Origin of the sequence: Prevotella sp. HMSC077E09 (genome assembly GCF_001814685.1) — a bacterium.
Classification (GTDB): domain Bacteria; phylum Bacteroidota; class Bacteroidia; order Bacteroidales; family Bacteroidaceae; genus Prevotella; species Prevotella oris.
Map to the genome: position 1 here is coordinate 1 of NZ_KV817484.1, position 57671 is coordinate 57671.

Annotated in this window: 46 protein-coding genes and 2 pseudogenes (1 of these 48 running past the window's edge); 32 read left to right on the forward strand and 16 right to left on the reverse strand. The window is 41.4% G+C overall.

All coding sequences use genetic code 11. The features are described from left to right. Positions 1-663: 663 nt before the first annotated feature. From pfkA to HMPREF2983_RS00310, 25 genes are all read left to right on the forward strand, one after another. A complete protein-coding gene (gene pfkA, locus HMPREF2983_RS00190; RefSeq protein ID WP_004371066.1) occupies positions 664-1641 on the forward strand; it encodes a 6-phosphofructokinase in 978 nt (325 codons plus the stop codon). A 130-nt stretch (positions 1642-1771) separates the two neighbouring features. Beyond that, on the forward strand, positions 1772-3298 hold the full coding sequence (atpD, locus tag HMPREF2983_RS00195; RefSeq protein ID WP_018920791.1) for a F0F1 ATP synthase subunit beta: 1527 nt from the start codon (positions 1772-1774) through the stop codon (positions 3296-3298). Positions 3299-3352: 54 nt separating this feature from the next. After that, entirely contained in the window at positions 3353-3595 is a 243-nt protein-coding gene (gene atpC, locus HMPREF2983_RS00200; RefSeq protein ID WP_004371062.1) for an ATP synthase F1 subunit epsilon, read from the forward strand. 8 nt (positions 3596-3603) lie between these two features. Continuing rightward, positions 3604-4023, forward strand: coding sequence for a hypothetical protein (locus HMPREF2983_RS00205; RefSeq protein ID WP_018920793.1), 420 nt, complete (start codon positions 3604-3606; stop codon positions 4021-4023). 17 nt (positions 4024-4040) lie between these two features. Beyond that, positions 4041-5087, forward strand: coding sequence for a F0F1 ATP synthase subunit A (atpB, locus tag HMPREF2983_RS00210; protein ID WP_070665526.1), 1047 nt, complete (start codon positions 4041-4043; stop codon positions 5085-5087). 67 nt (positions 5088-5154) lie between these two features. Then, positions 5155-5397 (forward strand): ATP synthase F0 subunit C, encoded by a 243-nt coding sequence (gene atpE, locus HMPREF2983_RS00215; RefSeq protein ID WP_004371056.1) that lies wholly within the window; start codon positions 5155-5157, stop codon positions 5395-5397. Positions 5398-5416: 19 nt separating this feature from the next. Then, positions 5417-5935 carry a F0F1 ATP synthase subunit B gene (gene atpF / locus HMPREF2983_RS00220; RefSeq protein WP_004371055.1) on the forward strand — a complete coding sequence of 173 codons (519 nt, stop codon included), beginning with the start codon at positions 5417-5419 and terminating at the stop codon, positions 5933-5935. A gap of 12 nt (positions 5936-5947) precedes the next feature. Continuing rightward, complete coding sequence (locus tag HMPREF2983_RS00225) at positions 5948-6484, forward strand: F0F1 ATP synthase subunit delta (protein ID WP_004375982.1); 537 nt, start codon at positions 5948-5950, stop codon at positions 6482-6484. 25 nt (positions 6485-6509) lie between these two features. After that, the gene (atpA, locus tag HMPREF2983_RS00230) at positions 6510-8096 is read left to right on the forward strand and encodes a F0F1 ATP synthase subunit alpha (RefSeq protein ID WP_070665528.1); all 1587 of its coding nucleotides are present in this window, start codon (positions 6510-6512) and stop codon (positions 8094-8096) included. A gap of 20 nt (positions 8097-8116) precedes the next feature. Further along, complete coding sequence (locus HMPREF2983_RS00235) at positions 8117-9088, forward strand: F0F1 ATP synthase subunit gamma (RefSeq protein WP_025879775.1); 972 nt, start codon at positions 8117-8119, stop codon at positions 9086-9088. 678 nt (positions 9089-9766) lie between these two features. After that, a complete protein-coding gene (galE, locus tag HMPREF2983_RS00240) occupies positions 9767-10804 on the forward strand; it encodes a UDP-glucose 4-epimerase GalE (protein WP_004371051.1) in 1038 nt (345 codons plus the stop codon). Positions 10805-11033: 229 nt separating this feature from the next. Beyond that, positions 11034-11582 (forward strand): 30S ribosomal protein S16, encoded by a 549-nt coding sequence (locus HMPREF2983_RS00245; RefSeq protein WP_004371050.1) that lies wholly within the window; start codon positions 11034-11036, stop codon positions 11580-11582. Positions 11583-12001: 419 nt separating this feature from the next. After that, the gene (locus HMPREF2983_RS00250) at positions 12002-12997 is read left to right on the forward strand and encodes an AAA family ATPase (protein ID WP_004371049.1); all 996 of its coding nucleotides are present in this window, start codon (positions 12002-12004) and stop codon (positions 12995-12997) included. Continuing rightward, positions 12997-13866 carry a DUF58 domain-containing protein gene (locus HMPREF2983_RS00255; protein WP_004371048.1) on the forward strand — a complete coding sequence of 290 codons (870 nt, stop codon included), beginning with the start codon at positions 12997-12999 and terminating at the stop codon, positions 13864-13866. The genes HMPREF2983_RS00250 and HMPREF2983_RS00255 overlap by 1 nt, the downstream gene beginning before the upstream one ends. Further along, a complete protein-coding gene (locus HMPREF2983_RS00260; protein ID WP_070665530.1) occupies positions 13867-14943 on the forward strand; it encodes a hypothetical protein in 1077 nt (358 codons plus the stop codon). It begins immediately after the preceding gene. Between the two features lie 5 nt (positions 14944-14948). Then, positions 14949-15947, forward strand: coding sequence for a vWA domain-containing protein (locus HMPREF2983_RS00265; RefSeq protein WP_004375996.1), 999 nt, complete (start codon positions 14949-14951; stop codon positions 15945-15947). A 12-nt stretch (positions 15948-15959) separates the two neighbouring features. Continuing rightward, on the forward strand, positions 15960-16988 hold the full coding sequence (locus HMPREF2983_RS00270; protein WP_070665532.1) for a vWA domain-containing protein: 1029 nt from the start codon (positions 15960-15962) through the stop codon (positions 16986-16988). Continuing rightward, positions 16985-17668 (forward strand): tetratricopeptide repeat protein, encoded by a 684-nt coding sequence (locus HMPREF2983_RS00275; RefSeq protein ID WP_070665534.1) that lies wholly within the window; start codon positions 16985-16987, stop codon positions 17666-17668. Before HMPREF2983_RS00270 ends, HMPREF2983_RS00275 begins: the two co-directional genes overlap by 4 nt. A 25-nt stretch (positions 17669-17693) precedes the next feature. Further along, positions 17694-19511 carry a BatD family protein gene (locus HMPREF2983_RS00280; protein ID WP_070665536.1) on the forward strand — a complete coding sequence of 606 codons (1818 nt, stop codon included), beginning with the start codon at positions 17694-17696 and terminating at the stop codon, positions 19509-19511. A 12-nt stretch (positions 19512-19523) separates the two neighbouring features. Next, positions 19524-20279 carry a tetratricopeptide repeat protein gene (locus tag HMPREF2983_RS00285; RefSeq protein WP_246829302.1) on the forward strand — a complete coding sequence of 252 codons (756 nt, stop codon included), beginning with the start codon at positions 19524-19526 and terminating at the stop codon, positions 20277-20279. A 17-nt stretch (positions 20280-20296) separates the two neighbouring features. Then, positions 20297-20995, forward strand: a complete 699-nt coding sequence (locus HMPREF2983_RS00290; RefSeq protein ID WP_070665542.1) for a phosphatase PAP2 family protein — start codon at positions 20297-20299, stop codon at positions 20993-20995. 18 nt (positions 20996-21013) lie between these two features. Next, positions 21014-22264, forward strand: a complete 1251-nt coding sequence (locus HMPREF2983_RS00295) for an S-adenosylmethionine:tRNA ribosyltransferase-isomerase (RefSeq protein WP_070665544.1) — start codon at positions 21014-21016, stop codon at positions 22262-22264. A gap of 38 nt (positions 22265-22302) precedes the next feature. Continuing rightward, the gene (locus HMPREF2983_RS00300) at positions 22303-23520 is read left to right on the forward strand and encodes a DUF2027 domain-containing protein (protein ID WP_070665546.1); all 1218 of its coding nucleotides are present in this window, start codon (positions 22303-22305) and stop codon (positions 23518-23520) included. A gap of 3 nt (positions 23521-23523) precedes the next feature. Next, positions 23524-25452, forward strand: a complete 1929-nt coding sequence (locus HMPREF2983_RS00305; protein WP_070665547.1) for an NAD(+) synthase — start codon at positions 23524-23526, stop codon at positions 25450-25452. 88 nt (positions 25453-25540) lie between these two features. Beyond that, positions 25541-26212 carry a hypothetical protein gene (locus tag HMPREF2983_RS00310; protein ID WP_070665549.1) on the forward strand — a complete coding sequence of 224 codons (672 nt, stop codon included), beginning with the start codon at positions 25541-25543 and terminating at the stop codon, positions 26210-26212. 484 nt (positions 26213-26696) lie between these two features. On the opposite strand, the pseudogene HMPREF2983_RS00315 reads toward HMPREF2983_RS00310, so the two are convergent. The 9 genes and pseudogenes from HMPREF2983_RS00315 to HMPREF2983_RS00355 all read right to left on the reverse strand — a co-directional run bounded on the left by HMPREF2983_RS00315 (position 26697) and on the right by HMPREF2983_RS00355 (position 36244). Then, positions 26697-26934 (reverse strand): annotated as a pseudogene (locus HMPREF2983_RS00315) (hypothetical protein). Between the two features lie 436 nt (positions 26935-27370). Continuing rightward, a complete protein-coding gene (gene gmd, locus HMPREF2983_RS00320; RefSeq protein ID WP_070665551.1) occupies positions 27371-28465 on the reverse strand; it encodes a GDP-mannose 4,6-dehydratase in 1095 nt (364 codons plus the stop codon). A 7-nt stretch (positions 28466-28472) separates the two neighbouring features. Then, positions 28473-29540, reverse strand: coding sequence for a mannose-1-phosphate guanylyltransferase (locus HMPREF2983_RS00325; RefSeq protein ID WP_070665556.1), 1068 nt, complete (start codon positions 29538-29540; stop codon positions 28473-28475). 273 nt (positions 29541-29813) lie between these two features. Beyond that, complete coding sequence (locus HMPREF2983_RS00330; RefSeq protein WP_070665559.1) at positions 29814-30860, reverse strand: zinc ribbon domain-containing protein; 1047 nt, start codon at positions 30858-30860, stop codon at positions 29814-29816. Between the two features lie 26 nt (positions 30861-30886). After that, positions 30887-31585 carry a glycoside hydrolase family 25 protein gene (locus HMPREF2983_RS00335; protein ID WP_026285982.1) on the reverse strand — a complete coding sequence of 233 codons (699 nt, stop codon included), beginning with the start codon at positions 31583-31585 and terminating at the stop codon, positions 30887-30889. 56 nt (positions 31586-31641) lie between these two features. Continuing rightward, positions 31642-32337: a hypothetical protein gene (locus tag HMPREF2983_RS00340; protein WP_070665560.1), complete on the reverse strand. Its 696-nt coding sequence runs from the start codon at positions 32335-32337 to the stop codon at positions 31642-31644. Positions 32338-32355: 18 nt separating this feature from the next. Next, a complete protein-coding gene (locus tag HMPREF2983_RS00345) occupies positions 32356-33585 on the reverse strand; it encodes a Na+/H+ antiporter NhaC family protein (RefSeq protein WP_083316614.1) in 1230 nt (409 codons plus the stop codon). A gap of 72 nt (positions 33586-33657) precedes the next feature. Beyond that, positions 33658-35154 carry a UxaA family hydrolase gene (locus HMPREF2983_RS00350; protein ID WP_070665562.1) on the reverse strand — a complete coding sequence of 499 codons (1497 nt, stop codon included), beginning with the start codon at positions 35152-35154 and terminating at the stop codon, positions 33658-33660. 25 nt (positions 35155-35179) lie between these two features. Beyond that, complete coding sequence (locus HMPREF2983_RS00355; RefSeq protein ID WP_070665563.1) at positions 35180-36244, reverse strand: substrate-binding domain-containing protein; 1065 nt, start codon at positions 36242-36244, stop codon at positions 35180-35182. Positions 36245-36884: 640 nt separating this feature from the next. Between HMPREF2983_RS00355 and HMPREF2983_RS00360 the strand changes: the two genes are divergently transcribed. Continuing rightward, on the forward strand, positions 36885-38453 hold the full coding sequence (locus tag HMPREF2983_RS00360) for an McrB family protein (RefSeq protein WP_070665565.1): 1569 nt from the start codon (positions 36885-36887) through the stop codon (positions 38451-38453). Beyond that, positions 38446-39840, forward strand: coding sequence for a 5-methylcytosine restriction system specificity protein McrC (locus HMPREF2983_RS00365; RefSeq protein WP_083316615.1), 1395 nt, complete (start codon positions 38446-38448; stop codon positions 39838-39840). Before HMPREF2983_RS00360 ends, HMPREF2983_RS00365 begins: the two co-directional genes overlap by 8 nt. A 259-nt stretch (positions 39841-40099) precedes the next feature. On the opposite strand, the gene HMPREF2983_RS14460 is transcribed toward HMPREF2983_RS00365, so the two are convergent. Next, complete coding sequence (locus tag HMPREF2983_RS14460; protein WP_168166193.1) at positions 40100-40402, reverse strand: hypothetical protein; 303 nt, start codon at positions 40400-40402, stop codon at positions 40100-40102. Positions 40403-41205: 803 nt separating this feature from the next. On the opposite strand from HMPREF2983_RS14460, the gene HMPREF2983_RS00380 reads away from it, so the two are divergent. The 4 genes from HMPREF2983_RS00380 to HMPREF2983_RS00395 all read left to right on the forward strand — a co-directional run bounded on the left by HMPREF2983_RS00380 (position 41206) and on the right by HMPREF2983_RS00395 (position 44888). After that, positions 41206-42327 carry a DUF262 domain-containing protein gene (locus HMPREF2983_RS00380; protein ID WP_070665569.1) on the forward strand — a complete coding sequence of 374 codons (1122 nt, stop codon included), beginning with the start codon at positions 41206-41208 and terminating at the stop codon, positions 42325-42327. Further along, positions 42320-42811 (forward strand): hypothetical protein, encoded by a 492-nt coding sequence (locus HMPREF2983_RS14105; RefSeq protein ID WP_070665572.1) that lies wholly within the window; start codon positions 42320-42322, stop codon positions 42809-42811. The genes HMPREF2983_RS00380 and HMPREF2983_RS14105 overlap by 8 nt, the downstream gene beginning before the upstream one ends. Positions 42812-43275: 464 nt before the next feature. Beyond that, positions 43276-44511 carry a site-specific integrase gene (locus HMPREF2983_RS00390; RefSeq protein ID WP_070665575.1) on the forward strand — a complete coding sequence of 412 codons (1236 nt, stop codon included), beginning with the start codon at positions 43276-43278 and terminating at the stop codon, positions 44509-44511. A gap of 14 nt (positions 44512-44525) precedes the next feature. Continuing rightward, positions 44526-44888 (forward strand): virulence RhuM family protein, encoded by a 363-nt coding sequence (locus HMPREF2983_RS00395; protein WP_070665578.1) that lies wholly within the window; start codon positions 44526-44528, stop codon positions 44886-44888. Between the two features lie 49 nt (positions 44889-44937). Here HMPREF2983_RS00395 and HMPREF2983_RS00400 read toward each other — a convergent pair whose 3' ends face one another. From HMPREF2983_RS00400 to drt3b, 3 genes are all read right to left on the reverse strand, one after another. Next, positions 44938-45240, reverse strand: a complete 303-nt coding sequence (locus HMPREF2983_RS00400) for a helix-turn-helix domain-containing protein (RefSeq protein WP_068906249.1) — start codon at positions 45238-45240, stop codon at positions 44938-44940. A gap of 37 nt (positions 45241-45277) precedes the next feature. After that, the gene (locus tag HMPREF2983_RS00405; protein ID WP_070665581.1) at positions 45278-45556 is read right to left on the reverse strand and encodes a helix-turn-helix domain-containing protein; all 279 of its coding nucleotides are present in this window, start codon (positions 45554-45556) and stop codon (positions 45278-45280) included. Positions 45557-46077: 521 nt separating this feature from the next. Continuing rightward, positions 46078-48261, reverse strand: a complete 2184-nt coding sequence (gene drt3b, locus HMPREF2983_RS00410) for an antiviral reverse transcriptase Drt3b (RefSeq protein WP_246829303.1) — start codon at positions 48259-48261, stop codon at positions 46078-46080. 42 nt (positions 48262-48303) lie between these two features. Here drt3b and HMPREF2983_RS00415 point away from each other — a divergent pair, with 42 nt between their 5' ends. After that, positions 48304-49560: a DUF2326 domain-containing protein gene (locus HMPREF2983_RS00415; protein WP_070736582.1), complete on the forward strand. Its 1257-nt coding sequence runs from the start codon at positions 48304-48306 to the stop codon at positions 49558-49560. Between the two features lie 67 nt (positions 49561-49627). On the opposite strand, the gene HMPREF2983_RS00420 is transcribed toward HMPREF2983_RS00415, so the two are convergent. From HMPREF2983_RS00420 to HMPREF2983_RS00430, 3 genes and pseudogenes are all read right to left on the reverse strand, one after another. Beyond that, positions 49628-55105, reverse strand: coding sequence for a helicase-related protein (locus tag HMPREF2983_RS00420; protein ID WP_070665590.1), 5478 nt, complete (start codon positions 55103-55105; stop codon positions 49628-49630). Continuing rightward, entirely contained in the window at positions 55092-55523 is a 432-nt protein-coding gene (locus HMPREF2983_RS00425; RefSeq protein ID WP_070665593.1) for a DUF1896 family protein, read from the reverse strand. Before HMPREF2983_RS00425 ends, HMPREF2983_RS00420 begins: the two co-directional genes overlap by 14 nt. A gap of 138 nt (positions 55524-55661) precedes the next feature. Further along, positions 55662-57671, reverse strand: a pseudogene (locus tag HMPREF2983_RS00430) (DNA topoisomerase) (it continues 121 nt past the right edge of the window).

A 57671-nucleotide genomic window follows, 5' to 3' on the forward strand; every position in this document is an offset into this window, starting at 1 on the left:
AGACTGTCGCATTTACTAATTTAAACTGCACTTCGGAGCATTGCCAAATAGAGAATAAAAGGCAGGAAAACAAAGGTTGTCTTCTGATTTCAAAGCCAGGGCATTGCAATTTAAGTCATTATGCGCTGTAGCTTGACGCAGAATACACGGTCTTTTGAGTCAAAACGTGCGGTCATCTGATGCAGATTGTGAGGTAATTTGATGCAAGTTGCAATGCTTTTTAGCATGATTTTGCTTTGTAATCAGTTTGAAGTTTCATAATTATCTGATAGTCAACATGTTATTAGTACTTAAAAAATGGCGCATATATGGAACGGAGAAGTCATTCATTCTAAATCTGTAAAGCAATTGAGCAGAGTTGTAAATATATATGATAGTTTTTAACCTATTATTCGTTTACTGTCATTATACAGCAACATCTGGTGCACTTTATGAATTCAAGGCAAAAGTAAAGCCGAGTATGAGCGTTTCTTAAGCGTGACAGTTGACAACGGGAGGAGTCTGATGGTGATAAATATAATGCTGCAAAGTGAAAAAGAATAAAAAAGAATAGAGGATATTTGCATATTTGAGAATAATTGTTAACTTTGCCCTATGAAAGCAGAAAACAAAATACAAGATAACTTATCAGAGAAAATATAAACAGATATTCTTTTATAGATTATGGCAAAGATTAAGACAATAGGCATTCTGACTTCGGGTGGTGATGCGCCGGGAATGAATGCGGCTATACGTGCGGTGACACGCGCCGGGATATATAATGGTTTTAATATCAAGGCGATTTATCGTGGTTATGATGGTCTTATCAATGATGAAATCGTTGATTTTACAACAGAAAATGTAAGTGGTATCATCAATCAGGGCGGCACAATGCTGAAGACTGCGCGTTCGGAGGAATTCAAAACTGCCGAAGGACAGCAGAAAGCTTATGATAATATTGTCAAGGAAAACATAGATGCTTTGGTGGTTATAGGTGGTAACGGCTCACTGACCGGAGCGATGAAGTTTGCTCAAGAGCATGATCTTTGTTGCATTGGGCTGCCCGGAACCATAGATAATGACCTTTATGGAACCGACAGTACCATTGGGTATGATACGACAATGAACACGATTGTGGAGTGTGTAGACCGCATTCGGGATACGGCCCAGAGCCATGAACGCATCTTCTTTGTTGAGGTGATGGGGCGTGATGCGGGCTTCTTGGCACAGAATTCTGCAATAGCTTCGGGTGCAGAGGCTGCTATTATTCCAGAAGACAGCACCGATGTCGACCAGTTGGCACAGTTCATGGAGCGCGGTATTCGAAAGAGCAAGAGAAGTTGTATCGTGATAGTCAGCGAAAGTCCGAAGTGTGGTGCCATCTATTATGCAAATCGTGTGAAGAAAGAATTCCCGCAGTATGACGTTCGTATCTCTATATTGGGACACCTTCAGAGAGGTGGACGTCCTACGGCTCGTGACCGCATATTGGCCAGCTGCACGGGTGTAGGTGCAATCGAAGCTATCATGCAGGGACAACGCAATATCATGGTTGGTGTGAGGAACAACGAAGTGGTCTATGTGCCATTGAGCGAAGCAATCCGAAGTGATAAACCGTTTGACAGAAAACTGATAAAAGTGCTTGATGAGTTGAGTATATAATGTTTAAAAGGTTTTAAAAGGCTGTCTGTTTCGACATAAACCTCAAGATATTCTTGTGTTTTATACAGAATAATGGTACTTTTGCTAAATATAATTCAATCGAATCTTAATATTTAAAATTTAATAGCTTATGTCACAAATTATAGGACACATCTCTCAGATTATCGGTCCGGTTATTGATGTATACTTCGATACAAAGGGTCAGGATGCAGAGAAGGTGTTGCCAAAGATTTATGAGGCACTTAAAGTGAAGCGTGCCGATGGCAGCGACCTTGTAATAGAGGTTCAGCAGCATATTGGTGAAGACACCGTCAGATGTGTAGCTATGGATAATACCGATGGACTTCAGCGTGGTCTTGATGTTGTTTCTACAGGTAGTCCGATCACAATGCCTGCCGGTGAACAGATTAAGGGCCGAATGATGAATGTCATTGGCAAGCCTATTGATGGTATGGAGGAATTGGATATGCAAGGTGCCTATCCTATCCATCGTGCAGCACCTACGTTCGACCAGCTTTCAACCCATAAGGAGATGTTGGCGACAGGCATCAAGGTTATCGACTTGCTGGAGCCATATATGAAAGGTGGAAAGATTGGACTCTTCGGTGGTGCAGGTGTAGGTAAGACTGTGCTCATTATGGAATTGATCAACAATATAGCCAAGGGACATAACGGTTACTCTGTATTTGCCGGAGTAGGAGAGCGTACGCGTGAAGGAAATGACCTCTTGCGTGACATGTTGGAGAGTGGCGTTATCAAATATGGTGAGGCTTTCAGAAAGGCCATGGAAGAAGGTAAGTGGGATTTGTCGTTAGTTGATAAGAAGGAACTTGCCGAGAGTCAGGCTACACTTGTCTATGGTCAGATGAACGAACCTCCAGGGGCACGTGCTTCTGTTGCCTTGTCTGGTTTGACAGTTGCCGAAGAATTCCGTGATCATGGTGGTAAGAATGGCGAGGCTGCCGATATCATGTTCTTCATTGATAATATCTTCCGCTTTACTCAGGCGGGTTCTGAAGTTTCTGCACTTTTAGGCCGTATGCCTTCAGCTGTAGGTTATCAGCCTACGTTGGCCAGCGAAATGGGAGCAATGCAGGAACGTATTACCTCAACGAAGAATGGTTCTATCACTTCTGTGCAGGCTGTCTATGTGCCGGCAGACGACTTGACTGACCCTGCCCCTGCTACAACGTTCTCTCACTTGGACGCTACAACAGAACTCTCAAGAAAGATTGCAGAGTTGGGTATTTATCCCGCTGTAGACCCATTAGGCAGTACATCGCGTATCCTTGATCCTCTGATAGTAGGCAAAGCTCATTATGATTGTGCACAGCGTGTAAAGCAGTTGCTTCAGCGTTATAACGAACTTCAAGATATTATTGCAATCTTGGGTATGGATGAACTCTCTGATGAGGACAAGTTGACCGTAAACCGTGCACGGCGTGTTCAGCGTTTCCTTTCTCAACCATTTACTGTAGCTGAACAGTTTACCGGATTGAAAGGCGTTATGGTTCCTATTGAAGAAACCATCAAAGGCTTCAATGCTATCCTTGATGGTGAAGTAGATGACCTCCCAGAACAGGCCTTTATCAACGTAGGAACTATAGAAGATGCAAAGGAAAAGGCAAAGAAACTGCTTGAGGCAGCTAATGTCTAATATGCTGAAAGTAAGGAGTTTGGTAGATATGATAAACTTAAAACTTGAAATTGTATGTCGCATTTGAGAGTTGTATCTCCGGAAAGAGTGGTCTTCGATGGTGAGGTAATGTGTGTCACTGTGCCTGGAGCAATGGGAGAGTTTGAAATCTTGGAACATCACGCTCCGATTATATCTTCATTGGAAAAAGGGCATATTGTCTATCAACCCTTAGATAGTCAGAAAGAAACGCTGGATATTCTCGGTGGTTTTGTAGAAGTACAGAAAGACGAGATACGTATATGTGTTGAATTATAATCAGACAGATGACGTTGGAAACGAATAGGCAGCTTGCAAGCAAAAGATATATCCGACAGGCAGTGCAGATTGTATTTGCATTATTTCTGTTGGAATTGTTGGCTTTTCAATTGGTGGGAAGCGATTTGCTGTTGACTCCTATTCTTGTGAGTGTAGGCTTTGCTTTATTTGTGGAATTGGGCGATGCGCTCTCATGGAAGCGATTGGAAAGCAAGGGTGATGAAACTAAGGCAACCTTTTTTATGGCTGTTTCAGGGTTTCGATTTCTCTTGGCTTTGTTGGTGTTGTTTATTTATTATCTGAACACTGACCGTGGGGGAATGTTTACATTTCTTCTGTTGTTTGCTCCTTTTTATTTGGCCGTGCTTGCTCATCACTCTGTATTTTTCTCGCATTTGCGTAATAATAAATCGAAGAACCTTCGTTAATGACAATTGAGTAAAAGATGAAACAAATAAAATCATTACTGCTTCTATTGGTGATTGCCATGATGCCTCTGCAGTTGTTTGCAGCTCATGGAACGGAAGGAGGGAAGCTGAATATTTCAGAGATAGTACTTGGACATCTCTCTGATGATTATGAGTGGCATATTGCTTCTTATGATGGGAAGGCTCTCAGTATTCCACTTCCTGTCATCGTTAGAAGTTCGGCAACGGGGCAATGGACATTTTGTACGCCTGAGACATTACCTTCCAACTTCTTCTTTGATGAAGCACATCATGGGAAGATTTATGAGAAAATGCCTGACGGAAGCAATGTAAGACCGTTGGATTTGAGTATTACAAAGGCTGTAGCCCAAATATGGATTGTAGTCATTGTCTTGCTTGGTATCTTTGGTTATTGTAGTCGTTGGTATAAGCATAGGGATGCAAAGAGTGAAGCACCTCGCGGTTTTGTCGGGGCTATGGAGATGATTGTGATGACAATTAATGACGATGTTGTAAAGTCATCAATTGGTGAAAAGCATTATAAGACTTATGCTCCATATCTGCTAACTGTTTTCTTTTTCATTCTTACTGCAAACCTGATAGGACTTGTCCCTATATTCCCAGGCGGTGCCAATGTGACGGGAAATATCAATATAACAATGTTTCTTGCAGTATGTTCTATGCTTGCAATTAACCTCTTCGGTAACAAAGAATATTGGAAAGACATCTTTTGGCCTCATGTTCCTTTCTTGTTAAAGGCTCCAATCCCATTGATGCCGGTCATTGAGTTGTTTGGAGTATTTACAAAACCGTTTGCCTTGATGATTCGTCTTTTCGCCAACATGATGGCTGGACATGCTGTAATATTGAGTTTCACATGTGTGATTTTCTTAGGTTGGTCTATGGGTGTTGGCTTTGGACTTGGTCTGAACATATTCAGTATTCTCATGTTGTTGTTTATGAATTGCCTGGAATTATTGGTTGCTTTCGTCCAGGCATACGTCTTTACCTTGCTGAGTGCAGTCTTTATCGGCATGGCTCATAAGGAGGAAGGAGCAGAATAACAACTCACAGTAGAACTTATAAGAAATAGAAATATAAAATATTAATAACAAATAAAAAATTAAGATTATGATGATTTCAACATTATTGGCTGCTACAGGTCTGGCTCAGCTGGGCTGTGGTCTTGGTGCAGGTATTGCAACAATTGGTGCAGGTTTGGGTATTGGTAAGATTGGTGGTAGTGCTATGGACGCTATTGCTCGTCAGCCGGAAGCATCAAGCAAGATTATGACAAACATGATTTTGACATCTGCATTCGTTGAAGGTTGTGCTTTGTTTGCTATTGCAGCTTGTGCATTTATTATTAAATAAGAAATAGAAATCAATTCGAATGGAGAATTTGCCATCAATATTGACGCCTGATTTAGGACTTCTGTTTTGGATGCTCCTTGCGTTCTTGGTGGTCTTTATCTGTCTTGCCCGCTTTGGCTTCCCTGTCATTATCAAGATGGTTGACGAGCGAAAGCAGTACATAGACGAAAGTCTGAATAAGGCACATGAGGCTTCAGAACGTTTGGCAAACATCAAGCAAGAAGGGGAGACCTTGTTGCAAGAAGCGCGTGAACAGCAGGCTAAGATAATGAAGGAGGCGGCTACAACCCGTGATGCTATTATAGAGCAGGCACAGGATAAGGCACGCGAAGAAAGCACACGTATCATCTCTGAAGCGAAAAAGCAAATAGAGGTGGAGAAACAAAGTGCTATTCGCGATATCCGTTCACAGGTGGCTGAACTCAGTATTCAAGTAGCTGAAAAGATCCTTCGGGAGAAATTGTCAAATGACAAAGCCCAGATGGATATGATTGACCGACTGCTGGATGAGGTTTCCGAAAAAGAAAATAAAGACTAAAAAATGTAGTTTATGGATTTAGGTGTAATATCAGTTCGATATGCCCGTGCTCTATTGAAGGGTGCCCTTGCTGAAAAGCAGGAAGATAAGCTCTATAAAGATATGCAAATTCTTTTGCAGAGCTATATCGAAGTGCCTGAACTGAGAATTACGATTGATAACCCTATGCTTCCAACAGACAAGAAACAGGCCGTGCTTGAAGCTGCCTGTGGTAAGGATGTAACATCACTTACAAAGCGTTTTATAGCTCTTGTCCTAAAAGAAGACAGGGAAACTGCCCTGCAATTCATGGCTGCATCGTATATTACTCTTTACAGAAAGCATAAGAACATCACCCGTGGTAAACTTATTACAGCCTCTGCTGTCAGTCAGAACACAGTGGATAAGATGAAGCAGATGGTTGAGGATAGGACTCAAGGTTCTGTAGAATTCAATACGAAGATTGATAATGAACTCATTGGTGGCTTTATCCTTGAGTATGATGATTATCGTATGGATGCCAGTGTCAAAAGCAAACTTCGTGGTATTCTGTCAGAACTAAAGAAATAATAATTCAGTTTAATAGAAAGAAAAGATGTCAGATAAAATTAAACCAAGTGAGGTGTCTGAAGTACTTCTCAAAGAACTCCAGAGCATCAACAGCGGGGAACAGTTTGACGAAGTGGGCACTGTGCTTACCGTAGCAGATGGTGTTGCACGTGTTTATGGTCTCCGTAATGTTGAGGCGAGTGAGCTTCTTGAGTTTGAGAACGGTACGATGGCCATCGTGATGAACTTGGAGGAAGACAACATTGGTTGTGTACTTCTGGGGCCAACGGCTGGCATTAAGGAAGGACAGACCGTGAAGCGTACACATCGTATTGCTTCTATCCGTGTTAATGATAATTTTCTCGGACGAGTAGTCAATCCTCTTGGACAAGCCATTGATGGCCTTGGCGATATTGATTTGACGGATGCCTTTGAGATGCCATTAGACCGTAAGGCTCCTGGGGTTATCTATCGACAGCCTGTAAAAGAGCCTTTGCAGACAGGACTGAAGGCAGTAGACTCAATGATACCTATTGGCAGAGGACAGCGTGAGCTTATCATCGGCGACCGCCAAACAGGTAAAACCGCTATCGCCATTGATACCATTATCAACCAGAAAAGCTTCTATGCAGCAGGCAAACCTGTCTATTGCATTTATGTTGCTATAGGTCAGAAAGCCTCTACTGTAGCTACTTTGGTTCAGACACTGAAAGAACATGGTGCGTTGCCTTATTCAATCATTGTCAGTGCAACAGCTGCCGACCCAGCAGCCATGCAGTATTATGCGCCTTTTGCCGGTGCTGCTATCGGTGAATATTTCCGTGATCGGGGATACAGTGCACTTGTTGTATATGATGACTTGTCAAAGCAGGCTGTGGCTTATCGCGAGGTTTCATTGATTCTTCGCCGTCCTTCAGGGCGTGAGGCATATCCTGGTGATGTGTTCTATCTTCACTCTCGTCTGCTGGAACGTGCTGCACGTATTAATAATCAGCAAGAGATTGCAGAACAGATGAACGATCTTCCGGCTTGCATGAAAGGGCATGTTCGTGGCGGAGGCTCGTTAACCGCTCTGCCAATCATCGAAACCCAGGCCGGTGATGTCTCTGCTTATATTCCTACAAACGTGATTTCTATCACCGATGGTCAGATATATTTGGAGACCAATCTGTTCAACCAAGGCTTCCGTCCTGCTATCAACGTTGGTATTTCTGTATCGCGTGTGGGTGGTTCTGCACAGATTAAGAGCATGAAGAAAGTGGCTGGTACCTTGAAACTTGACATGGCACAATATCGTGAGTTGGAGGCATTCTCCAAGTTCTCCAGTGATATGGATGCCGTAACAGCAATGACATTGGATCGCGGACGAAAGAACAATCAGTTGCTCATTCAGCCTCAGTATAGTCCAATGCCTGTCGGTGAGCAAATTGCTATTTTATATTGTGGCGTCCATGGCTTGATGCATGATGTGCCCGTTGAGCATGTTCGCGATTGTCAGGATCAGTTCCTTGATGCGATGCGTTCGTCACATGGAGACCTTATCAATGCTTTGGCTGACGGTCAACTGACGGATGAAGCCATCAAAGCTATTGAGGAAACAATGGCAAATATTGCCGGCCAATATAAAAAGTAATCAACTAAAAACGCATAGAAATGCCTTCATTAAAGGAAATCAAGACACGAATAGCCTCTGTCAGCAACACGCGTAAGATTACGAGCGCCATGAAGATGGTGGCATCAAGTAAGCTTCATCATGCCCAGACTGCTATTCAGAACATGTTGCCTTATGAGGAATTACTTGAGCATATACTGAAGTCTTTCCTCGTCACTGTTCCTGAAATTCAGAATGAATTTGAGGCTGAACGTGAGGTGAAAAGGGTGGCATTGGTTGTCTTTACCAGCAATAGTTCCCTGTGTGGCGGTTTCAATAACAACGTGCTTAAAATGTTCCAGCATGTTGTAGACGAGTATATGGCTCAAGGCATTGACGATATTCTTGTTTATCCGATAGGCCGCAAGATCGAAGATTATGCGCTGAAGCGGGGACTCCATGTTGCCGGTAGCTATCTTTCCTTGGCTGAAAAACCAAAGGCTTCAGATTGTGCAGATATATCACGGGAACTTCAAACAAAGTTTATAGCCCGTGAAATTGATAAGGTTGAACTTATCTATCATCATTTCAAATCGGCAGGAAGTCAGATACTGACGCGTAAGACTTTTCTTCCCATAGATTTGTCAACCGAGAATATAGGACTTGAAAACGACCGTGATTTATCCAGCAATATTGCTACGGCAAAGGCACAGGAATATCTCCGAAAGCGTAAGGCAGCAGAAGCAAGCAAGCAAAAATCATCGGCACAGGCTTTGAATGATAATTTCATCATTGAGCCAAACTTGGATGCTGTGCTTGGAACTCTGATACCGAAAGAGCTTAATCTTCAGGTCTTCACAGCTTTGCTCGACAGCAATGCCAGTGAACATGCTGCCAGGATGGTAGCCATGCAGACTGCAACTGACAATGCCAATGAGTTGTTGCGAGAGCTTAATCTTCAGTTCAACAAGAGCCGTCAGCAGGCAATTACAAGCGAACTGCTTGATATTGTGGGTGGCAGCATCAATAACTGATAGCTTCTTGGCTCGTATGAATAAACAGAAAAGGATATTGTCTTCATGGCAGTATCCTTTTCTGTTTTTGTAATTTATTCATCACGGTTTTAACATTTCAGGCTCTTGCCAATTAGGAAATATATAGCGGAAAATAGAGTTTGATTTTACAGTTTCGTGCATCAAGACAAATCGTTTGAGCCATTATGCATTGCAATTTGATGCAGAATACACGGCTGTTTGAGTCAGATTACGTGGTGATTTGATGCAAATGACATTGTAATTTGATGCAAATAACAAGTCTTTTTGATGTGATTAAGCTTTGTAGTTTGCTTTTAGTTTTACAACGGTTTGATTGTCAGGGGATTATAAACTCTTAAAATATCGTGCATATTTGGAGCAAGGAAGATTCTCATTTCAAATTTGCAGATTTTACAAGGGCAATTGTAAATATACTTAAAAGAATTTAACATATAATTCGTTTATTGCAATTATAGCTTTCCTCATCACCTTTATTATCCATGCAAAGCTTATATAAGAGTGTGCAGACACATATGGATTACACTTTTCTATATTTGCTTCTTGCACTCTGTATTTATATCTTCTGCATTTCATTTTAATAAATATTTGCTTCCATGTGATAGGTTTATTCGTTTAATTTATGTACCTTTGTCCAACAAAATCTTACAAACAATTTCTATGAAACAGACTATACTTGTTACCGGTGGTACGGGGTTTATCGGCTCACATACGACCGTTGAACTGATTGAAGCAGGCTATGAGGTCGTTGTTGTTGATGACCTGAGTAATTCAAAAATGGAAGTTCTTGATGGTATCGAGAAGATAACAGGCGTTCGCCCGGCATTTGAGAAAGTGGATCTTCGCGACAAAACAGCAACGGAAAATGTGTTCAAGAAGTATCCAAAGATAGAGGGAATTATTCATTTTGCTGCGTCAAAGGCAGTGGGAGAGAGCGTTGAAAAGCCTCTGCTTTACTATCGTAACAATATTGTTTCACTGATAAATCTTTTGGAGTTGATGCCCCAGTATAATGTCAAGGGCATCATCTTCTCATCAAGTTGTACGGTCTATGGGCAGCCAAAGCCCGAGAACCTGCCTGTAACAGAGGATGCCCCTCATCAGAAAGCGACTTCTCCATACGGTAACACCAAGGAAATCAACGAGCAGATTATCTATGACTATATCCATAGCGGGGCAGATATCAAGAGCATTGTCCTGAGATATTTCAATCCGATCGGTGCTCATCCCTCAGCCTTGATAGGTGAACTGCCGAACGGAGTTCCTGCCAATCTCATTCCATTTGTTACCCAGACAGCTATTGGCATCCGTAAACAGCTGACTATTTTCGGTAATGATTATGACACTCCTGACGGCACGTGTATCCGTGACTTCATCTATGTTGTCGACTTGGCAAAGGCACACGTTGCAGCAATGCGCCGCGTGTTGGATGAAGACACGGACAAAATTGAATATTTTAATATTGGTACGGGGCATGGAAATACAACCAAAGAGATTGTCGACACCTTTGAAGAAGCTACAGGCGTAAAGCTGAATTGGAAGTTTGGCCCACGTAGAGAGGGCGATATAGAGAAGATTTGGGGCGACTGCACCAAAGCCAACAAGGTGCTTGGTTGGAAAGCAGATACACCGTTGAAAGATGTCCTTGCCAGTGCTTGGAAATGGCAAGTGAAGTTACGTGAGGATGGTGTCATGTAGTTGAAATTAAATATATGAATTGCAGCTCTTGCATGTCCAAGAGTTCGTTCATGGTGTGATATATAAAGCATCTACGGTAAAAGTACCGTGGATGCTTTTAGGTTAAATAACATTAAACATTAGCTGTTTGATCAGTTTCGAGTATTCGTGTGTCAGCAAATATTTATACCTTTGCACTCGCTGTTACGAGATGACAGCATAAATTCAAACCTAATTAATATTTCAAAAAATGGCAACAAGAATCAGATTGCAGCGTGGCGGTCGTAAAGGCTATGCTTTTTATGGTATCGTTATCGCTGATGTTAGAGCACCACGTGATGGTAAATTTACTGAGAAGATTGGTACTTACAATCCAAACACCAATCCAGCTACTGTAGATTTGAATTTCGAACGCGCCCTTTATTGGGTTGAAACCGGTGCGCAGCCAACAGACACTGTTCGTAACATTCTTAAAAACGAAGGTGTTTATTTGATGAAACATCTTCGTGGCGGAGTGAAGAAGGGTGCCTTTGATGAGGCTGAAGCTCAGAAGAAATTCGATGCTTGGAAAGAAAACAAGCTGAAAGGTTTCGAGGCTATTCGCGAGAAGGACGCAAAGGCTAAAAAGGATGCAGAGAAAGCAGAACTTGAAGCTGAGAAGAAAGTAAACGAGGCTATCGCTAAGAAGGTGGCTGACAAGAAAGCTGCAGAAGCATCTGCTAAGGCAGAAGCTGAAGCTGCACAGAATGCCGAAGCTGCTGCTCCTGCTGAAGAGACAGAAGCTCCTGCAGAGGCGTAAGACTTCTTCTGAAGAAATGAAAGAATAGGGATGGACGAAATGTCCGTCCTTTTTTATTTTCTGAACGATTGAAAGTCTTCTTTAAGTGGAGGCTTCTTTGTGGGGTGGGATGATGTGTTTTACAGGCCCATTCGGGCGGTTACAAGGCTTTAATCATGGCGAATTGATATTATACTGATATTTCCACATTCGCATCTATTGATGAAACTTGTCAGTTATAGTTACGCCATTGTGTAAACGTTTGGATATGTATGCCCTGTTTTTTGGTGCATTCCTTGTAAATAAAGGGAAATGAAATAATCTTAAAATAAGGAAATCGGGGTTTATTTTAATATAATTTAGTTGCATATATTGTATTCTCTTACCGATTTGTTGTAATTTTGCGTACATATAATTTATAATTGTCTAATATTCAAATTATGGCAGAAACGATAGATATTCGTGAACTGAATATAATGATTGAGCAGCAGAGTGGGTTTGTGACCAACCTTGTTGCCGGTATGGATCAAGTGATTGTAGGACAGAAGCATCTGGTGGACTCATTGTTGATTTCACTGTTGAGCGATGGGCATATCCTGTTGGAAGGTGTGCCCGGATTAGCCAAAACACTTGCTATTAAAACATTGGCTCAATTGATAGATGCTGATTTCAGTCGTATACAGTTCACACCGGATTTGCTTCCGGCCGATGTCATTGGTACCCAGATTTATTCTCAGAAAGATGAAAGTTTCCATGTGAAAAAGGGTCCTGTATTCGCTAATTTCGTATTGGCCGATGAAATCAACCGCGCTCCTGCAAAGGTGCAGAGTGCATTGCTTGAAGCCATGCAAGAGCATCAAGTGACCATTGGTGAAAAGACATTTTCTTTGCCGAAGCCTTTCTTGGTTATGGCAACACAGAATCCGATTGAGCAGGAAGGGACTTATCAACTGCCCGAGGCACAGGTGGATCGTTTCATGATGAAAGTGGTTATTGACTATCCAACTTTAGAGGAAGAAAAGCTGATAATCAAGGAGAATATTGTTGGGCAGTTCCCGACTGTGACTCCTGTGACCAGTGCAGACGAAATTATTAAGGCCCGCGAAGTGGTCAATCAGGTATATATTGATGAAAAGATTGCACAATACATTGCAGACATTGTCTTCGCAAGTCGATATCCGGAACGTTATGGCCTAAGTGAATTGAAGGATATGATTACCTATGGAGGTAGTCCACGTGCCAGCATTAATCTGGCTAAAGCAAGTCGTGCCTATGCTTTTATCAAGCATAGAGGTTATGTCGTCCCTGAGGATGTGCGTGCTGTTGTGCACGATGTGATGCGCCATCGTATCGGGCTTTCCTATGAGGCCGAGGCCAGCAATATTACTGCAGAAGAAATCGTTTCAAAGATAGTTAATAAGGTAGAAGTGCCTTGATGGAAACATCAGAGATTATAAAAAAAGTCAGGAAGATAGAAATCAAGGCTCGTGGCTTGAGTCAGAATATCTTTGCAGGACAGTATCATTCTGCCTTTAAGGGACGCGGTATGGCTTTCAGTGAAGTGAGAGAATACCAATATGGTGATGATGTACGTGATATTGACTGGAATGTTACGGCACGTTTTCATCGTCCTTATGTGAAAGTGTTTGAGGAGGAACGCGAGCTGACAGTAATGCTGTTGGTGGATGTCAGTGGTTCACTCGACTTTGGAACAGTTCGCCAGACTAAGCGTGAGATGGTTACGGAGATAGCTGCTACGTTGGCTTTCAGTGCTATTCAGAACAATGATAAGATTGGTGTAATCTTCTTTTCTGACCGCGTAGAGAAGTATATCCCACCAAAGAAAGGGCGTCGTCACATTCTTTATATAATCAGGGAATTGTTGGATTTCAAGCCTGCGAGTGTTCGTACAGACATCGGTATGGCAGTTTCTTACCTCACACGAATAATGAAACGTCGTTGTACAGCATTCCTCTTAAGTGATTTTTACACGCGTGATGATTTCAGTAAAGCAATGCAGATTGCCAATTCTAAGCATGATATGGTTGCTGTCCAAGTGTATGATCCGCGTGCCAAGACTTTGCCTGATATTGGGCTGATGAAAGTACGTGATGCAGAAACCGGACATGAAATGATTATTGATACCGGTTCTGCTAAGTTACGTCAGGCACATACTCAATATTGGTTGGAGCGTGAAGATATGTTACGTAAATTGTTTGCCAAGAGTAAGATGGACTGGACTTCAGTGGGTACGGATGAGGATTTCACGAAAGCACTGATGCTGTTGTTTAAGAAAAGAGCTTAAATGAAGTTGTTAAGGAATATAATCATTGTCGTTGGATTGATGTGTTCAACTATAGGTTGGGCACAGAAGGCTTTTGTGGAACAAAGTATAGATTCCGTTGCAATTCTGATTGGTCAACAGACACATATGACTTTATCGGTGACGACGAAGCCTGGAGCAAGAATATCTTGGCCACGGCTGAAACCATCGCAATATTTGATACCTGGCATTGAAATTGTAGAATTGCAGAAAGGCGATTCAACAGATGCCGATGGTATGATAAAAATCAGTCGTGTCTATACCTTGACGAGTTTTGATGAGAAACTTTATGCTATACCGGCACTGAAGATAAAGGTTGATAATCAATCGTTCAGTGGTAGACAATTGGCATTAAAGGTGATGACTGTTCCTGTTGATACGCTGCACCCCAATCAATTCTTTCCAGCTAAAGATGTCCAGGATAATCCATTTCAATGGGAGGAGTGGCATTTGGTTTTTTGGCTGAGCATTATAGTTTTAGTGCTTTGCCTATTAATGATATATCTGTTTGTCAGATTAAAGCAGAACAAGCCTATTGTAACACGTATTAAAATTGTGAAGCATGTGCCTGCACATCAGAAGGCTTTAAAGGCTATAGAAGAGATCAAGGCCGCTCATATGGTGACTTCGGAAAATCAGAAAGAATATTATACCCGTCTGACTGATACTTTACGGCAATATATCAAGGAGCGTTTTGGTTTTAATGCTATGGAAATGACCAGCAGCGAAATTATCTATCGATTGCGCGAGGCAGGTGATCAGAAAGGAATTGATGAACTGCGTGAACTCTTTACTACGGCCGATCTTGTGAAGTTTGCAAAGCATAATGCATTGATAAATGAAAATGATTTGAACTTGGTCAATGCTGCAAAGTTCATAGACGAAACTAAAACAGAAGCTCAGGAGGTAGAAGAACGAATTGTCCCTAAATTGAGTGAAGTTGAACAGCTCACACAAAAGAATCGTGTGTTACTTAAGACTTTGATTTATGCTTCAATTGGTGTAATTATAGGGTTAGCTGTCTATATTGTATATCAGATAGCACAATTGTTAGGTTGAATGTCATGGAATTTGCAAGTAAAGAATATTTCGGTTTATTGATATTGCTGATACCTTATATTCTATGGTATTTTCTTTATCGTAACAAGCGTGAGCCAACAATGTTGATGAGTGACACGTTTGCCTATCGCTATGCACCGAAAAGCTGGCGAATGCGACTGATTCATCTACCGATGTGGTTGCGTTGTGTCGCCTTTGTGCTGATAGTCATAGTCATGGCTCGTCCACAGACTCATAACTCATGGGATAATAAACAGGTAGAAGGTATTGATATTATGCTGGCTATGGATGTTTCAACTTCGATGTTGGCCGAGGATTTGAAACCTAATCGGTTAGAAGCAGCTAAGAATGTAGCTTCAGAATTTATTGCAGACAGACCTAATGATAATATTGGCTTGACAATCTTTGCGGGGGAAGCTTTTACGCAATGTCCGATGACCACAGACCATGTATCGCTCATCAATCTGTTACAGAGTGTCAGAACGGATATTGCTGCTCGTGGTTTGATTTCTGATGGAACAGCTGTTGGTATGGGCTTGGCCAATGCGGTAAGCCGATTGAAAGATTCTAAGGCCAAGAGTAAGGTTGTTATTCTTTTGACCGATGGTAGTAATAATATGGGAGATATTTCACCAATGACCAGTGCGCAGATTGCCCGAAGTTTTGGAATACGTGTCTATACAATCGGCATTGGTACGAATAAGGTGGCACCTTATCCGATGCCTGTAGCAGGGGGAATACAATATGTGAATATTCCTGTAGAGATAGACAGTAAGACGCTGAAAGATATCGCTGCAACAACGGAAGGTAATTTTTATCGAGCAACAAATAATCGGCAGTTAAAACAAATCTATAAGGATATTGATCAGCTTGAAAAGAGCAAGATGGATGTAAAGAAATTCTCGAAACTTTATGAAGTTTATCAGCCGTTTGCCATTGGTGCATTATTGATTTTATTGTTGGAGGTAATCCTTCGAACAACAGTGTTGAGAAGAATTCCATAAAAAAGAAACAACATGTTGAGATTTGAAGACCCTACATATTTGTGGTTATTGCTTGTCATACCAATTCTGGCTATGGTGAGATTTGGTGTCTGGCGACAGCGGAAAAAGAAATTACAGCGTTTTGGTAATCCGGTGTTATTGAAAGAAATGATGCCCGATGTATCCAAGTATCGGCCTACTATAAAGTTTTGGCTGTTGCTTTCAGCTATGGCTATTTTAATACTAATGATAGCTCGCCCGCAGGCAGGAACAAAGATTTCTCATGACAAACGAAATGGTATAGAGGTCATTATTGCTCTGGATATCAGTAATTCGATGCTGGCTGAAGATGTTACACCTTCGCGATTAGAGAAAAGCAAACTGTTAATAGAAAATCTTGTTGATCATTTTACAAATGACAAAGTTGGATTAGTGGTGTTTGCAGGTGATGCATTTGTTCAGCTTCCAATAACGAGTGATTATGTTTCTGCTAAAATGTTCTTGCAGAATATTAAACCTTCTTTGATTGCTACTCAAGGAACAGACTTGGCACGTGCTATTGAGTTGAGTCAGAATAGTTTTATGCAGAGGGATAATATTGGTAAGGCTATTATCGTCATCACAGATGGTGAAGACCATGAAGGAGGAGCACTTGAAGCGGCAAAAGCTGCGCATAAGAAAGGCTCAAATGTCTTTATCCTTGGAATAGGTGATCCTAAAGGAACTCCAATTCCTGATGGAGAAGGCGGATATATGAAAGACAACAGGGGACAGACAGTGATGTCAGCACTCAATGAGCAGATGTGTCAACAGATCGCTCAGGCTGGCAGTGGTACTTATATTCATGTAGACAATACTAATGATGCGCAGGAAAAACTGAATGCAGAATTGTCGAAGTTGCAGTCGGGAATGACCGATGGTGTTATTTATAGTGAATATAGCGAACAGTTCCAAGCCTTTGGAATAATCTTGTTAGTGCTATTAATAGTTGAAGTTATCTTGCAGGAATCGAAGAATCCAAAGTTCAAGAATATTAAATTATTTAGAAGAAGAGAGGCATGAAATATTATCAATATATGGTTCTGCTGATTGCCTGTATGCTGACAGGGATTACCTATGCACAGACTGACCGGCAGTTTATCCGAAATGGTAATAAACTGTTTCACAGTCAGAATTTTGTCAAGGCTGAAGTTGAATATCGTAAAGCAGTTTCTAAAAATCCTAATAATTTCCAAGCACTTTATAATCTTGGCACAGCTTTGTTGATGCAGCAAAAAGACTCTGCAGCAACTGATATATTACAAAGAGCAGGAAAACAAGAAACGAGTAAAATACGTAAAGCACAGAGCTATCACAATATTGGTTATATTTGTCAGCATCACCAAATGTATGCAGAAGCGATTCAGGCTTATAAGGAAGCTTTGCGTAATAATCCGGCAGATAGTGAAACGCGTTATAATCTTGCCCTGTGTAAGAAGTTATTGAAGAATAAACCTCAAGATAAAAAGCAACAGAATAAAAAAGATAAAAATAAAAAGGAAGATAATAAGGACAAACAGCAAAAACAAAAGAAGCAAAAGAAGCAAAATAAGGAGGAACAGCAAGATACTAAAGACCGCATGAGCAAAGAAAATGCAGAGCAGTTGCTCAAAGCTGCCATACAAGATGAGAAAGTAACACAGCAACGTATATCAAAAGCAATACAACAGTCTGGCAATCGTAAGTTGCAGAAAAATTGGTAATTATATAGTGTGATAGAGAATTCCTATGAATAGATATTTCAAATTCTTTGTATTCTTTTTATTGCTTGTTGTATGTAGCAATAAAGCGGTTGCCCAACGTGTGACAGTGGAAGTTCCAACGAAAGTTTCTGTTGGAGAAAATTTTAGGTTGTCGTATATTGTCAATACGCAAGATGTAGAAGATTTCAGGGCAGGTAATATTCCTTCGGGAATTGAAGTTATTGCAGGTCCTTATACGTCTCGGCAATCAAGTTATCAGATGGTAAATGGACATACCAGTTCATCTTCATCTATAACTTTTACTTATACTTTGTATGCGACTAAACAAGGAACTTATACAATTCCTGCAGCCAATGCTATAATTAACGGTAGAAAAATTGCTTCACGTTCGGTATTGGTAACTGTTGTTAGTAATGCTCACGGAGCTAATAGAGTTGCTGGACAGAGTGGAGATGATGCAGGTCTTCGTTCTACAGGTTCACATATATCGGGCAATGATTTGTTTATCCGTGTCAGTGCAAACAAGCAGAGAGTACATGAGCAGGAACCGATAATGTTGACCTATAAAGTTTATACTTTGGTTGAATTGACACAGTTGAAGGGAGATATGCCAGAGTTGACAGGTTTCCATACACAGGAAGTAAAGCTGCCTCAGCAAAAAAGTTTCCATGTCGAGCGCGTTAATGGACGAGCTTATCGTTGTGTTACATGGAGTCAGTATGTTATGTATCCTCAGATGACGGGCAAGTTAACTATTCCAAGTATTACTTTCAAGGGTATAGTAGTGCAACAAAATCGAAATGTTGATCCTTTCGAAGCATTCTTTAATGGAGGTTCAGGTTATGTGGAGGTGAAAAAGGAGATTAAGGCACCAAGTCTGACAATACAAGTAGATCCTTTGCCTAATCGTCCTTTGAATTTTTCTGGTGGTGTGGGTATATTCAATATTTCAGCACAACTTAATAAGAAAGAAGTAAAGAGTGGTGAGCCATTGAACCTACGTATTGTTGTTGGTGGCATTGGTAACCTCAAATTGATAAAACAGCCAGAAGTTGTTTTCCCGAAAGATTTTGAGAAGTATGATGTGAAGATTACGGATAAAACGCATCTTACAGCCAATGGAGTTGAAGGTAATATCATCTATGACTTTCTTGTAGTTCCACAGAATCAAGGAGAATATAAAATACCAGAGGTGGCATTTACTTATTATGATACGTCTATTCATAGTTATAAGACAATTAAGACACAATCATTTCATATAGCAGTTGCTAAGGGTAATGGAAATCATAACAGTGAGGCTGATTATTCACAGAAGGACAATGATATCCATGATCTGATGGAGGGGGATATAGGACAGAGGAGTATTAACGATTTCTTCTTTGGTTCGGTTGCCTACTATATGTTGCTGCTTTTACCGATGGTCACTTTTGTTATTCTGCTTATAGTATTTCGTAAACGTGCATTGGAAATGACAGATATGGTCAAACAGCGCGGTAGGCGTGCAAATAAAGTTGCTGTAAAACGATTGCGTTATGCAAATAAGCTTATGCAGGAGGGAAAATCAAATGATTTCTATGATGAAGTCTTACGGGCTTTGTGGGGATATGTAGGTGACAAACTTAATATGCCTGTAGAGAAGATTTCGCGTGATAACATTTCTGATAATTTGTCAGCACATTCTGTTGATATACATACGATCCATACATTTATCGAAGCGCTTGATGAATGTGAATTTGAACGTTATGCTCCAGGAGATGTTGCAGGCAATATGAATAAGACCTTTGAGTCTGCCATTATTGCCATTACAGAGATAGAACGTATTTTCAATAAGAGGAAATATTGATTGGAAAATAAAATGAAACATTATATAATACAAATCTTTTTGCTATTTACCTGTTGGTTTTTTGCCATCCCTGTTGAAGCTGTAACCAAGGCTGAAGCTGATAAAGCCTATCAGGAGAAGAAATATCAACAGGCAATCAAAGACTATGAAAGTCTGCTACATTCAGGTGTAAGTGCCTCACTTTATTATAATTTGGGTAATGCTTATTATCGAACAGGTAATATTACGAAAGCTATTCTGAATTATGAGCGAGCAGCTCTGCTTGAACCGGGAAACAGTGATATCAGGTTCAACCTGCAATTTGCTCGTAGTAAAACGATTGATAGGTTCTCTGAACCTGATGAGATGTTTTTTATTACCTGGTATAAGGCTATAGTGAATTTCACGAGTGTTGATGGTTGGGCAACTTTCAGTATTATCACAATTACTTTAGCTCTCATAGGGTTCTTGGTTTATTTGTTTGTCAACCGTATTGCATTGAGGAAAGTTGGATTTTTTGTGTCTTTGGTATGTTTATTACTCTTTGTTTTAAGCATTCTCTTTGCCATTCAACAAAAGATGGCTTTTGAAAATCGTAACGGTGCTATTATTATTGTTCCAACAGTCAGCCTCAAGAAAACTCCAGTCAAAAACAGTGTAGATGTAGTTGTTGTTCATGAAGGAACAAAAGTCAATATAATAGATAGAGGTATAAGGGGCTGGTATAATGTTCGTTTATCTGATGGCCATGAAGGTTGGCTGTCTGTTTCAAATGTGGAAAGAATTTAATCGTATTAGTTTTTAGTTTGGATATAGCAAGTCTTTTAGAGTTAGATAGACACATTCTGTTTGCAATCAATGGATGTGACAATCTGATGTTGAATGGTGTCATGGTCACGCTTACAAATGCTTGGCTTTGGCTTCCATTATATCTGGCATTATTTTATATCGTTGTTAAGAATAATGAAACGATGGGGCAGATTGTGCTTGTTGTGTCAGCTTGCCTTGTTGCTGTAGCTTTGGCAAGTGGTGTTGACAATCTTTTGGTAAAGCCATGGATTGCTCGTTTAAGACCTTGTAATGCTCCAGGGATAAAGTATTTCATCAATACAGTTATTTGGATGGGTAAGGAACAATACAGTTTTTTCTCTGCTCACGCTGCCAATACCTTTGCTATAGCGACATTCTTTGCTTTCTTAGTGAGAAGTCGTCTATTAAATATCGGTCTGTTTTTATGGGCTTTATTAAATGGTTACACTCGGATTTATCTTGGGGTTCATTATCCATCAGATGTGTTAGTCGGTGCACTTTGGGGCATCTTGTGTGGCTCTATAGCTTATTGGTTCTATAGTTATGTCTATTTTAAAAGTAATCCTCATGTGAATTATGTCTCCAGCCAGTATACATCAACAGGGTATAATCGTTCGGATATTGATGCTGTTTTAGTATATCTTACTCTGTTGTTAATTGTTAGCTGTATAGTAGGGACCTTTGTGTATTTATAATTTTGGATAAATAAGAAAATGGAAACAAAACATATAAAGATTAGTGAATACGACTATGTACTACCTGATGAGCGGATAGCAAGATTCCCTTTGCCACAGCGCGATCATAGTAAGCTGTTGATTTATGAACACGGAAAAGTGAGTGATGATGTTTTTTTCAACTTACCGAAATATCTGCCACAACATGCTTTGATGGTTTATAACAATACGCGGGTTATTCAGGCACGTATGCATTTTCGTAAGGAGACAGGAGCACTCATTGAGGTGTTTTTAATGGAACCTGCAGCTCCGACAGATTATGAATTAATGTTTCAAACGAAGGGGCAATGTTCTTGGCTATGTATGATAGGAAATCTCAAGAAGTGGAAGGAAGGTTCTTTGAAGCGGGATTTTGATATAAAAGGGGAGCATCTTACACTTTCTGTACTGTTGAACTATGAGAAGAGTGCACATAGTGCTACAGGAACTAACTATTGGGTAGACTTTTCCTGGGATAATGCAAATATCAACTTTGCTGAAATCCTTGAAGTTGCAGGTGAATTACCAATCCCTCCTTATTTGAATCGTGAAACCGAAGAAAGCGATAAGTTAACTTATCAAACGGTTTATAGCAAGATAAAGGGTAGTGTAGCTGCACCTACGGCTGGACTTCATTTCACGGATGATGTTTTACGGGCAATAGAGGCTCGTGGGATTGAGCGTGAAGAAGTTACCTTACATGTAGGGGCCGGAACATTCAAACCTGTTAAGAGTAAGGAAATTTATGGGCATGAAATGCATACCGAATATATTGCAGTTCACCGTCATACGTTGGTAAATCTTATTAAGTATGAGTGTAAAGCTATAGCTGTAGGAACAACGAGTGTGAGGACTTTGGAAAGCCTTTATTACATGGGAGTCAAGTTAGAGAATAATCCTGATGCTACAGAAGAAGAATTACATGTAAGCCAGTGGGAACCTTATGAGAAAGAGCATGAAGGAGGGCTGATAAATGGTATTACACCTGTCCATGCCATTCAAAATCTCATAGATTGGCTTGACAAAGCAGGTGTAGAAGTTTTACATAGTAGCACGCAGATACTCATAGCTCCAGGCTATGAATATAAAATTGTAAAGATGCTTGTTACTAATTTTCATCAACCTCAGAGCACATTGCTGCTTCTTGTGAGTGCTTTTGTTAAGGGAGATTGGAGAAAAATCTATGACTACGCCTTGGCTAATAACTTCCGATTCCTTAGTTATGGTGATAGTTCGTTGCTTATCCCCTAACTGGAATTATATGAAAAACGTTTGAAAAAGAAATAATAATGAAAAAGGGAGATACTGTAAGATTTCTAAGCGAGACTGGTGGAGGTAAGATTGTCGGTTTCCAAAGTAATAATATTGTACTTGTTGAAGATGAAGATGGTTTTCAGATTCCATTTCCTATCAATGATGTCGTTGTTGTAAGTAGTGATGACTACACATCTTCTAAACTTGTACAGGCTAAGTTCGACTCTGTAGGACAGAAACAAAACAAAGTCGTTAGCCAGCAGAATAATCGTAGCATAAAGTCGATGATGCATGAAGGACAAGATGAGATTATAGATGTCTTTGATGACAGGGTAGACAATGATGTTGTTGATGACAATAAAGAAATCTCTTTCAAAAAGCCCGTTGAGGAACGTAAAGGAGGAAATTCTTTGACGGCTTATCTTGCATTTGTACCTCTTGATATAAAGGATGTTGCATCTACTCGTTTCGAAACTTATTTTGTCAATGATAGCAACTACTATATGCAGTTCTGCTATATGACGGCAGAAGGGAATAGCTGGAATTTGAAATTTCAGGGCGAGGTAGAGCCCAATACTAAGCTATATATAGAAGAATTTAGCCGTGAGGAACTTAATGATATGGCTCATATTGCTGTGCAGCTGATAGCTTATAAGCGTGAAAAACACTTTGTTCTTAAGCCTGGTGTTGATGTGCAGTTCCGTCTTGATCCTGTAAAGTTTTACAAATTACACACTTTCCAAGATAATGACTTTTTTGAGATGCCGGCGTTGTTGTATGGTATCGTTGTCAATGATATTCCTGTGAAACCACTTGTTGTTGATGCCAAGGCATTGAAACGCGAGATGTATGCTAATAATGCTACTTTGCAGCAAGAAACGGAGCAAGATAGTGTAAAAAGTTATGTTCGTCGCTACGAGAATAGTCAGAAGAAAGGCAATCCTTTTCTGATTAAACATCGCGATAATGGTGATATTGTTGTCATTAATCTGCACGCGGATGCATTACTTGATACTACGGCCGGTATGAGTTCAACCGATATTCTCAATTATCAATTAAAGAAATTTCGTGAAGTACTCGCAGAATATGATGGCAAGAAAGGTCAGAAACTCATTTTTATCCATGGCAAAGGAGAAGGAGTTCTTCGCAGTGCTATTATAAATGCTTTGAAGTATAAATACAAAAAATACACCTATCAAGATGCCTCTTTCCAAGAATATGGTTATGGGGCGACTCAGGTTACAATCAGGTAGATTATGAATTACGGATTTATCAAAGTTGCCAGTGCCATACCTTCTGTGAAGGTGGGCGATGTGAAATACAATACTTTGCAGATTGAAAATCTCATAGTACAGGCTGAAAGTCGTGGAGTTGAGATTATTGTTTTTCCAGAACTGTCTATAACAGGTTATACCTGTCAGGACCTCTTCCGTCAGACCCTTCTGCTTGATGCCACGGATACAGCAGTGATGATGCTTCTTGATTTCTCGCGTAAGCTGAATGTCATTTCCATTGTTGGTGCTCCAATCCTTGTCGGCAATCTGCTTTTGAATTGTGCCTTAGTTATTCAGCAAGGTGAAATCCTCGGCATTATTCCAAAGACTTATCTTCCAAACTATAATGAGTTCTATGAGAAACGATGGTTTGCCTCATCACAGGATTTGCGTCCTACGGAAATTCGGTATGCAGGTCATAAATTACTTGTCTCTGCAGATCCAAAACTCTTTGTTACCTCTCAGGGGGTAAAATTTGGTGTTGAAATTTGTGAAGATGTGTGGGCTCCTATTCCCCCAAGCAATCGCTTGGCGCTTTCGGGGGCAGATATTATCTTTAACCTTTCGGCAACTAATGAACTGATTGGTAAGCACAAATATCTCAAGAGTCTGTTGGCCCAGCAGAGTGCACGGATGATGAGTGGTTATGTTTATAGCAGTTGCGGATTTGGCGAGAGCACTCAAGATGTGGTATATGGAGGCAATGCACTCATTTATGAAAATGGTGTGTTGTTAGCTGAAGGAGAGCGCTTTTCCCTTACTCCTCAGTTAGTAGTGTCGCAGATTGATGTGGAGCGTCTTCGTGTCGAACGTTCTAATAACACAACATTTGTCAATGCCCAGCGCCAGGGGGTAATGAATGGCAGCGAAGTCTGGTGCCACGGCATTGATGTCAAGACCGATTTTTGTTTAGAACGCACCATTGATCCTTGTCCATTTATCCCCCAAGATGACGGATTGACGACTTCCTGTGAGGAGATATTCAATATCCAAGTGCTTGGCTTAGCTAAACGATTAGTGCACACCGGTTGCAAACATGTTGTATTGGGGATTAGCGGCGGACTTGATTCCACACTGGCCTTGTTGGTATGCATCCGTACATTTGATAAGTTGCAGATGGATCGCAAGGGAATCATTGGGGTCACGATGCCTGGCTTTGGAACAACAGATCGCACCTATCAGAATGCAATTCAATTAATGGAAAGCCTGAATATTACAATTCGCGAAATTCCGATAGCCAAGAGTGTCACGCAGCATTTTGAGGATATCGGCCATGATATGACTATTCATGATGTAACTTATGAGAACGGGCAAGCTCGCGAACGAACGCAAATACTGATGGATTTAAGCAATCAGGTCGGTGGTATGGTGATTGGCACAGGCGATCTTTCGGAGCTGGCTTTAGGCTGGGCCACTTATAACGGTGACCATATGAGCATGTATGGAGTCAATGCAAGTGTGCCAAAAACATTGATACAGTATCTCATGCGTTATGTGGCGACAACAATGTCAAGTAGGGTTTCTGATATCCTTATGGATATAATCGACACCCCAATCAGCCCGGAACTGATACCTGCTGATGCGGACAATACTATTTGTCAAAAGACAGAAGACCTTGTAGGCCCCTATGAACTGCATGACTTCTTTCTCTATTATTTCCTGCGTTTCGGTTTTCGGCCACGCAAAATATTCATGTTGGCACAGAAAGCATTTGCAGGTCATTATGATGACGAGGTGATTAAGAAATGGCTGACAACATTCTGTCGTCGTTTTTTCAGTCAGCAGTTCAAGCGTAGTTGTTTGCCTGATGGTCCGAAAGTCGGCAGTGTCAGCCTTAGTCCGCGTGGTGATTGGCGCATGCCGAGCGATGCAACGAGTGCATTGTGGTTAAAGGAATGTGAGGAGCTTTGATGCATGTCAGGTTTTGCATATCATTATCTTGATGTGTAGTTACCCCCCGCGCGCTTTCGGTATTATAAACTAATTAAAATTTTACACAATGAAAAAGTATCTATTACTATTATTGGCTTTTGTATTTCTAACTTCGACAAATTCTATTGCGCAAAAATTTGAATGTATGGATTTTATTTCTAAACAAGCAAAATGGAATGCAATGAAAAAAAGTAGCAATAAGAAATGGGCAAAAGAGGCAATAAAACTATTCCCACTTAATTTGGATGGAGATATTTATTATAAGTATACCGTGTTTAATAATTGCGATATGACTATAAAGGAAATGACGAAAAGAAGTGATGGCTTCTTAAAATCAATTCTTAATTTAGAAAAAGGTGCAGAAATAAAGATAGACACGATTAATAATATTTGCTACGGTGAAGGGAAATGGGCAAATGTGGGGCAGGTCATAGGACTTTATAATGCAACTATTATACATGCTGAATTAAAAATAAGAATAAAGATATATAAAGATTCTCTAACTTTTGAAACAAAAGTACCTCATTATATTTTAGGCGCATTTGATTTATTCAAAAATGGGGCAGAATCAAATTTAATTTCTCCTAAAGATGTGTTCCCAGCAAATCTTAATGGTGATCATAAAGAATCTTATTCACAGGCATTTATTAACTGCAACGCATACTCCTACAATATAATGTCATCCTTTTTATCTTACTTAAATAAACATAATGACGATAAAAACATTGATACTTGGTAATAATCACCCAACAATATAGGTTTTAATTCAGTCACTTCAACATTCTCCCACAGCACCATCATCGGACACGCCCACCTCATCTGATAGTACCTCCCAGACCATCCAAGCGTATCCCCTCTACCCCCTCGTTCTCTCCCGTTTTATCTCTTTTCCCCCATTTACATCTCCAAAACACAGCAAACTATCTGATATTGCGCTATTTAATAAGGTGAAGTTTAGAAAACGGGTGGCATTTAAGGGGGCTATCGACACTAAAAATATACCTATCTTTGAAAAAGTGGTATCTTCCCCCTTGTATCGCCCCCTCTCAAAACCTACTTTACTAACCCCAGTTATCGAAAAAACTAACCCCACTTTTTAACCCCACCCTTACCCCCAGTACCTAAAATTACTCCAAATTCCACGAAAAAGGGGTGATAAAACCACCCTGATTTTACCACCCTCTCTAACGGTGTTTTAATGCTGTTCTAAGCCTTTTTCTTCCTTAGTCTTTATACGTTGCCCCAGAACCGCCAGAAATGAGCGTAGATTGCTTTATTACAGCCCGTTTCAATAACGGTGCCATTACCCGAAAGTCCTGTGTGAAGCAAGTAATTACGCGTCGCCCCAACCTGTTCCGCTGTGAATACCGTGTAAACCGCCAATATGCTGCTAAAATACCAATCTTTCCGTTGTGTATTTTCTAATCCATGCGTCAAATGTACGTGTATAACCTTTGCCATAATCTTTCTTTCTTACGAATACAAATATACTAAATAATTATTATATAGAATAAAATGGCATATATTTTTTCAAAAAAACTGCAATAAAAAAGAGCAGATAACATATCCACCTGATTTTATCCATCAGCCTCAATACAACTCCTTTATAACCTGATTAAACCTTATTATAAACCTATTCAGCTTCACACGTGCCAAAATTAAATCTGAATTAAATCAAATTAAAGTAAATCAAACGTTTCGTTTTACGGAAGCTTAACTATAAAATAACCATAACTCTTTGTGTATAAATGATTTTCTGTACTTTTTAGTTTCAGTCTAACATGTACGCTTCGAATTGTTCCCTATATAGTTCGGGCTAAAGAAACAAAATAAAAAAAACGTATATCCCATGAAAGATATACGTTTTTTATATTCAAGTATGTCTGTAATCTTACAGCTATTTGACAATACCTTTCTCCAAATATTCAGCCAAATTTGTTCTTACTTTTTCAGCTGCACCTTCAGAAGCAACCTTGGACATGTCGCTGTCTACCATAAGATTGACTAATTCCTCGAAGCTGGTTTTGCTGGGGTTCCAGCCCAACTCTGCCTTTGCCTTGGTGGGATCACCCCACAAGTTTACTACATCTGTAGGGCGATAGAAGTCGGGACTGACTTCTATCAGCACTTTACCCGTTGCTTTGTCAATGCCTTTTTCGTCCATTCCTTCACCTGTGAACTCTAATTCTATGCCTACACGTTTGAAAGCATAGTAGCAGAAATCTCGTACGCTATGTTGTACGCCTGTTGCTATGACAAAGTCCTCCGGCTTATCATTTTGCAGGATAAGCCACATGCACTCTACGTAATCTTTGGCATATCCCCAGTCACGCAATGAACTTAGATTTCCTAAATAAAGTTTCTCTTGCTTTCCTTGTTTTATCCGGGCAGCTGCTAATGTAATCTTTCTGGTAACGAAAGTTTCTCCACGGCGTTCACTTTCATGGTTGAACAGGATGCCTGAACAGCAGAACATGTTGTATGCATCACGGTATTCACGTACAATCCAGAAACCATATTGTTTGGCAACAGCGTATGGACTGTAAGGATGGAATGGTGTGTTTTCATTCTGTGGAACTTCTTCTACCTTACCATAAAGTTCTGATGTACTTGCTTGATAGATGCGACAGCTGTCTGTAAGTCCTAATTGGCGCACGGCTTCCAGCACACGTAATACGCCAACTGCATCCACATCAGCAGTGAATTCCGGTGAGTCAAAGCTTACCTGTACATGGCTTTGTGCAGCCAGATTATAAATTTCCGTAGGTTGAACTTTACCGATTACTCCAAGTATACTCATAGAATCTCCTAAGTCTGCATAGTGCAAATGGAAATGGGGGCGGCCTTCAAGGTGGGCGATTCGTTCGCGGTAGTCTACTGATGATCTGCGAATTGTGCCATGAACTTCATAACCTTTCTCCAAAAGGAATTCGGCCAAATAGGAACCGTCCTGTCCTGTAATTCCTGTTATAAGTGCTACTTTTCTATTCATTTTGCTTTTATTTTTGCTCAGAAAACTGCTTGATGCGCTGCTCTTCTGAAAGTTTGCAGATTAATAAACGGTTGTCATTCTCGGCAATGATATAGCCATCAAGCCCTTGTATAATAACTTGTTTTTCGCTCATCGTGTGGACAATGCAATTGTGAGAATCATATAAACGAATGTCATTGCCAATCAAGCTGTTTCCATAAAGATCTTTTTTACTTTGTTCAACTAAGCTTCCCCAAGTGCCAAGATCGCTCCAACCAAAGTCAGCAGGGCATACGAATATCTCTTCAGCCTTCTCCATAATGGCATAGTCTACAGAGATGTTCTCGCATTCCGGATAGCATTTATCAATGTTTTCCTGTTCTTCTGGAGTGCCATAGATATGTTCCATGCCTTCAAAGACCTTGGATATCGCAGGCTGATATACTCTGAAAGCATTGACTATTGTACTGACACTCCAGATAAATACACCTGCATTCCAGAAGAAATTATTCTGTTGAATATACTTCTTTGCTGTTTCAATATCTGGTTTTTCCCGGAAAGAATCTACACGGAAAATCTCTTTGTTACGTGGAGAGGATACCGATAAATCAGCCTGTATATAGCCGTAGCCCGTCTCCGGACGATTAGGTTTCATACCTAATGTTACGATAGCATCGGTTTCGCCAGTGAATTTCAGACATGAAGTGATGACACGCTGAAATTCAACGGTGTCAGTAACAATATGGTCACTGGGCGTTACAACAACATTGGCTTTGGGATTCTTTGATTTAATTCGCCAGCTGACGTATGCAATACATGGAGCCGTATTGCGTCGACATGGTTCTAACAAAATATTTTCTGTAGGAATATCTGGCAACTGCTCACGACAGAGCTCTAAGTATTTTTTATTGGTTACTATCCATATGTTTTCAGGTAAACATATGCCTTGAAAGCGGTCATAGGTCAATTGGAGCAGAGAACGGCCTACTCCAAGCACATCAATAAACTGCTTGGGGCATTCTGTTGTACTCATGGGCCAGAAGCGACTGCCTATGCCTCCGGCCATGATAACTATGTGATTTCTTTTATCTGTCATTTTATTCATAATATTATTCTGCCTCAAAATTACATAATTTCTTTAAAATATACAAATGATATTGATTGAAATTAGCTGCGACTTAGACTTGGCATATTGCACATGGCGTATTAACCTTCATTTTATGTGCACGTTATCTGCATTTCTAATCTGCATCAGATCATCGGGTAATCTATGTCATTTTAGAACGCAATCTGCGTCAAATCATGAGACGATTTGACGCAGATTGAAAACTTGTATGCGATAGATTGATTATCAATATGATATATTGCTTTATTCAACAATCTTCACCATGTTGAATGAACTGATTTTATCATCGGGACTGACTTTGGCATTAATACGGAAAAGACTCTTCCCATTCTTTGATGTATCCTCGAATTCCTTTGTCTGAACCGCAGAGAATTTTACCGTATATTCATATTCTCCTTCGCCCACTTCTTTCTTGTCAATGGCATAATCATTATTGATGTGCCAATTCATGTTGGTCATATCGTCTTTCCATATCTTGTCGAGGAAGGTCGCAACGTCATTCTTTGTAGCGTCAGTTTTACCTAAGAAAGAAGTCATAAGAGTCTCACATGTATTTGTCAGTGCTATTTCATCACGTGAGTTTATGCTCTGGAAGAAATGGCGGAACAAGCTACTCAGCATTTGTTTCTCCTCCGGTTGGATAGTCTTGGCATTCAGACTTTTAATGCCGTCTTTAGCCTCGTCCACGTGCTCTCCGTTGGGATGATCCTGCAGATAGGTGTTGTAAGAATCCAATGTGTTGGTTGTTGATACGGTAGCCCAGTCGATAGAGTCAATCTTATGCTCGGCTTCAGCCTTGTGAGGAGAGTCGGGATGGTTGGCAATATAAGCTTCAAGAAGCGATTTTGAATTGCTCACCAAGGCGTTGGTCCAGTCTTTATCGCCTTGCTGTAGCATAAACAGGTGGGCCTGTATGCTGTCGACATGAGCTTTAGGTGCATCGGTGAAAGTGTCAAGATAGGCCTGCAACACGGCTGGATCGGCCGATTTCATGGCGTATTCATATTCACTTTGTTCTTTACTGACCTGTGCATCACGATAGAAATAGAAGATTAGTCCACCGGCAATCAAAGCAATCACAAGACAGATAATAAGTACGTTTTTCGTGCCATTTTTCTTGTTTTCTTCGTTGGAAGATTGCGGGTTGTCGCTCTTCTCTGTGGGTGGGATAGGGGGAGGTGGCGTTGCTGCAGGTTTTATTTTCCCTGCAATTTCCACACCACATTTAGGACAAAATGGAGCCTTGTCACTGACAGGGTTTCCACATTCCGGGCATTTTATTATAGCCATATTGTTCAGTTTGTTATTTGTTATGATTAGTGTTTGAATTTAATTTCACGCAGGCTGTGCTTATCCATAAAGCGACTTTTGTCCACATATCCATTGACGCCATTGATTCTTCCTTTACCGGTGTATTGCCATATGGTGTAGTCGCGATCATCTGCCAATACGGGTATGCGTTGCGTGTATTGTGCAATCATCAGCTTGTAATCGTCAATTTTCCCTAATAGATAGTTGTTGTAGAAGTTGACAAAGGTGTAGAGTAACGGCTTCTGGTTATAAGCTTTCTCGACCATATGAAGGAACTTGAACAGAGAATCGCAGAATTCTTCAGTGCCAAGTCCGCTCTTCGTCTCAATATCTATCATAGGAATTAAATCCTGTTCGCTTGGACGACACTGTGTCATGAAATTGAGTAATTGTTTGTTGAGATCGGTTTTGGGGCGGAAGAAATGGTATGAACCCACTTTCAGCCCATATTTATGAGCCAGTTCGATATTGCTTTCGTATTTATGGTCAATGCGATCACCGCCCTCGGTTGCTTTCAAATAGACATAAGCCATCTTTGAATTGTCTCCCACAGTCTCCCAGAAAACATCTCCTTGATAGTGGCTTAAATCAATCCCATGTACGTGGGTGCATGTGTCTTCACACTGAATGTAGTTTTGAGCATTCATGACCATGGATGTGAAAAAAGTAAAGAAGGCTATTGAATATAATTTTTTTAATCTCATATTTGCAAAATTACAGCAAAAGCCTATAATGACAAAATAAATTAATTATATTTTGCTTATTCTTCAATCTCAGAAAGACTGCGTGAGAAATTCAACAGAAAATTACTGGTTGTTTCAAGAGGGGCATAATCCATATAGCGCATACTACGTCGCAGGTTTCGCCGTAATAGCTTCTGATTGTTATGTACAAAGACACTGTTCCCTTGTCTGAAGTGCCATTCTTCTGTGTCTTGTTCAATGTTGCAGATAGATCGAAGCGTCAGTTTTATAGCCTTTCTCTCTATTTGTTTTACGAATGGTAGTTCTTCTTTGTCAAAGCCGAATAGGGCTATCAGAATATTCCCCTGCAGTTGTGCAAAGCGTGAAATATGTAGTTTGGAAAGCCAACGCTCCAATTTGATAAAGTCAACTTTGTCCCCACGGGAGCGGAGATATTGTCCCAATTGTATGATGCCACGCACAGGAATGCCATGGTTCATTGTTGCGTTGACATTGGCAATGATGATGCGGAGCAGATAGATAGTCTCAATAGAGGAGTCTGCAGCTTGTGATTCCGCTTTTTGAATTTTCTTCAATCTCTTGTTCAGCAGCGGATTTGATAATGTCACTTCTCCCGCTGGCATGTCGGCAATATTCTTCATTAATGCCATAAGCTTCTTCATTTTGAACCTTGACATGGGTTCCTGTTCTTCCTTGGTTTGGAAGTTATCAATCCTGAGTTTTGTAAAGAGATTGCGTTGAATGATATTCATAGTGTGGTGACCTGTTATTTAAGAAAATCTCTTGGGGTATCGTAACATGATTGACATGAAGGCAGCAAAGCCTATTGCCATGGGATAATAAAGATAAGGAAGAATTTGGATAGGGCTTACTCCTGACAGACCGGCTGCCAACAACATCTGCACACCATAGGGGATAAGACCTTGAACGCAGCAGGAGAAAGTATCCAAAATACTGGCAGCTTTTCGATTGTCTACGCCATATCTATCACCTATTTTCTTGGCAATGGAGCCTACGGTCAATATGGCAACTGTATTGTTTGCGGTGCAGATATTGACAAAAGAGACAAGAGTCGCTATGGCAAGTTCGGCACCACGCTTTCCATTTACCTTATTGGTAATCTTGTTGATGATGTAATCAATGCCGCCATTCTCGCGGATAATTTCAAGCATACCGCCAGCCATCATCGCTATAATGACGAGTTCACCCATGCCTAATACACCGTCGCCCATTGCAGCAAACCATCCATATATGCTGTAAGTACCGGTGGCTATGCCAATGACTCCACAAAGAAAAAGACCTAAGGTCAATACAGCCATGACGTTCATTCCGGCAATTGCTGCTATCAGAACAAGGAGATAGGGGAGTATCTTGACGTATTCTACGGGTGGCACTGTTGCCGGTATGCTGACATTGGCTCCTAAAAAGAAATAGATGACAAGGATAATCAGGGCAGCAGGAGCTACAATCATTGAGTTTACATGAAACTTATCCTTCATCAAACAGCTTTGTGTCTGCGTTGCAACAACTGTAGTGTCGGAGATAAATGACAGATTATCGCCGAAATATGCGCCTCCGACAATCACAGCAGTCATCATAGCTACATTGAAATCTGTTGAGTGTGCCACGCCCGCTGCTATTGGAACAAGTGCAACAACGGTGCCGACACTCGTGCCGATAGATATGGAAATAAAGCACGCTGCAAGAAAAAGGCCGGGCAAGAGCATTGTACTTGGCAGGTAATTCAGTGTGAAATTGACGGTAGCATCAATGGCTCCCATGCTTTTAGCCGATGCAGCAAAGGCACCGGCTAATACATAAATCCAGAGCATGAGCATAAGGTTACTGGCACCGGCACCACGACTGAAGGTGTCAATCCTTTTCTTTATTGGCAGTCCTCCCGATATAATGATGGCATAGATGCTTGACAGCATGAAGGCAACAGAGAGAGAAAGATTTGGTTCGTTCTTCTCTTTGTCAACCGAATAGATTGTAAACATCAGGATGAATACAATCAATACAAATAGTGGCGATAGTGCCAGAAGTCCTTTTTTCGTGCTCAATTTTAATTGTTATAATGTTACACCATTCTTGAATATGGCAATTTCTCTGTATCCATTCATCTCGTTTTTCACTTTCTCTCCATTTGCAGTAGCGATAACCTTGTCTATGAAATCATTTCGAAGAGTCAGCATGTCGACACCTTCCACAAGTTTTCCCGCATTAAAGTCAATCCAGTTCTGCTTTGATTTGAAGAGTTGTGAGTTGGTACTTATTTTCATTGTAGGCACGAAAGTGCCGAATGGAGTGCCACGCCCTGTTGTGAATAGAACCATTTGGCAGCCTGAAGCAGCCAATGCTGTTGATGCAACCAAGTCATTTCCTGGTGCAGAAAGCAGGTTAAGCCCATTAGTTTTCAAACGTTCTGCATATTCAAGCACACCGCTGACAGGTGCATGTCCGCATTTCTGTGTACAGCCTAAAGCTTTATCTTCAAGTGTTGATATACCACCTGCCTTGTTTCCCGGGGAAGGGTTTTCACCTACAGGCTCACCATGACTGAGGAAATATTCTTTGAAATTATTAATCAGATGAACCGTTTTTTGAAATAAATCAGCTGTCTGACAACGGTTCATGAGAATGGTTTCGGCCCCAAACATTTCCGGTACTTCTGTGAGAATAGTTGTTCCTCCCTGTGCTATCAACCAGTCAGAGAACTCTCCTACGAGTGGGTTTGCTGTTATTCCGCTGAAGCCGTCACTGCCACCGCACTTCAAACCGATGCGGAGTTTGCTGACAGGGACTTCTTCACGTTTGTCTTGAGCTGCTGTTTTATATAGCTTTCTCAAGATTTTCATGCCTTCTTCTATTTCATCTCCCTCCACACGTTGGGTCACAAGAAGCTGTATTCGTTCTCTGTCATAATCGCCCAACATCTTCATAAAGTCCTCGGGCTGATTGTTTTCACATCCCAATGATAGCACTAAAACAGCTCTGGCATTAGGATGTAGGCAGATATCGCGAAGCACTTTACGTGTGTTTTCGTGGTCGTCTCCTAATTGTGAACAGCCATAATTATGGTGCCAAGCGTGTATGGCATCAACACCTTTGAGCTGAGTTTCCTGTTCAAGTTGACGGGCAAGGCGTTCTGCAATGCCATTTACACAGCCAACAGTCGGTACAATCCATATTTCATTTCGAATGCCAACCTCACCGTTCTTACGCATAAATCCTTTGAAAGATCTGTCTTCCTGTTCTATAGAAAGTGGCTTTATCGTAGGATGATATTCATATTCCAGCGTACCGGAAAGGTTCGTCTGTATATTGTTCTCATTCACCCATTCACCGGCTTTCAAATTCTCTTTGGCACGACCAATAGGATATCCGTATTTGATAATCGGTTTATCTTTGGGCGTATCACATAGAAGGATTTTGTGACCGGCAGGAGTATTCCTAAGTGCTTGAACAGCATGGTTGCCGATTTTGATTTCTTCGCCCGCATTTATTGGTCGCAGACAGACAACAACATTGTCGCCTTTGTTGATTTGTAAATAAGCAGTTTGTTTCATGTAGATTGTTATTAATGAGTTTGTTTTATAATTGTGTACGTCTGTAAAAATCGATATTCTCTTTCATAATCAACTCTATGGGCATGTAATTCACAGGCTGAATCTTTTTCTTAAGCACAATAACTCTGAACAGCGCATCAATACAAGAGTAGCCCTGCATATAAGCATGCTGTGCAATCAGAAACGAAATATTCCCTTTGCGCAGGCTCTCTGCATTTCTGGCTACCATGTCATATCCCATAATCTGGATGTCATTGCGTTGGGTTTGCAAAAGAAATTCACCAACGAGATATGCTTTGGAGTTGAATGTTATGCAATGGTGTGTGTGGGGATGATGCGTGAAATAATCCTCCAAGATTGTAGAATGTTCCTCTTTGCTGCAATCGAGTGGGAGATTGACTTCAATGATCTTAACCTGTGGAAAGAACTTTTTCATGTAGTTGCGGAAGCCTACTTCGCGGTTAGCCTGCTGCGTACTGGTGACATGTCCATTCTTGATTTGCTTCATCAGCATGATTTCCTGTTGGTCGAAAGCTTTCATCATCAGCACTTTTGCAGCGAAATATCCACTGCTGAAAGAGTCTTGCCCATAGAATGAAAGCGGCTTGAGCTCCGGCATGTAAGAGTCCAACATGATGAAAGGAATGTTGTTTTCGTGTAGGGCTGTCGTAAAATCACGTGTGATTTCAAGTTCTGCAGGAACGACAACCACACCGTCCGGATGTTGGTTAAGGCATTCTTCGCTTTTCGCCCTGAACGAAGCATCATTGAAACGCTCGTAATAAATGATTTTCATGTCAATGTGGAAGTCGCGTCTGTACTCCACAGCCTTGGCTGCACCTTCCTCAATTTCTTCCCAATAAGTTTCCTCTTTATGACTTGGAATGAAAAGATAGAAAGTATAAGATTTGTTATATGCCAGGGCACTTGCATACATATTAGGCTGATAGTTCATTTCTTCAAGGGCCTTTTCAACCTTTTCCCGGGCGGGTGCAGAAACGTTGGGACGATCGTGAAGCACACGGTCTACGGTACCGACCGATACTCCTGCTCTTTCAGCAATGTCTTTTATTCTGATTTTTTCAGTCATAGTTTTATTTTGTTTTGAAAGATGAATAGTTCACTTATCATAGAGATTATATAATGCAAAGAGCTACTTTTTTTCTTTGCAAATATAGTAATTAAAGTTGAATTGTGCGAACACACAGCAAGATTTTTCTTGAGAAAGTTTGCTTGTTTTAAGTAGATATTAATAAAAAAGTGTATAATTCATATCTATTTCAATAACATCCTAAAAAAAAGACTTTTCTTCTTATTTTATTCATTTGTATAGAGTTTTATTGTTCCTGTCATACTATGACTCAAGTATACCTATTTACGTAAAAACCTCTAATGAGATACGTATGTGATATGGTCAATTCCGTTTGAACCCAAAAGCGCAATTTTAATAGTTTCAAACCGGTAAATCTTCTTTGGATAGAAGGGATAAGTTGAATGGCTTTTCCATAGATGACGAAAACCCATACAAGACCTAAAGGCCGTTGATGATACAGAACTGTACAAAAAGTTATTATGGGTGTTTGCATGTGTTCAGACTATAAAAAGGAGTCTGTTGTCACTCTTTTATAATATTCAAAGAGATAATTATAGCTTAAAAGAAGAAAGTTTTGTATCTTTGCAATCAACTTAAGAATATAAACCACGTATGAAATACATTGTTATAAAGACCTATGGATACAGAAACAATCTTAAAGTTTAAAAAGGTTTTAGAGTACTTTGTTGCACATTTAAGTTATATGCAGTCTGGTAAATCTCAGGATATTCCCGGATATGCTCAATATATTAAACCTTATGAGGATAAGGGAAACTTTGCACAGACAGGACAAGGTTATAATGGTGGGACAATCCAAAACCAGATTAAAGACTGGGAAATGATAGATGGTGAGAAGCTATGCGTTAATGTTCAGCCTAATTTTGGTTCTTACCAGTCAAGAAAATGTTATTTGAACTGGATACGAACTGGTATTAATATTTTTGCTCAATGGAGTGACGATCAGATTAATGGGGTTAGTATTGGTTTTTCATACTGGTGGAAGAAGCCTATAGGCTATAAGGTTGTTAAGGCAGAATCGTTTGATAAGCTTGGTTTGTATGACAATAGTGACCAGCCAAACAGTGAACTCATTAAATTCTACGATTATTTTATGAATGAAATAAAGGAGTTTCACCGAGGGACAAGCGAATACTATAAAGCAGTTTCTGAGTATTACCGTGATACAGAAAGTAAAACAAAGCTTCTTGAGAATAACGACATTATAAACACAATCCTTGCGAATAGAAATGTTATCTTCACTGGTGCTCCCGGTACTGGCAAGACCTATTGGACAAAAGAATTGGCTGCTCAGATTATACTTAATGATGTTTATGATGAAAGAGATCCAGCACAGAAGAGTATAATGGATGAGCAGTATGATTTTGTACAGTTCCATCCTTCTTATGACTATACGGACTTCGTGGAAGGCTTACGTCCTATAGATGACGGAAATGGAAACATCTCTTTCAGACGTGAGGACGGTATCTTTATGGCTTTTTGCAGAAAGGCTTTAAAGGCATTTAACGAGGTGGAGGATAAACAAGATGCGCCAAAGTATGTCTTTGTCATTGACGAGATTAATCGAGGTGAGCTTTCAAAGATTTTAGGAGAGCTATTCTTTAGTATCGACCCCGGCTACAGAGGAGTAAAAGGAAAGGTCAAGACACAATATCATAACCTGTGGAAGAATTCAGTAGACGAGACACAGAAGAGGTTTGGTGACACAGATTTTTTCTATATTCCAGAGAATGTCTATATCATTGGTACGATGAATGATATTGACCGCAGTGTAGAAAGTATGGATTTCGCTATGCGTCGTCGTTTTGCCTTCAAAGAAGTGTCAGTTTCTGACCGTCTCGATATGATTCGCAAGGATAAAATCCTTGGCAAGTCACCTGATGAGATCTTAAGGCGATTGGAAAATCTGAATCTATGTATCCTCTCTATCCAAGGGCTTTCAAGTGCCTATCAGATCGGTGCAGCTTATTTCTTAAAACTGAAGAACTATCTGAAAGACGATAATTCAATTGCCCCCGAATCTTGGGAGAGCCTGTGGAAAAATCATATTTATGGTTTATTGTTCGAGTATCTTCGTGGCTTCCCAGATGCACAAGAAAGCCTGCATCTGCTTTATGAGGCTTTTCAACTGAAGAGTACATACAGCCAAACGGGTGGTAAGATTATAAAGGTGGATAACAATGGGTAGGATTATTCATCTTACAGATAACAACATAGAGGGTTCCTATATTGATGATGGGGTGCTTGATATTCTGAAGATTGCCAATATCAGCAACCTACGAGACAATCCTGACCTTTTAATTTTCCCCTATTCGCTTGTAGAATCGAACGATAGTATCGGTGATTTACCGATATTGACTACGTCTGATCATCGCTATGATAAGGAGGGAAAGTGTCTTTCATTAAGGGTACATACAGGAAATCTTATGGGGTTTATCGGGGTGAATGAAACTTCTATTAGTATTCATTCTAGATTTACCCATAAGAAACAACAAGGTGTTACTGATGAAGGAGGAAAAGATTTTTTCCTTTATTATATGCTTCAGAAGATATTATCAATCAATTTGTTAGACCTTAAACACACGACAAATCAGGAAGATAGAGCATTTGATTTTCTGCTGTTTTTGTTTCCTATTTTACTGAAAAAGGCTATGTCACAAGGAGTCTATAAGGAATATCAATGCAGATATTATGATGATGCCAAAGTGAAAGGAACTGTTGATATTTCGCGCTTTATCAGAAATGATATCCCTTTCAAAGGGCATGTTAGCTATAAGTTACGTGAACATACTTATGACAATTCTATTACGCAGCTAATCAGGCATACGATAGAGTATATAAAACAGAATTCTATCGGTGCTGAAATTTTAAGAAACGACCAAGAGACGATGGATAATGTTGCCCAAATTGTTATGGTAACGCCAAGCTATGACTGGCATAGCAGAGAGCGTGTCTTAAATGAAAACAGGAAACCAAAGGATCATCCGTATTTTCTAAACTATCAGACGCTTCAGCAGTTGTGTATAAGAATCCTAAAACATGAGTCGCTCAAATATGGTAAAAGTGAGGATAAAGTATACGGAATATTGTTTGATGGAGCTTGGCTATGGGAAGAATATCTGAATACCGTACTCTCTAAGATAGGATTCACACATCCGAGAAACAAGAAACGTGAGGGAGGGGTAAGGATATTTTTCAGTCCAACTGATAAGGATAGTTTTGATAATAATGGTAGGCGTATCTATCCTGATTTTTATCGTCAAGATTATATTTTGGATGCTAAGTATAAGTGTCTAAACGGGACTGTAGGGCGTGAGGACCTTTATCAGGTTATCTCTTATATGTATTGTATGGATAAGCCTTATGGTGGTTATGTTTATCCCGATGATTCCGACCAAAAAACGACAAGGTTAAAACTTGCGGGTAAGGGACTTGAATATAAGGGAGATACAGGTGGTATCTTGTCTACTATCCCGTTTAAAATACCTCAAAAAGCAGAGCATTGGAAGGAATTTCTTCAAGCCATAAATCAGTCAGAGAGCATGTTAAGAGATTTATTGAGCCTTTCTAATTAAGGCTACATATGGAAAGGCCATTCAACTTTGTCCCCTTTGGGAAAAGAAGAATTTATCACTTAAAGCATACATGAGTTCGGTTTAAGAATGTACTTGTGCAAGTTGGTAATCTCGTTAGTTTCTTGTGACTTTATAGTTAAGAAGCTATAAATTACAAAATAACTAAGCGATGACTACCAGGGACAAAGTTACAGAAATATTCTGCATTATCGATGAGTTTGACAGGAAGTTGAATGTTGAACTGAGTAAAAACCTATGTTTACCACCCTATAGCAGTAATGGAGAATATAGCAGGAATCGTAAGAGAAGGCTTTCTGAAAGTGAAATCATGACGATACTCGTGTACTGTCACTTCTGTACATATCGTAATTTCAAGGAGTAATACCAGAACTGTATCCGTAGAAGGCTCTGGCATGAATTTCCTGTAGCCGTTTCCTATAATCGTTTTGTAGAATTCATGCCCCGTATGTTCTTCAATATGATGATATCCATGAAGCTTTATGCTTTCAGCGGGTGTACCGGTATAATGTTCGTTGACAGTATGATGATTCCAGTATGCCACAATGTAAGAAGGTGTTTCAACAAGGTATTTTTCGGTTAAGCCAAGAACAGCAAGGGCACCATGGGCTGGTGGTCATAGATTCAAGTTGCACGTGCTCTGCAATGATGCGTGGAAAGTGATAATATTTTGTCTTACAGGAGCAAGGGTAGACAACAAAGATGGTAGAGTATGGACACCGCTCAATATATTATCATGAATTTATGTTCGCCCTTACGATATATTGCTTTTTTGAGAATAATCCCGAGGCCCAGCCTGCCTATATACGGAAGCTCAAGACAGTTAGAACTATTAGCGTATTAAACTTATCCCAAACAGGTGTAACAACAGGTTGTTTTGATGTTATGCGGTATTTTGAGGAGAGGTGGTTTTTCCAATCCTTTTTCCCTACATCTTGTATATCTGACTTTTTTATGCTTCTTTCCCTCGGGTAGATGATTCTCGTTTCGAGTCGATAAAAAATAGGGGCAAAGGCAACAGGTTTAGAGCCAGAATACCACCTAAAGAATGAAGCGTGGAGATAGTTGCCCTAACTGGTTACTCTTGCCCTTGTTTCCCAAAGTGCTCTTAAACTACCTTTGCTGAAGAAAACCGGCCGGTGTGATACGAAAATATAAATCTGAACTTAGAGAGTGACTTCAAAGAGAATAGGATAAGGGGTGGAATATCATCTTCATACTAAGACTACTATGATAACATGGAAATAGGTTATTTTTTTTAACTAAATAACTTTTTAAAAAGAAAACAGAAAAAAAATCGTTTTTTTCTCTGAATAGGGTTATCTTTGCAAGTAAACATTTTATAGTATGAATCAACAGTTGACACTTAATATCGAGTCAGAAACAACTCCTGAAGATATACAGGAGATGATACAACGTACTAATGAGGAAGAGTTGGATTCCTCTCCTTCCGTTATGCCTCCACCTGATATTGTAGCCTTTAATGAGCAGCGTTCTTGTGCTGATATATTCCGTATGTATCAAACAAAACAAATAGAAATAAGTCCTGATTTTCAAAGAGGGGAAGTCTGGGGAAATTCGGCTCAAACACTTTTTATTGACAGCTTAATGAAACAATTGCCCATACCGAGTATGTGCATAAGTCTCGATATATCATCACAAAAGAGAATGGTAATAGATGGATTACAACGAATATCATCAATTATTAAATTTCTTGATACACAAAAAGATTGGAAACTGTCAAAAAATGATGATGTAGATCCAAGGATTTCAAATAAAAAAGTTTCTGAAATTAGGATGAAAAGCCCCAATTTAGTGGAAATTTTAGAAAACGTGACTATCCCTATTACTATCCTTAGATGTGATTATAGTAATCAGGAGCATATGAAATATCTCTTCCAGATCTTTTATAGATTAAACTCTGGAGGAAATAAATTATATAATCAAGAAATAAGAAATTGTATTTTTCAAGGTTCTTTTAATTCTCTCCTTAAAAAATTGGCCAGAACTCCAGAATGGTATGATTTTGCGAATACAGACTATAAAAAGGTAGAGAAGGCAAGATTCAATAATGAGGAACGAATTTTGCGCTTCTTTGCATTTTATCATTCTCTTTCGAATTATAAGGGAAAACTTGCCGCTTTTTTAAATTCTTATATGGATGAAAATAAAAAATCAGATAGCAACAAAATAGAATATTTTGAGAAACTCTTTATTAGAACGCTAAAAATTACGAATAAACTTAGTAGAAGGTTTGATTCTAAGAATGTTGCAGAAGCTATAATGATTGGCATTGCGTCTAATATTAAAACATTAATAAATAAAGATAGTGAGGCATTAGACCAAATGTGTGAGAATCTTTTAAAATTACCGATATTCACATCTGAAGAAATGAAAGAAGGCTTAGCTTCCGAAGAGAAAGTTAAAGGTAGAATTAATTCTGCCATCAAGGCTTTTAGTTATGGTTAATTATGTAGATATTGAAAATACATTGAACTATTTAGATTCGACATATTTAGCTTCTATGTCGGATCCTTTATTGCCTATCCTTTTATCAAAAACAGCCTTAATTGAATTTTCTGGGTGGATTGAACAAAGTATGGATCAAATATTATATGATTATTTGGATTCCCATATATGTGAAACCTATATTATTAAATACATAAAAGATCAAATTAAAAAGAATTATGGTTTTAAATATGAGAATAATATCTTAAGAATATTAAGCATAACTATAGGAGCTTATAATCTTGAAAATGTGCTCAATAAAATAAATATAAATCTATTAAAAACGCTTTTAGACAAATACTCTAATAAAAGAAACAATGCAGCTCATACTCATACCCTAGGAACGACTACAACTTACGATGCGCCATCAGTAATTTTGAACGACTTCAAATGTGTTAAACCTATTATTACAGCTATTGAGCATGAAGTTCAATCCCTACCTTAAATGTGATAATAGAATTTTATTTGGTTTTATTCTTTGAATGTGAGTTCTAAAAACATTCGGTAGTTTCAACTACCAAATGCGAATTTACTTAAGTTTTTTGTAAGAAATCTATCCCCAAGGTTCAAGAAAAGGCGAAATAGCGTGAATGATTTGTGAGTCAGTCAGTTCTGTTTTTTGACCCTTTCGACGCAAAACCTCGAAAAGACGGGGTTATACCAACTTCGGACAGAGCTGCGTTACCAAAACATTACCACCTCCTTTGCAAGTGAGGATTGGGAAAAGCGGTAACGAACAGTGCAATATCCGACCTGAATTTCGGGGATTACCTCCTGCAAAGGTACTTCGATGAAAGGAAACAGGCAAATAAATTGCGGACTGTTTCTTTACCATTGAACGACAATGTTTTGCATAGCAACAAATAACCTGACAATGAATAGTTTTGTAAACCGTAAAAAGTCAGAGTTATGCGTAGTACGTTTAAGGTTCTGTTCTACCTCAAAAAGAACGCCCCCAAGAAGAACGGTTCCGTTCCCGTGATGTGCCGTATCACCATAGACGGTACGATAGCCCAGTTCAGTTGCAAATGCGACATCCATCCTAACTTGTGGGACATCAAGAGCAACCGAGCTTCGGGAAAAAGTACCGTGGCCTTGGAAACCAACCGTTTCTTGGACAAGATACGTGTCGGCATCAATGCCAAATACAAGGAGATAGCCGAGCGGGATAACTATGTCACTGCCGAGAAAGTGAAGAACGCTTTCTTGGGCTTGGAAATGCGGCATGAAACCTTGCTGAAAGTCTTTTCCCAGCACAATGAGGACTTTTTCAAACAGGTCGATGCAGGCTTGCGATGCCCATCCACCTACCACAAGTATTGCACGGTCTATAAGCATCTGGAGGAGTTCATCAAGACCCGCTACCGTGTCAGCGACATTGCGTTAAAAGAACTCTCTCCGGCTTTCATTACCGACTTTGACATCTTCCTGCGCACCGAAAAGCAATGCTGTAACAATACGGTATGGATTTACATGATGCCCCTGCGCCGTATGATTACCATTGCCCAGAATCACGGATGGATGGTTCGTGACCCGTTCGTGGATTACAGCATATCCGCCGAGAGTACCGACAGGGACTATCTGACCAAGGATGAAATCCGACAACTGTTGGATTTGAAGTTCAGGCGCAAGTCGATGGAACTGGTTCGGGATTTGTACGTCTTCTGCTGTTTTACCGGCTTGTCCTTTACCGATATGAAGAACCTGACCAAGGACAATCTTCAAATCTCCTTTGACGGTAAACTCTGGATTATGACCAAGCGACAAAAGACGGGTGTGGAGTCCAATATCATGCTTTTGGATATTCCGAAGCAGATTATCGAGAAGTACGATGGCATGGCGAAGGAGGATTACCTCCTGCCCGTTCCGCAGTATATTACCGCCTGCAAGAACATCAAGAAAATCATCGGACTCTGCGGTATCGAAAAAGAGATTACGTGGCATACCAGCCGCCATACCATGGCGACGGAAATCTGTCTGACCAACGGCGTTCCCATCGAAACCCTTTCCAAGATGCTCGGACACACGAATATCCGCACCACGCAGATTTACGCCAAAATCACCCACGAAAAGGAAAGTCGGGACATGGCGGCACTTTCCGACAAACTGGGTAAGATAGAGCAGTTCAATGGTATCACTATATAAAAGGAGGACGAACGATGAAAAGAGAAATCATAATCATCGGAGAGAACGGAAAAATACATATCCCGACAATTACCGTTTGGATGTCGGCTTGCGAAATAGCCTCCTTGTTCAGCGTATTCTCCGGCAAGGTAAACAGCCACATCAAGTCTATCTTCAAAGAGGGCTTGCTCAAGGAAGATGAGGTAATGCAAACGCTATTGTTTAGGGATGGTTCGGTGGATTTATACAACCTTGAAATGATTACGATGCTGTCATTTCGCTTTGCTTCTCCACAGGCAAAGAGTTTCCGTCAATGGATAATCGGAAGACTGACCGAAAAGAAGAGAACAAGTCCTCCATTACTTGTGTGTTATGGCAAAGGAGGATGGTACAACTGAATATGAGAACAGGCAGTAAGACAAGAGATTCTTACTGCCTATTTCTCTGTCAAGGCTTCTCAAACCGAGAGCGATAATTCTCCTGCAACAGTTTTTCCACATCTTCTTCCCGGTAGAGTACCTTTCCGCCTAACTTGACAAAGGAGATTCTTCCCATGTTGCGATAATCCTGCAACGTGCGCCGGTTGATATGCAACAGGCGGGACAGTTCATCGTCCGTCAGATAGCGATGCCCGTTAAGCAGAGGTCTGTTCTTTTTACGCAAGGCATCAATTCCCTTTATCATGCGGTCGCTCGCGTTGAGAAAGTGCGCAATCTCTTCGTTGTTCTTGGTCTTTACATCGTTGTCCATATTTTACATCGGATTTAGTGGTGATATTATTCATTGGTTATAAAGAAGAGGACTGTTCGAGCAGCTTTCCGACATCCTCCGGTTTGTAGAACATCTTATACCCTATTTGCGTATAGGGCAACATTCGGTTGCTACGGTAGGTCTGCAAGGTACGCAAACTGATGTTCAGGATTTGGCAGACATCCTGATTGTCCAGCCACCTGCCCATACGCTTCTCGTCACACTCCCAACACAGGGCATCGACTTTGGAGGTCAGAATGCGGAACCGTTCCATCATGGCTTCATACGTTTTCTTCTTGATTGTTATTACTTCCATATTCTTGTCCGCTAAAAAAATATGATTTCGGGCTAAGTTCTTAAAGCACAATGCTCTGCGATTAAATGCAGGTTTTATAGGTAACGATTTAGAAATGAGCGGTGCACTTGAAAGTTCATTGTTTTGTATAACCAAAGAACGCTCGCTACTTCAGTTGCAAAGATAATACTTTGCGTGGAAAAATGAGCGTTCTTTCGCGTTTTTCTTCTTTGTTGATGAAAGAAAAAGCGATTACAGCCGTTGTGAGTGGTTGCGGTGAATGAGTTGTTGCCACTTCTGCTTACATTAATCGGAAATATGAATTAGAAATAAGGTATCCATTCTTCATTCATTGTCGGGTGTTATTCTTTGTGCGTGAGCTTTAAACAATGAATACGATGGACACGCCATAAAAAGGAAAGATTTCACATTCGGTACAATCCTAACCAACCATTTTGGAAAACGTAACTTCCTGCGTCGTTTCGGCTAGCTTGAAGGTTATGTGTGTGAAAGAGTGGTTGGACCAACAGCTGTTACAGAAGCTACGAATATACTTCCTGTGAAATCTTTGCCTGTAATTCTTTATTCAAATTAAACATTGTCCAGCGAGTGAAGATGTACTTTTGCTTTTTAGCAAAGCGCAATATCATCCGTTGATCTTCCGTCTTAGTAATGCCCATCAATGTAAGAAGGCTTTGTTTGTATGCATCATCTACAAAGGGACAAGTCATCATATCCGCCGTGAGAATCGTGAGTTCCGAATTGCGTTTACGCTCTTGCTCCGCAACAAGCCGATACTTTTTCAAAATATTTTCTTTCAATAAAGTCTTTTGTGTATCATAACACTTGTGGTTCGCATAGTAATACATCAATATAATACATGCGAACAAGTTATACTGCAATTCACTCTTTTCAATGAATGATTTGATAACTTCAGGTGAAAACAGATATGCAGAACCTAACTCTTTGACTAATATTAACAGATAAAGACTTTCATGCAAAGTGTTACGATGCGAATCTGTTGTAGCCAGCACCAAGGCGATTTCGTCTTGAATCTTCTTAAAGATAATATCCTTGCTTATTGTTTGGAATCTAACCTCTGGATTAGTTCTAAAATCACCATGCCGTTTTGCATAGATAACAATGGTATTCATTATCTTCTGCAATTTCAATGTAGTGTTTACCTGTCTGTTGCTATTGAAAACAAAGAACGTTACATCAATCAGAGATACTAGAAAACTTGTAAGCTTCCTTTGTACTCCTTGTGCTAGAAGTTCAACCTCATCCTTATTGGTATTCTCTTTAGACATCAGGCGCTCATATTTCTTGAAGCCTATTTCATATCGATTAAGAAAAGCGTCAAGGCGTTGGCTCATTTTCTCAAGCAGATAGTTTGCTATATCGCGATATTCTATTCCACATTCCCTAACTATTGCTTTTATTTGAGTATTTACGCTATTTGCAGGCAGGTATATATTGAATTTCTTATATAGTATTTCCCTGTCTTTATCCGAATTTTCGTCTTCAGTTTCATCTTCTTTCTCCACATCCAAATTTGATTCTACTTCTTCCCAAAGTGGAGTCGAGAATATATCACTAAATAAATGATCAATTCTCTGTTTGGCTATTGTAATCTTTGTTATGAAAGGTCTTTCAAACTCTTCTGTTTTAGACGGACTAATCTGCATTTTGAATTCCTTTAGCCATTTAGTTAGACTTTCCATGAAGAGTCCCCTATCCTTTTCGTCATTATAGAAGAGAAAATAGTCGTCAACATACCGATAACACTCATAGTTAGATTTCTGACAAAGCTTTTCTTCCAATAGTTCCTGCTCAACCTTTTGGTCTATATACTGAAGTATAATCTCTGCAAAGATTCGAGAGAACTCCGGACCTATTGCAATACCATTAGTTTCACGAGCATTGACCGACTGCATTAGATTGTCAAATGCATCACCAAGCCATGAACCATGATATCCGGGCAAAACCTTCACCTTGTCCGCCCCTCCTGCAGTCGCCCAGCTTATGGTGTGGGTGTAAATACTGTCGAAACAGCTCTGTAAATCGAACTTCACAAGATGTTTGAATTTCTTTTCTGCTCGTTGGTATCTGTAATCCTCATAGAACTTGTATATATTTGAGTACTTCTCGTAACTGAAATAAGTTTTTAAGTTCTCATATTCATTGAAGAACAATTCAACTTTATCACTCTCATGACCTGACAACTTCCGGTGGAGCCGATCTCTGTAGTAAAAGTATTGCGCTATCTTGCGTGGTTTGCGAAGAGAGTATTTGCTCTGATGGCAAAGATAGAGTATGGAATATTTATACTTATCATAAAACTCTACTACTTGCCACTGGTTATATGGATGTATAATAGACAACGTTCTGTTCTTATTCGCCTTGTGAGCGATATTGAATTGATAGGGGTAGAATAGAGCATTTGGTCGATGTTGTAGTACACCTATTCTTTTACCCTTTTCATAACATCCAAATAGCAGTGCAGCAAAAGCATTCGCATCCTTTTCTTCTAAACGTTTAGATTGCTCTAAAACATTGCACATAATATTATCAACCATTTGTTCTCCACCAACCCATAAATATTTGGCAAGAAATCGATACAAATATCGGTTTGAGAATATTATAGGACACTCGTAGGGCAAGACATCAGAAAAGAGTACCCGCTCTTTGCTATAGCTAAGCTTTATCTTTTTCCTCTTTCTCATACCCACGATTGTTTAATCATTTGCAGTCTACAAGGGCGGTAATTGCTCCCTTCTTGGCTTCTTCCATTATCGGTAAGCTGTGGAAATAAGCCTGCACAGACATCTGATGCAGAGTATGAAACTTTATATCTATTTATGTTTGGTTGTCAATATGAAGAAGGCGAAGTTAGACAAGAAAAAATCGAGAAGTTAAAGTCTGAAGTAAATTTCAAATTAAAATTAGAAAAAGCACATGATAAAAGTACATACAAGTCTTTACTAGGACTAGTTGATGCAAAGATAAATGAGCTTAACGCTAATAAATCTTCTTTGAACATAAACCCAAATTTTGAGTCTGATTTAGAGAAACTGAATAAAGTAAAATATGATATAAATTCATTAACATCAAAACTTAATATTCTCAATATCAGAAAAGAAATGATTATAGAAGCTCAAGAAGCTGCTATAAATCTCAAATCGGAAATCGACTTGGAACAGCTAGCACTTATCTATAAACAAGCAAAAGCATTAATTCCAACATTACAAAAGACATTCAATGACTTAGTGACTTATCACAACCAGATGGTTGAAAATAAGATTATTTTTATAACTAGTGAATTACCTACATTAGAGGCGGATATAAAAGATTTGCGAAGAAGATTAAAAGAATTACTTGAGAAAGAAGATTCCTTAACGAAAAAAGTTGTGAAGTCAGACACATATGATGATTTAGAAACTATCATTAATGAATTGAATGAGAAATTCCAACAGAAGGGCGAATATGAAAATATTATTAGTCAAATAGAAATGGTGGAAAATTCAATATCTGAGATACAAGCAGATTTAAGAAGAATTGATGAAAATCAATTTTCTGAATCTTTCAAAGATGGAGTTCAAAAAAAAATAGATAAATTCAATCTGTTTTTCTCATCAATATCTAAGCGTCTATATAATGAGGAGTATGCTATTAAAGTCGAACAAATTCCATACAAAAAAACAAATAGTTATATCTATAAATTTTCATCCTTTAATGCAAATTTAAGTTCAGGAAAGAAAATGGGTGAAATTTCATGCTTTGATATTGCCTATACAATGTTTGCAGATGATATGAATATTCCATGTGTTCATTTTCTTCTTAATGATAAAAAAGAGTTGATGAGCGATAATCAGCTAATTGATATTGCAAAGGTTGTAGAAGAAGAAAATATACAGTTTGTTGCGTCTATTCTAAAAGATAAATTACCAGAACAATTACAAGATAATTCTTTATTCATTATTGAACTATCACAGGAAAGTAAATTGTTTAAAATAGAGAATTAAATCATTTGACATCAGAGTGTAAGATAAAGGCGTAATATTATTTATTTCATCACGCCTTTATCATTCTTTATAGTCTTTTTGGTCTAGGAACAAAGGCCTTGCTTGACAATGACGACACACCGTCCGTAAGGGGCTGTGTATCTCTGATACTCTGCCCCACGTTTTTGGGCTGTCTGCCGGTTTGAGCCGAGAGCGTGCAGACGGAGGGTGCGTTAGCGGCAGGCTCAATCGGACGGGACTGCCCTAAGACATCCTCCTCCTTTCCTTTCTGCTCTTCTACATTCTCTTCTCCCTGCTCAATCGGTTTTAGAGAGAGCTGTATCTTGCGGTCAAGGGCAGCGAGTTCCGTTTTGAGGTCTTTGAGCTGCTCTTCCTTCTTCCAAGATCCGTTCACGACCTCCTGCAAAACCGGAATATCCTTGGCTATCTTTTCCGTGTCCGCCTTAAACTTCTCAATCAAGCCGGGTATCTTCTCCAAGGCGTTCAGGAAATTCATGCAGGCGAGTTGCGGGTCTGCCGCAATCCTACCATTGTTGTAGCTGTACTTCATTCCGCTTTCTCCCATCACGAAGAACTTGTTCTGCGAAAGGTCGAAAAGGTCTTTGGAGGAGGACTCCGTCTTGACCACAAGATTAAATCCGTAGAGTGTTCCGATATTGAAATACTCTCCCCGTGTGCAGGCTTTCTCGTTGATTTCCGCAAGCTTGGCGGCAATGCGTTTCGGGTCGCTTCCTTCCACCCCTTTGAGTGTTATCGGGTTGAGGATATTGCCCTCCTTATCCTTCTGTACACGACTTTGGTACAAGTCCCAGTCGCTTTGGAAACGGGCTATCAATTCCTTGTTTCCGTCCACCGTTCTCATAACTTCGTCCAATCGGCCTCGGGAGGATGACTTACTGCGAATGAACGCCTGCCGTTCACTGTCCAAACCGGCAATCTTCTTTTCCAACTTTGCCTTTTCCAGCAGGTCGGTATTTCCGGAGAGGATGGCGACATACTCGGAAAAATTCATTCCCGATTTCTCGTCCATACTTCCCTCATCAATGGTACGGCTGCCCATACGGTTGTTTTTCAGTTGTTCGATGAACAACTGCTTGTTATATAACAGGTTGAACTTGTAGCTGTCAAGCGATTTTTCCACCGCATAAATGATGACATCCACCTTGTTGTCCGCATGAAACTTGGCGACTTCGTTTCCTTTACGCACGGCTCTGCCGTCCCTCTGCTCCAAGTCGGAAGGACGCCAGGGACAGTCAAGATGATGAATGGCCACGGCACGTTTCTGGGCGTTCACACCTGTGCCGAGCATGGAGGTGGAACCGAACAACACGCGTATTGTTCCCTCGTTCATGCCTGCAATGAGCGTCTTTCGCGCCTTGTCAGTCTTGGCTTCCTGAATAAAGCGTATCTCCTGAGCAGGAATGCCGTGATCTTCCACCAACTTTCGTTTGATTTCGCTGTAGGGATTCCACTCGCCCGGCTTGTATGTGCCGAGATCGCTGAACACAAACTGCGTTCCTTTCTGCTCATTGAACTTCCGGTAGTACTCCGCAATCTTGGCGGCACAGTGGGAGGCTTTGTTGTCCACATGATCTCCGTACTTGTTAGGATCAATAAGCCTCAAATCTAAGCTCATCTTTCGAGCCATGTCCGTTGCGATAAGCATCTTGGCTTTCTCCTCTCTATCGGAGAGTTTCTCTCGTCCTAATAATTCTGCATTGCCCGTCTTGGCAAACTCCACCAACTTGGCTATGAATTCCTCCTGTTCGGGTGTGGGCGGGATATTGTGCATGATTTCGTTTTTCTCGGGTCGGTCAATGCCGATGTCCTTTGCCGTTCGATAATCGGTGATTTGAGCGTAGAACGCCGCCAACTCCGGTACTTTGATAAAATAGCGGAAACGCTCTTTCTGTACAATCTCATTGGTAACGGAGAACTCATAGTCCACAGACTTCTTGGCGAAGATGGCAGCCCATGCGTCAAAGGTCTTGATGTTCTGTGCTTCGAGGGCTTGGGGACGCAGGTATTTGAAAAGCAGGTAGAGTTCCGTGAGAGAATTTGATATGGTCGTACCCGAAAGGAAAGTGGCTCCCAAGTCTTTTCCCGTCCGCTCCTGTATTGTGCGGATGGCAAAGAGCATATTCAAGGCTCTTTGGCTCCCCTCACTGTTGCCAAGCCCTGCCACTCTGTCGTGGCGGGTGTTGAACATCAGGTTCTTGAACGTATGCGACTCGTCCACGAAAAGATGGTCTATCCCCATGGTCTTGAAATCTACCACGTCGTCCTTTCGGTTCTCTATCTTGAACTTGATTTCATCCAACTTCGCCTGCAAATTCATCTGTCGCTTGACAAGCCCCTTTTCCATGGCACGAGAGATACTGCGCCCCTGCTGACGCAGGACATCCAAGTTCTCCTCTACACTGTCCAACTCATCCTGAAGGATTTTCTGCTGTATCTCGTCCGACTGCGGTATCATGCCGAACTGGTCGTGCGTGAGGACAATGCAGTCCCAGTTGTTGTTCTTGATGTCGTGGAAAATCCGCTGCCGCTTGTCGGGGGTGAAGTCGTTCTTCCCTGGATAGAGCAGCTTGGCGTTCGGGTAAGCCGTTTGGAAGGTCTGTGCTATCTCCTGCACGTTGGCTTTGAGAGCGAGTATCATCGGCTTGTTCGCCAAGCCGAGCCGCTTCATCTCATAAGCTGCGGTACACATGATAAGCGTCTTTCCTGCTCCCACCTGATGATCGCAGATACCTCCCCCGTTGAGTTTGAGCATCCAAACGGCATCTTTTTGGCTGCCGTACAAACTCTCGATGCCCAAGCCTTTCAGATTGAGGTCGGGGAATGTCTGATGGGAACCATCATACTGGGGACGCACAAAACAATTGAAAGTGTCATTGTAGAGTTTCTCCAACCGCTGCTTGAACTCATCGCTCTGCTCGTTCAGCCAATCGGTGAAGCCGTTTCGTATCTCATCGATTTTAGCGTTTGCCATCTGTATGGCTTCGGTATCCCGTACCTTGACCTCCTTGTCGCCGACCATGATTTTCTTGGTGATGTCGGGCGTCGTATTCAGCAGGGCGTGCTTCATCAGGGCAATGCCGTCGTAGCGACGATGTTGCCCCCGCACACAGAACCTGTCCCAGATATTGGCATTGTGCATCCGTGCCTCCACAGAGTATTCGTCCGCACTTGAATTGTAGCGTATCATCACCTCCGTGTCGAAGAGGTACGAGGCATAGTCTGAGTAGAGATTTACGGGGATCCATCGCTCCCCGAAGTTGAAATCCAAATCCACGAAGGGTATCGGTTCGGGAATGGCATCTTTCAGTGCCTGCAAGGAGGCTTGCGCCCTTGTGTCTTCCGGATGCTCCAAAAGATATTGTCCGATACGCTCCGAAGCGGCGACCACATTGCCCGATATGAACTTCTCGGCGATTTCATACTCTCCCTCCAAAGGATTGTAGTAAATCCTGTCGTGCAGCTCGAAGAGCATCTCTTCTTCGGAGATGTCAGGAAGCAAAGAGAGCATATACTCGATGTCCACCGCTCCGAATTTATTGAGTGAAGCCGAGAGCGCCTCTTGGGCATTGCTCACCTCTGTCACTTCGTGCAGGCTGAAAGAAACGGGCTGATGGAAAATATCGGCTTTGAGCGTTTCTTTATCCACCTTCCGTTCCAAGAAGAGGATTTCCCTGCCACCGGCATCCATCAGGATCTGCTCGTGGTTCTTGCGGTCGTTCAAATGTCCGTACTGCCGCACGAAACGGTCGTACAGTTCATTGAGGTTCTGTCGCAGGGATTCATTCGCCACCTTGCGTTCCGCTTCATAATCATAGAGGGCGTGGTAGGCATCCCGCAGGTCTATGTAGAGCAACATTTTCTGTCGTTCTTGGAACGGGAGGTCTATGGGCTGGAACATGCGGTTGTCCTCCATATCACGGACAAGCATTCCTACCTGAAAGTCCGAAGCCAGCAAAGACCCCTCTCTGAGATGTTCGTGCCATACTCCCTCATAGGGACGCTGCTGCATCCCTTTCTCCTTGTCCTGCTGCCACCACAGCTCGTTCGTGTCTTCCAGTCCGTGTGCCGTCTCATCGCTTTGTGAAACCTCGGAAAATGGGGGAGGTGAAGCGACAGGCTTCTGTTTTGTGGCAGCTTTACGTTTGGGCTTTTCTTCCGGGATAACATTGCCGAAAAGGTCGAGCAGTTGTACCTGTGGTGTGACACTGTTTCGAGGGTGTTCTACAGGCTGTTCCTCTCTCGGTTGCACTACTTTTTGGTGTGGTTGTTCCTCTGTCGAAGCGGCTGGTGTAAGCGTTGGCTCTTCCTGCTTGACTTCGGGAGAAGCGGAAACGGGAACTTTGGGCTGCTCCTGAATGGAGATATGCTTTTGGTACAATGTCATATCCAAGCGTTTGGCTAAATCCGCCCGCAGGATTTTTCCCATATCGGTGGCGATGCCTTCCGCTCCGCCCTCGTGATGGAACAGGATGGCGGGCTTGCCGTAAGGGTCGGTATCCTGCTTCCATTCGGTATGCACGATTTGCGACATGCTTCGCAGATAGGTATTGAACAGCACTCCGCTGGGGCGTTTCTCGCTCTTGATGAAACGCTGTTCTTCTTCGGTCAGTTCCTTTTTCCCACTCTGCTTTTGCAGGACGATAAGGTCACTGCCCACTTCCGTCCCTGCATTCTCCGAGAAGAGATTGTTGGGCAGACGGACTGCCGAAACAAGGCGGGTATGGTTCATCAGCCACTCCCGTACCGGTTCGTTCGTCGGGGCGTTCATAACACCTTGCGAGGTGATGAATGCCAACACACCGCCCTCACGGAGCATATCCACCCCCTTGACGAAGAAGTAATTGTGCAGGGACATGCGGGCGATCTTTCGGGCAGGTTCTGCCGTCTTGCTGAAAACAGGGTCGAAGACGGCCACATCTCCGAAAGGAATGTTGCTGCTGACCACATCGAAATAACCTCCGAGCTTGGATTCGATTTCCTCGAAGCCTCGGATGCGTATCTTGTCTTCGGGATGCAGAGCGGAGAGCATTTGTCCCGTAAGGATGTCTTTCTCAAAACCGAAGGTCGTATGCCCTTCGGCTGCAATGCCGTCAAAAGAGCGGATGAACTCGCCCAGTCCCGCCGAGGGGTCGAGGATACGCTTGGGGACGATGCCTGCCTCCTGTAAGGAAGCGGCAATCTCCCGCACTACGGGCGCAGGAGTATAGAAAGCGGTCATCACGGAATTTTTCAGGCTCTGCATATAACTCTTGTACTGCGACTCGGAAGCGGTGTTGTCCCGAATGATGCGATGCAGCTCCATCACCAAGGGGAATAGCTCCAGCTCCGACTTGTTCCATCGGGCGATGTCCTCCATCGTGTTGGCGGGAGAGAGGATACACTTCAAAGCCCCGAAGCCCGTATAAGCCCGCAACCCCTCCATTTCCTCCTCCGTTGCCGTGCGTTGTTCCCGATGCAGGGCAAAGACCGTCTTGATGGCTTCTATGTTCGCCCTTAGATGCTCCTTCTTGTTATAACTTGCCATCTTCTTCGAGTTTTAGTTGAACAAAACCCGTAATCTCCGTATAGAGGGAGTTGTATTCGGGCATATAGGCGAACTCGTCCGAAATAGGATACTTGGTGAAGATTGCTTCCAAGATTGGGCGCAGGCGGATAGCGGTCTCCCTGACAGCTTCAAGCGGCACTTCGGCGGAGAACTCGTTCCAAAGAACAGAGGAGATGGTATCGTGGTGGGAAAAGTGCAGACCCGCATAGAGCGTCTTATTGGCAATGCCGATACATTCGGCTATGGGAAGACCGGTATCGAAGGCTTCGGCATAGGCTTCGGAAGCGGCTGCCGCACGCTCTTTGATAAAAGAAATATCACCGGCTTTTTCGGGATGGCTTTCCCGAAGAAAAGAGAGCAGGGATAGCTCGTAATAGGAAAATTGAATGGCTGTCATATCTGTGATTTTAGTAAGGTATATAATGCAAAGGCACTCGACGTCCCCGCCGAGTGCCACCACTAAAATCCGCAGTAAAAACAAGATGATTGTTTATGACCGCATCATTCAGTGGCAAAATTAGCAAATTACGGGGACTTACCTTCGGGATTTGCCCGGTTTTTTACGCTCGGGGAAGACAAAGACCGTCTTGAACTCTCCGTCCAAGGAGAGAGAAGCCTCGAAGCTCTTGCCCGTTTTGGAGGTAAAGCCCTTGATGATGCCTGTCTCTCCGTTTACTGCCAACTGCGTCAGTTGTTCGTCCGTGAGGCTCTTGCCTGCCACGCTGCGGAAAAGCGTCAGCCCGCAATCGGCATCAGAGCATTTGGCACATCGGGGATAGAAGACCAGTGAACCTTTGCCGCATTTGGGGCAGTTGATGTCGCTTCTCTTTTGAGGGAAGAGGATTTTGGACGAGAGCAATTCGTCCGTAATCTGTGTGGCGTAGTTTTCGATGCCCTTGCGAAACTCTTGCTCTTTCAACTCTCCCCGTTCGATTCTCGCCAAGTCCGCTTCCCACTGTCCAGTTATCTCGGCATTGCCGATTTTCATTTCCCTAACGATGGAATAGACGGCAAGTCCTTTCTCCGTAGGGACGAGCGACTTCTTTTGGCGCACCATGTACTCGCGTGCAAAGAGGGTTTCGATGATGGCGGCACGGGTAGCGGGCGTGCCGATACTGCAATCCTTGAGCTGCGCACGCAATTCTTCGTCCTCCAACTCTTTGCCCGCCGTCTCCATCGCTGCCAACAGCGAACTTTCCGTGTGCAGGGGCTTGGGCTTGGTCGTTCCCTGTGCCAAGGAACAAGCGCAGAGCGGAAGTTGCTTACCTTCCTCCCATTGAGGGATGATGATGCCTTCTCCATTCTCCCGGCTTTCCCGTTCTTCGGCTTCCGCCTGCTCCTTGTCTTTTTTTTCTGCTGTTTTTGAGGATAGCACGCCAACCCTCTTCTTTGATAATTTCACCTTTGAGGATAAACTTCACATCCTCGCAGGCGGCAGTAACCGTACTGACATCCTTCACGCATCGGGCGGAGAAGGCTTCGAGCATACGTCCGACTATCATATCGTAGATGACTACTTCCTCTCCAAACATGTCTATCGGCTTCTTGCCCGTAATGAGCAGGGCGTGGTGGTCGGTCACTTTCTTGCCGTCCACCGAATGCGCATTAAGTTCGGTCAGTCGGCGGGCATGGACACCCCAGACGGGATGGTCGTGTAAAAAGGCTATCAGGGCAGGTATTTCGGCAAAGACATCTTCGGGAATATATCGGCTGCCCGTGCGAGGATAGGTGATGTATGCCTTCTCATAGAGTTTCTGCGCCAAGGAAAGGGTTTGTTCCGCCGAATAGCCGAACCGGCTGTTCGCTTCTTTCTGTAAAGTGGTCAAATCATACAGAAGCGGTGGCTCCTGCTTGGTCTCCTTGCGCACAATCGTTTCTACAGTGGCATAAGGAGCCTGTTTGAGTTTATCATACAGGGCGGTGGCTTCTACCTTATCGAACCAGCGGTCGGCGGAGGAGAAACGGAAACTCTCATCACCTTCCTTTACGGCAAGGCTGAGTTGCCAGAATGGCTGCGGCTCGAACTTCTTGTTCTCCAAGAAACGGGAACAGACCATACAGAGGGTCGGAGTCTGCACCCTGCCCAATGAATAAGTGCCTCGTCCTGCCGCAATGGATATGGCTTGGGTGGCATTGATGCCCACTAACCAGTCGGCTTCGCTGCGGGCACGGGCGGCATAATAGAGATTGTCATACGCCGCTCCGCTTTGCAGATGGGCAAGTCCCTCTTTGATGGCTTTGTCCGTCAAGGAACTGATCCATAGGCGGTCGAAGGGTTTGGCGATGCCGAGATACTCATAGATGAACCTGAAGATCAACTCACCTTCCCTTCCGGCATCGGTGGCTACGATAATGCCTTCGCACGCTCGGAAGAGTTTTTCGATGATTTTGAGTTGGGCGACTGCTGCAGCGTCGGCTTTATAGCCTTTACCCTCTTTGATTTGACGGGGAATAAGGGTAAAGACGGGAGGAAGAATCGGCAGGTTCTCTTTGTGGAAACCTTTGATGCCGTAGGCTTCGGGCATGGCTGCCGTTATCAGGTGTC

What these genes read in the sequence shown, in the direction of transcription:
- pfkA (WP_004371066.1), top strand. Translation starts at nt 664, where the DNA reads ATGGCAAAGATTAAGACAATAGGCATTCTGACTTCGGGTGGTGATGCG.
- atpD (WP_018920791.1), top strand. Translation starts at nt 1,772, where the DNA reads ATGTCACAAATTATAGGACACATCTCTCAGATTATCGGTCCGGTTATT.
- atpC (WP_004371062.1), top strand. Translation starts at nt 3,353, where the DNA reads ATGTCGCATTTGAGAGTTGTATCTCCGGAAAGAGTGGTCTTCGATGGT.
- HMPREF2983_RS00205 (WP_018920793.1), top strand. Translation starts at nt 3,604, where the DNA reads ATGACGTTGGAAACGAATAGGCAGCTTGCAAGCAAAAGATATATCCGA.
- atpB (WP_070665526.1), top strand. Translation starts at nt 4,041, where the DNA reads ATGAAACAAATAAAATCATTACTGCTTCTATTGGTGATTGCCATGATG.
- atpE (WP_004371056.1), top strand. Translation starts at nt 5,155, where the DNA reads ATGATGATTTCAACATTATTGGCTGCTACAGGTCTGGCTCAGCTGGGC.
- atpF (WP_004371055.1), top strand. Translation starts at nt 5,417, where the DNA reads ATGGAGAATTTGCCATCAATATTGACGCCTGATTTAGGACTTCTGTTT.
- HMPREF2983_RS00225 (WP_004375982.1), top strand. Translation starts at nt 5,948, where the DNA reads ATGGATTTAGGTGTAATATCAGTTCGATATGCCCGTGCTCTATTGAAG.
- atpA (WP_070665528.1), top strand. Translation starts at nt 6,510, where the DNA reads ATGTCAGATAAAATTAAACCAAGTGAGGTGTCTGAAGTACTTCTCAAA.
- HMPREF2983_RS00235 (WP_025879775.1), top strand. Translation starts at nt 8,117, where the DNA reads ATGCCTTCATTAAAGGAAATCAAGACACGAATAGCCTCTGTCAGCAAC.
- galE (WP_004371051.1), top strand. Translation starts at nt 9,767, where the DNA reads ATGAAACAGACTATACTTGTTACCGGTGGTACGGGGTTTATCGGCTCA.
- HMPREF2983_RS00245 (WP_004371050.1), top strand. Translation starts at nt 11,034, where the DNA reads ATGGCAACAAGAATCAGATTGCAGCGTGGCGGTCGTAAAGGCTATGCT.
- HMPREF2983_RS00250 (WP_004371049.1), top strand. Translation starts at nt 12,002, where the DNA reads ATGGCAGAAACGATAGATATTCGTGAACTGAATATAATGATTGAGCAG.
- HMPREF2983_RS00255 (WP_004371048.1), top strand. Translation starts at nt 12,997, where the DNA reads ATGGAAACATCAGAGATTATAAAAAAAGTCAGGAAGATAGAAATCAAG.
- HMPREF2983_RS00260 (WP_070665530.1), top strand. Translation starts at nt 13,867, where the DNA reads ATGAAGTTGTTAAGGAATATAATCATTGTCGTTGGATTGATGTGTTCA.
- HMPREF2983_RS00265 (WP_004375996.1), top strand. Translation starts at nt 14,949, where the DNA reads ATGGAATTTGCAAGTAAAGAATATTTCGGTTTATTGATATTGCTGATA.
- HMPREF2983_RS00270 (WP_070665532.1), top strand. Translation starts at nt 15,960, where the DNA reads ATGTTGAGATTTGAAGACCCTACATATTTGTGGTTATTGCTTGTCATA.
- HMPREF2983_RS00275 (WP_070665534.1), top strand. Translation starts at nt 16,985, where the DNA reads ATGAAATATTATCAATATATGGTTCTGCTGATTGCCTGTATGCTGACA.
- HMPREF2983_RS00280 (WP_070665536.1), top strand. Translation starts at nt 17,694, where the DNA reads ATGAATAGATATTTCAAATTCTTTGTATTCTTTTTATTGCTTGTTGTA.
- HMPREF2983_RS00285 (WP_246829302.1), top strand. Translation starts at nt 19,524, where the DNA reads ATGAAACATTATATAATACAAATCTTTTTGCTATTTACCTGTTGGTTT.
- HMPREF2983_RS00295 (WP_070665544.1), top strand. Translation starts at nt 21,014, where the DNA reads ATGGAAACAAAACATATAAAGATTAGTGAATACGACTATGTACTACCT.
- HMPREF2983_RS00300 (WP_070665546.1), top strand. Translation starts at nt 22,303, where the DNA reads ATGAAAAAGGGAGATACTGTAAGATTTCTAAGCGAGACTGGTGGAGGT.
- HMPREF2983_RS00305 (WP_070665547.1), top strand. Translation starts at nt 23,524, where the DNA reads ATGAATTACGGATTTATCAAAGTTGCCAGTGCCATACCTTCTGTGAAG.
- HMPREF2983_RS00310 (WP_070665549.1), top strand. Translation starts at nt 25,541, where the DNA reads ATGAAAAAGTATCTATTACTATTATTGGCTTTTGTATTTCTAACTTCG.
- gmd (WP_070665551.1), bottom strand. Translation starts at nt 28,465, where the DNA reads ATGAATAGAAAAGTAGCACTTATAACAGGAATTACAGGACAGGACGGT.
- HMPREF2983_RS00325 (WP_070665556.1), bottom strand. Translation starts at nt 29,540, where the DNA reads ATGACAGATAAAAGAAATCACATAGTTATCATGGCCGGAGGCATAGGC.
- HMPREF2983_RS00330 (WP_070665559.1), bottom strand. Translation starts at nt 30,860, where the DNA reads ATGGCTATAATAAAATGCCCGGAATGTGGAAACCCTGTCAGTGACAAG.
- HMPREF2983_RS00335 (WP_026285982.1), bottom strand. Translation starts at nt 31,585, where the DNA reads ATGAGATTAAAAAAATTATATTCAATAGCCTTCTTTACTTTTTTCACA.
- HMPREF2983_RS00340 (WP_070665560.1), bottom strand. Translation starts at nt 32,337, where the DNA reads ATGAATATCATTCAACGCAATCTCTTTACAAAACTCAGGATTGATAAC.
- HMPREF2983_RS00345 (WP_083316614.1), bottom strand. Translation starts at nt 33,585, where the DNA reads ATGTTTACAATCTATTCGGTTGACAAAGAGAAGAACGAACCAAATCTT.
- HMPREF2983_RS00350 (WP_070665562.1), bottom strand. Translation starts at nt 35,154, where the DNA reads ATGAAACAAACTGCTTATTTACAAATCAACAAAGGCGACAATGTTGTT.
- HMPREF2983_RS00355 (WP_070665563.1), bottom strand. Translation starts at nt 36,244, where the DNA reads ATGACTGAAAAAATCAGAATAAAAGACATTGCTGAAAGAGCAGGAGTA.
- HMPREF2983_RS00360 (WP_070665565.1), top strand. Translation starts at nt 36,885, where the DNA reads ATGGATACAGAAACAATCTTAAAGTTTAAAAAGGTTTTAGAGTACTTT.
- HMPREF2983_RS00365 (WP_083316615.1), top strand. Translation starts at nt 38,446, where the DNA reads ATGGGTAGGATTATTCATCTTACAGATAACAACATAGAGGGTTCCTAT.
- HMPREF2983_RS00380 (WP_070665569.1), top strand. Translation starts at nt 41,206, where the DNA reads ATGAATCAACAGTTGACACTTAATATCGAGTCAGAAACAACTCCTGAA.
- HMPREF2983_RS14105 (WP_070665572.1), top strand. Translation starts at nt 42,320, where the DNA reads ATGGTTAATTATGTAGATATTGAAAATACATTGAACTATTTAGATTCG.
- HMPREF2983_RS00390 (WP_070665575.1), top strand. Translation starts at nt 43,276, where the DNA reads ATGCGTAGTACGTTTAAGGTTCTGTTCTACCTCAAAAAGAACGCCCCC.
- HMPREF2983_RS00395 (WP_070665578.1), top strand. Translation starts at nt 44,526, where the DNA reads ATGAAAAGAGAAATCATAATCATCGGAGAGAACGGAAAAATACATATC.
- HMPREF2983_RS00400 (WP_068906249.1), bottom strand. Translation starts at nt 45,240, where the DNA reads ATGGACAACGATGTAAAGACCAAGAACAACGAAGAGATTGCGCACTTT.
- HMPREF2983_RS00405 (WP_070665581.1), bottom strand. Translation starts at nt 45,556, where the DNA reads ATGGAAGTAATAACAATCAAGAAGAAAACGTATGAAGCCATGATGGAA.
- drt3b (WP_246829303.1), bottom strand. Translation starts at nt 48,261, where the DNA reads ATGAGAAAGAGGAAAAAGATAAAGCTTAGCTATAGCAAAGAGCGGGTA.
- HMPREF2983_RS00420 (WP_070665590.1), bottom strand. Translation starts at nt 55,105, where the DNA reads ATGGCAAGTTATAACAAGAAGGAGCATCTAAGGGCGAACATAGAAGCC.
- HMPREF2983_RS00425 (WP_070665593.1), bottom strand. Translation starts at nt 55,523, where the DNA reads ATGACAGCCATTCAATTTTCCTATTACGAGCTATCCCTGCTCTCTTTT.